The organism is Streptomyces sp. NRRL B-1140 (genome assembly GCF_001280065.1).
GTDB lineage: Bacteria > Actinomycetota > Actinomycetes > Streptomycetales > Streptomycetaceae > Streptomyces.
Genome location: NZ_LGEA01000089.1, coordinates 1 through 56,831 on the forward strand (window position 1 = coordinate 1; position 56,831 = coordinate 56,831).

Annotated in this window: 52 protein-coding genes, 1 tRNA gene and 3 pseudogenes (1 of these 56 running past the window's edge); 31 read left to right on the top strand and 25 right to left on the bottom strand. The window is 71.3% G+C overall.

What is annotated here, in order from left to right:
• Positions 1-899 (top strand): annotated as a pseudogene (locus tag ADK65_RS10190) (serine/threonine protein kinase); the annotation flags it as partial.
• A 145-nt stretch (positions 900-1,044) separates the two neighbouring features.
• On the opposite strand, the gene ADK65_RS10195 reads toward ADK65_RS10190, so the two are convergent.
• The gene (locus ADK65_RS10195) at positions 1,045-1,803 is read right to left on the bottom strand and encodes an SLATT domain-containing protein (RefSeq protein WP_053669639.1); all 759 of its coding nucleotides are present in this window, start codon (positions 1,801-1,803) and stop codon (positions 1,045-1,047) included.
• A gap of 276 nt (positions 1,804-2,079) precedes the next feature.
• Between ADK65_RS10195 and ADK65_RS10200 the strand changes: the two genes are divergently transcribed.
• The 3 genes from ADK65_RS10200 to ADK65_RS10210 all read left to right on the top strand — a co-directional run bounded on the left by ADK65_RS10200 (position 2,080) and on the right by ADK65_RS10210 (position 3,785).
• Entirely contained in the window at positions 2,080-2,439 is a 360-nt protein-coding gene (locus ADK65_RS10200; protein WP_078955888.1) for a YbaB/EbfC family nucleoid-associated protein, read from the top strand.
• A gap of 94 nt (positions 2,440-2,533) precedes the next feature.
• Positions 2,534-3,133, top strand: coding sequence for a recombination mediator RecR (recR, locus tag ADK65_RS10205; protein WP_003991835.1), 600 nt, complete (start codon positions 2,534-2,536; stop codon positions 3,131-3,133).
• The gene (locus ADK65_RS10210; protein WP_053669641.1) at positions 3,126-3,785 is read left to right on the top strand and encodes a DUF5063 domain-containing protein; all 660 of its coding nucleotides are present in this window, start codon (positions 3,126-3,128) and stop codon (positions 3,783-3,785) included. Before recR ends, ADK65_RS10210 begins: the two co-directional genes overlap by 8 nt.
• Positions 3,786-3,801: 16 nt before the next feature.
• On the opposite strand, the gene ADK65_RS10215 is transcribed toward ADK65_RS10210, so the two are convergent.
• Positions 3,802-4,209: a hypothetical protein gene (locus ADK65_RS10215; protein ID WP_053669642.1), complete on the bottom strand. Its 408-nt coding sequence runs from the start codon at positions 4,207-4,209 to the stop codon at positions 3,802-3,804.
• A gap of 69 nt (positions 4,210-4,278) precedes the next feature.
• On the opposite strand from ADK65_RS10215, the gene ADK65_RS10220 reads away from it, so the two are divergent.
• Both ADK65_RS10220 and ADK65_RS10225 read left to right on the top strand, forming a co-directional pair.
• The gene (locus ADK65_RS10220) at positions 4,279-5,103 is read left to right on the top strand and encodes a helix-turn-helix domain-containing protein (protein ID WP_420709001.1); all 825 of its coding nucleotides are present in this window, start codon (positions 4,279-4,281) and stop codon (positions 5,101-5,103) included.
• Positions 5,100-5,297: a DUF397 domain-containing protein gene (locus tag ADK65_RS10225; protein WP_053669644.1), complete on the top strand. Its 198-nt coding sequence runs from the start codon at positions 5,100-5,102 to the stop codon at positions 5,295-5,297. Before ADK65_RS10220 ends, ADK65_RS10225 begins: the two co-directional genes overlap by 4 nt.
• Before the next feature lie 3 nt (positions 5,298-5,300).
• On the opposite strand, the gene ADK65_RS10230 is transcribed toward ADK65_RS10225, so the two are convergent.
• Positions 5,301-6,137 (bottom strand): PhzF family phenazine biosynthesis protein, encoded by an 837-nt coding sequence (locus tag ADK65_RS10230; protein WP_053669645.1) that lies wholly within the window; start codon positions 6,135-6,137, stop codon positions 5,301-5,303.
• Positions 6,138-6,309: 172 nt separating this feature from the next.
• Here ADK65_RS10230 and ADK65_RS10235 point away from each other — a divergent pair, with 172 nt between their 5' ends.
• A complete protein-coding gene (locus tag ADK65_RS10235) occupies positions 6,310-6,837 on the top strand; it encodes an SgcJ/EcaC family oxidoreductase (protein WP_053669646.1) in 528 nt (175 codons plus the stop codon).
• A 6-nt stretch (positions 6,838-6,843) separates the two neighbouring features.
• Here ADK65_RS10235 and ADK65_RS10240 read toward each other — a convergent pair whose 3' ends face one another.
• Positions 6,844-8,202, bottom strand: coding sequence for a sensor histidine kinase (locus ADK65_RS10240; protein WP_053669647.1), 1,359 nt, complete (start codon positions 8,200-8,202; stop codon positions 6,844-6,846).
• Positions 8,199-8,915, bottom strand: coding sequence for a response regulator transcription factor (locus ADK65_RS10245; RefSeq protein WP_053669648.1), 717 nt, complete (start codon positions 8,913-8,915; stop codon positions 8,199-8,201). The genes ADK65_RS10240 and ADK65_RS10245 overlap by 4 nt, the downstream gene beginning before the upstream one ends.
• A gap of 235 nt (positions 8,916-9,150) precedes the next feature.
• Here ADK65_RS10245 and ADK65_RS10250 point away from each other — a divergent pair, with 235 nt between their 5' ends.
• The 4 genes from ADK65_RS10250 (at position 9,151) to ADK65_RS10265 (ending at position 13,703) form a co-directional block, all read left to right on the top strand.
• The gene (locus ADK65_RS10250; RefSeq protein ID WP_053669649.1) at positions 9,151-10,428 is read left to right on the top strand and encodes an aspartate kinase; all 1,278 of its coding nucleotides are present in this window, start codon (positions 9,151-9,153) and stop codon (positions 10,426-10,428) included.
• Complete coding sequence (locus ADK65_RS10255) at positions 10,428-11,522, top strand: aspartate-semialdehyde dehydrogenase (protein WP_053669650.1); 1,095 nt, start codon at positions 10,428-10,430, stop codon at positions 11,520-11,522. The genes ADK65_RS10250 and ADK65_RS10255 overlap by 1 nt, the downstream gene beginning before the upstream one ends.
• 445 nt (positions 11,523-11,967) lie before the next feature.
• Entirely contained in the window at positions 11,968-12,543 is a 576-nt protein-coding gene (locus tag ADK65_RS10260; protein ID WP_053669651.1) for a SigE family RNA polymerase sigma factor, read from the top strand.
• Between the two features lie 116 nt (positions 12,544-12,659).
• The gene (locus tag ADK65_RS10265; protein ID WP_053669652.1) at positions 12,660-13,703 is read left to right on the top strand and encodes a hypothetical protein; all 1,044 of its coding nucleotides are present in this window, start codon (positions 12,660-12,662) and stop codon (positions 13,701-13,703) included.
• A gap of 106 nt (positions 13,704-13,809) precedes the next feature.
• On the opposite strand, the gene ADK65_RS10270 is transcribed toward ADK65_RS10265, so the two are convergent.
• Both ADK65_RS10270 and ADK65_RS10275 read right to left on the bottom strand, forming a co-directional pair.
• Complete coding sequence (locus tag ADK65_RS10270) at positions 13,810-14,604, bottom strand: SURF1 family protein (protein ID WP_053669653.1); 795 nt, start codon at positions 14,602-14,604, stop codon at positions 13,810-13,812.
• A gap of 101 nt (positions 14,605-14,705) precedes the next feature.
• The gene (locus tag ADK65_RS10275; protein WP_053669654.1) at positions 14,706-15,530 is read right to left on the bottom strand and encodes a class I SAM-dependent methyltransferase; all 825 of its coding nucleotides are present in this window, start codon (positions 15,528-15,530) and stop codon (positions 14,706-14,708) included.
• Between the two features lie 102 nt (positions 15,531-15,632).
• On the opposite strand from ADK65_RS10275, the gene ADK65_RS10280 reads away from it, so the two are divergent.
• Positions 15,633-17,501, top strand: coding sequence for a S9 family peptidase (locus ADK65_RS10280; protein ID WP_053669655.1), 1,869 nt, complete (start codon positions 15,633-15,635; stop codon positions 17,499-17,501).
• An 84-nt stretch (positions 17,502-17,585) separates the two neighbouring features.
• On the opposite strand, the gene ADK65_RS10285 is transcribed toward ADK65_RS10280, so the two are convergent.
• Entirely contained in the window at positions 17,586-19,478 is a 1,893-nt protein-coding gene (locus ADK65_RS10285; protein ID WP_053669656.1) for a potassium channel family protein, read from the bottom strand.
• Positions 19,479-19,660: 182 nt separating this feature from the next.
• Between ADK65_RS10285 and ADK65_RS10290 the strand changes: the two genes are divergently transcribed.
• From ADK65_RS10290 to ADK65_RS10315, 6 genes are all read left to right on the top strand, one after another.
• Complete coding sequence (locus tag ADK65_RS10290) at positions 19,661-20,749, top strand: permease (protein WP_078955903.1); 1,089 nt, start codon at positions 19,661-19,663, stop codon at positions 20,747-20,749.
• Entirely contained in the window at positions 20,746-21,453 is a 708-nt protein-coding gene (locus tag ADK65_RS10295) for a TIGR03943 family putative permease subunit (protein WP_053669658.1), read from the top strand. The genes ADK65_RS10290 and ADK65_RS10295 overlap by 4 nt, the downstream gene beginning before the upstream one ends.
• A 64-nt stretch (positions 21,454-21,517) precedes the next feature.
• Positions 21,518-21,928: a hypothetical protein gene (locus tag ADK65_RS10300; protein ID WP_053669659.1), complete on the top strand. Its 411-nt coding sequence runs from the start codon at positions 21,518-21,520 to the stop codon at positions 21,926-21,928.
• A 61-nt stretch (positions 21,929-21,989) separates the two neighbouring features.
• Positions 21,990-23,105 carry an ArsR/SmtB family transcription factor gene (locus ADK65_RS10305; RefSeq protein WP_053669660.1) on the top strand — a complete coding sequence of 372 codons (1,116 nt, stop codon included), beginning with the start codon at positions 21,990-21,992 and terminating at the stop codon, positions 23,103-23,105.
• A gap of 52 nt (positions 23,106-23,157) precedes the next feature.
• The gene (locus ADK65_RS10310) at positions 23,158-24,426 is read left to right on the top strand and encodes an MFS transporter (protein WP_053669661.1); all 1,269 of its coding nucleotides are present in this window, start codon (positions 23,158-23,160) and stop codon (positions 24,424-24,426) included.
• A gap of 104 nt (positions 24,427-24,530) precedes the next feature.
• The gene (locus ADK65_RS10315; RefSeq protein ID WP_159038757.1) at positions 24,531-25,748 is read left to right on the top strand and encodes an MFS transporter; all 1,218 of its coding nucleotides are present in this window, start codon (positions 24,531-24,533) and stop codon (positions 25,746-25,748) included.
• 1,335 nt (positions 25,749-27,083) lie between these two features.
• On the opposite strand, the gene ADK65_RS10320 is transcribed toward ADK65_RS10315, so the two are convergent.
• The gene (locus ADK65_RS10320; protein WP_053669768.1) at positions 27,084-27,293 is read right to left on the bottom strand and encodes a hypothetical protein; all 210 of its coding nucleotides are present in this window, start codon (positions 27,291-27,293) and stop codon (positions 27,084-27,086) included.
• A 14-nt stretch (positions 27,294-27,307) separates the two neighbouring features.
• A complete protein-coding gene (locus ADK65_RS10325) occupies positions 27,308-27,793 on the bottom strand; it encodes an NUDIX domain-containing protein (RefSeq protein WP_053669663.1) in 486 nt (161 codons plus the stop codon).
• Between the two features lie 43 nt (positions 27,794-27,836).
• Between ADK65_RS10325 and ADK65_RS36980 the strand changes: the two are divergent.
• Positions 27,837-28,170, top strand: a pseudogene (locus tag ADK65_RS36980) (site-specific integrase); the annotation flags it as partial.
• 77 nt (positions 28,171-28,247) lie between these two features.
• On the opposite strand, the gene ADK65_RS10330 reads toward ADK65_RS36980, so the two are convergent.
• From ADK65_RS10330 to ADK65_RS10340, 3 genes are all read right to left on the bottom strand, one after another.
• Positions 28,248-28,321 (bottom strand) — tRNA-Pro (locus ADK65_RS10330).
• Positions 28,322-28,368: 47 nt separating this feature from the next.
• Positions 28,369-29,139 (bottom strand): Pr6Pr family membrane protein, encoded by a 771-nt coding sequence (locus ADK65_RS10335; RefSeq protein ID WP_053669664.1) that lies wholly within the window; start codon positions 29,137-29,139, stop codon positions 28,369-28,371.
• A gap of 117 nt (positions 29,140-29,256) precedes the next feature.
• Positions 29,257-30,195 (bottom strand): metallophosphoesterase, encoded by a 939-nt coding sequence (locus ADK65_RS10340; protein ID WP_053669665.1) that lies wholly within the window; start codon positions 30,193-30,195, stop codon positions 29,257-29,259.
• Positions 30,196-30,328: 133 nt separating this feature from the next.
• Between ADK65_RS10340 and ADK65_RS10345 the strand changes: the two genes are divergently transcribed.
• On the top strand, positions 30,329-30,793 hold the full coding sequence (locus tag ADK65_RS10345) for a GatB/YqeY domain-containing protein (RefSeq protein ID WP_053669666.1): 465 nt from the start codon (positions 30,329-30,331) through the stop codon (positions 30,791-30,793).
• Positions 30,794-31,001: 208 nt separating this feature from the next.
• Here the strand turns inward: ADK65_RS10345 and ADK65_RS10350 are convergent, their stop codons facing one another.
• Positions 31,002-33,299, bottom strand: a complete 2,298-nt coding sequence (locus ADK65_RS10350; RefSeq protein WP_053669667.1) for a transglycosylase domain-containing protein — start codon at positions 33,297-33,299, stop codon at positions 31,002-31,004.
• 408 nt (positions 33,300-33,707) lie between these two features.
• Here ADK65_RS10350 and wblA point away from each other — a divergent pair, with 408 nt between their 5' ends.
• Positions 33,708-34,046 (top strand): transcriptional regulator WblA, encoded by a 339-nt coding sequence (wblA, locus tag ADK65_RS10355; RefSeq protein ID WP_053669668.1) that lies wholly within the window; start codon positions 33,708-33,710, stop codon positions 34,044-34,046.
• Between the two features lie 115 nt (positions 34,047-34,161).
• Here the strand turns inward: wblA and ADK65_RS10360 are convergent, their stop codons facing one another.
• A complete protein-coding gene (locus tag ADK65_RS10360) occupies positions 34,162-35,565 on the bottom strand; it encodes an ArsA family ATPase (RefSeq protein WP_053669669.1) in 1,404 nt (467 codons plus the stop codon).
• Positions 35,566-35,707: 142 nt separating this feature from the next.
• Positions 35,708-36,685, bottom strand: coding sequence for an ArsA family ATPase (locus tag ADK65_RS10365; RefSeq protein ID WP_053669670.1), 978 nt, complete (start codon positions 36,683-36,685; stop codon positions 35,708-35,710).
• 106 nt (positions 36,686-36,791) lie between these two features.
• Between ADK65_RS10365 and ADK65_RS37990 the strand changes: the two genes are divergently transcribed.
• From ADK65_RS37990 to ADK65_RS10380, 4 genes are all read left to right on the top strand, one after another.
• Entirely contained in the window at positions 36,792-36,950 is a 159-nt protein-coding gene (locus ADK65_RS37990; protein WP_097218487.1) for a DUF4177 domain-containing protein, read from the top strand.
• Entirely contained in the window at positions 36,950-37,411 is a 462-nt protein-coding gene (locus ADK65_RS10370) for a RidA family protein (RefSeq protein ID WP_053669671.1), read from the top strand. Before ADK65_RS37990 ends, ADK65_RS10370 begins: the two co-directional genes overlap by 1 nt.
• A gap of 91 nt (positions 37,412-37,502) precedes the next feature.
• On the top strand, positions 37,503-38,372 hold the full coding sequence (locus tag ADK65_RS10375; protein WP_053669672.1) for an NUDIX hydrolase: 870 nt from the start codon (positions 37,503-37,505) through the stop codon (positions 38,370-38,372).
• Positions 38,369-39,199 (top strand): MBL fold metallo-hydrolase, encoded by an 831-nt coding sequence (locus tag ADK65_RS10380; protein ID WP_053669673.1) that lies wholly within the window; start codon positions 38,369-38,371, stop codon positions 39,197-39,199. The genes ADK65_RS10375 and ADK65_RS10380 overlap by 4 nt, the downstream gene beginning before the upstream one ends.
• 12 nt (positions 39,200-39,211) lie before the next feature.
• Here ADK65_RS10380 and ADK65_RS39190 read toward each other — a convergent pair.
• Together ADK65_RS39190 and ADK65_RS10385 are read right to left on the bottom strand one after the other, a co-directional pair.
• Positions 39,212-39,337 (bottom strand): annotated as a pseudogene (locus ADK65_RS39190) (nucleotidyltransferase); the annotation flags it as partial.
• Between the two features lie 137 nt (positions 39,338-39,474).
• Positions 39,475-40,149 carry a Crp/Fnr family transcriptional regulator gene (locus tag ADK65_RS10385; protein ID WP_010031945.1) on the bottom strand — a complete coding sequence of 225 codons (675 nt, stop codon included), beginning with the start codon at positions 40,147-40,149 and terminating at the stop codon, positions 39,475-39,477.
• 485 nt (positions 40,150-40,634) lie between these two features.
• Between ADK65_RS10385 and nth the strand changes: the two genes are divergently transcribed.
• From nth to ADK65_RS10405, 3 genes are all read left to right on the top strand, one after another.
• Positions 40,635-41,513 carry an endonuclease III gene (gene nth, locus ADK65_RS10395; protein WP_053669675.1) on the top strand — a complete coding sequence of 293 codons (879 nt, stop codon included), beginning with the start codon at positions 40,635-40,637 and terminating at the stop codon, positions 41,511-41,513.
• Positions 41,514-41,691: 178 nt separating this feature from the next.
• Positions 41,692-42,387 (top strand): NUDIX hydrolase, encoded by a 696-nt coding sequence (locus ADK65_RS10400; RefSeq protein ID WP_053669769.1) that lies wholly within the window; start codon positions 41,692-41,694, stop codon positions 42,385-42,387.
• A gap of 13 nt (positions 42,388-42,400) precedes the next feature.
• Positions 42,401-43,600: a MarP family serine protease gene (locus ADK65_RS10405; protein WP_053669770.1), complete on the top strand. Its 1,200-nt coding sequence runs from the start codon at positions 42,401-42,403 to the stop codon at positions 43,598-43,600.
• Positions 43,601-43,663: 63 nt separating this feature from the next.
• On the opposite strand, the gene ADK65_RS39195 is transcribed toward ADK65_RS10405, so the two are convergent.
• The 6 genes from ADK65_RS39195 to ADK65_RS10430 form a co-directional block, all read right to left on the bottom strand.
• On the bottom strand, positions 43,664-43,846 hold the full coding sequence (locus ADK65_RS39195) for a hypothetical protein (protein ID WP_078955891.1): 183 nt from the start codon (positions 43,844-43,846) through the stop codon (positions 43,664-43,666).
• 128 nt (positions 43,847-43,974) lie between these two features.
• Positions 43,975-44,913, bottom strand: coding sequence for an alpha/beta fold hydrolase (locus tag ADK65_RS10410; RefSeq protein ID WP_053669676.1), 939 nt, complete (start codon positions 44,911-44,913; stop codon positions 43,975-43,977).
• Complete coding sequence (locus ADK65_RS10415) at positions 44,910-45,398, bottom strand: phage holin family protein (protein ID WP_053669677.1); 489 nt, start codon at positions 45,396-45,398, stop codon at positions 44,910-44,912. Before ADK65_RS10415 ends, ADK65_RS10410 begins: the two co-directional genes overlap by 4 nt.
• A 121-nt stretch (positions 45,399-45,519) precedes the next feature.
• Positions 45,520-46,956 (bottom strand): Na+/H+ antiporter NhaA, encoded by a 1,437-nt coding sequence (nhaA, locus tag ADK65_RS10420; RefSeq protein WP_053669678.1) that lies wholly within the window; start codon positions 46,954-46,956, stop codon positions 45,520-45,522.
• Positions 46,957-47,152: 196 nt separating this feature from the next.
• On the bottom strand, positions 47,153-49,108 hold the full coding sequence (gene acs / locus ADK65_RS10425; RefSeq protein WP_053669679.1) for an acetate--CoA ligase: 1,956 nt from the start codon (positions 49,106-49,108) through the stop codon (positions 47,153-47,155).
• A gap of 373 nt (positions 49,109-49,481) precedes the next feature.
• Positions 49,482-51,857 carry a bifunctional SulP family inorganic anion transporter/carbonic anhydrase gene (locus tag ADK65_RS10430; protein WP_053669680.1) on the bottom strand — a complete coding sequence of 792 codons (2,376 nt, stop codon included), beginning with the start codon at positions 51,855-51,857 and terminating at the stop codon, positions 49,482-49,484.
• Positions 51,858-52,147: 290 nt separating this feature from the next.
• Between ADK65_RS10430 and ADK65_RS10435 the strand changes: the two genes are divergently transcribed.
• Entirely contained in the window at positions 52,148-53,413 is a 1,266-nt protein-coding gene (locus ADK65_RS10435; protein ID WP_053669681.1) for a hypothetical protein, read from the top strand.
• A gap of 130 nt (positions 53,414-53,543) precedes the next feature.
• Entirely contained in the window at positions 53,544-54,368 is an 825-nt protein-coding gene (locus ADK65_RS10440; RefSeq protein ID WP_053669682.1) for a Fic family protein, read from the top strand.
• 335 nt (positions 54,369-54,703) lie between these two features.
• Here the strand turns inward: ADK65_RS10440 and ADK65_RS10445 are convergent, their stop codons facing one another.
• Positions 54,704-55,537, bottom strand: coding sequence for an HAD family hydrolase (locus tag ADK65_RS10445; RefSeq protein WP_053669683.1), 834 nt, complete (start codon positions 55,535-55,537; stop codon positions 54,704-54,706).
• A gap of 583 nt (positions 55,538-56,120) precedes the next feature.
• On the opposite strand from ADK65_RS10445, the gene ssd reads away from it, so the two are divergent.
• Positions 56,121-56,831 carry the 5' portion of a septum site-determining protein Ssd gene (gene ssd / locus ADK65_RS10450; RefSeq protein ID WP_053669684.1) on the top strand. Its footprint extends 393 nt past the window's final position, so only the first 711 of its 1,104 coding nucleotides appear in the window; its start codon is at positions 56,121-56,123; the stop codon falls past the right edge of the window.

Below are 56,831 nucleotides of genomic sequence, written 5' to 3' on the forward strand. Positions count from 1 at the left end.
CAGCACCCGCGGCGCCCCCCGGCCCGCCCTCGCCCGGCCTCGCCGGCCCGCAGGGCGGCGGGCCGCCGGTGAACCATCTGCCCACCATGGCCGCCGGGCAGGGCCCGCCCCCGGCACCTCACCACCTGCCGGGCCCGGGCGCACCTCCCCACCCGCAGCCGCAGACGCCCCCGTACCCGGCGTACGGCTACCCCCAGCAGCACCCCCAGCCCGGTGCCCCGGGCGTCCCCCCGGCGCACCCCGCCTACGGGGGACTCGGCTCCACCCCGCCGTACGGCCCGCCGCCCTACGGCACGACCCCGCCGTACGGCCCCCCGCAGCCCCGGCCGACGCGGGGGGACGGCCGTTCCACCGCGCTGCTCGTCGTGATCGCCCTGGTCGTCGCGCTCGCCGCGGGCGGGTCGGTGTACGCCCTGATGCGGGGCGGCGACGACCGGGCCGACGACGGCCGCGGCGGCACGCAGAGCACGGGCCCGTCCCCGACCACCCCGGACCCGTCCCCGACAACCTCGCAGGCGGGCACCTCGCCCTCCCCGGCGGACGGCACGATCCCGGCCGGCTACCTCGGCACCTGGAGCACGACCATCGACAACGCCGACGGCGAGCACAGCCGTTCGCTCACCCTCCAGCAGGGCGAACCGGGCGACACCGTCCTGTCCCTCGTGGCCGACGGCCCGACCAGGGGCGGCGGCACCTACCACTGCGTCTTCGAGGGGCGGTTGACCGCGGAACCCGGCACCGGTGGCGCGCTGCAGATCGGCCCCACCACCGTCAAGGCCGGGCAGCCGCGCACCGCCTGCACCCCGGGTGCGGCCACCGAGGTGACGCTCCTGACCAACGGCACGCTGGAGCGCGTGAACACGAGCAGCGGGGAACGGCTGGCGTACACGAAGCAGTGACCGACGCCGAGCCGGGGACGAGCTCGCCGGCCTTCCCGGTCACGTCGCCGGTGGCCCGACGGCCGGTGAACTCCCGCCGGTCGCGGCCGCGTCGGACTTCAGACGTCTTCGGGCCGACGGCCACCGGAGCGGGCGCCGATGCCTCTCACCGCGGCTCGGGCGGGCGCTGGCGGGGCATGTTCGGCCGGGTGCCGCCGTGCGGCGGCACCGTGAACCGTCCGTTCACCCCCACCTCGGCCCCGCGCCCCGGCGCCGGGAACACCACCGCCTGCAACCCCGCCGGTGCGGCGACCCCCGCCCGGAACTCCCCCATCCAGTCCGCCGTCTCCACCCGGACCAGCTCCGTCAGGTCCTCGGAGAACCTCCGCAGCACCCCGAGGCACCGCTCGGCGGCCTCCCCGGCCGTCCCCTCGGCAGGGCCCAGCACCTCCCGCACGCTCTCGGCCGCCCAGTCGAACTGGAGGGCCTGCAGCCGCCGCTGCACGGCCTGCGCGGTGGCCACGTCCCGCATCCAGCCGGACGTCACCCCGAAGTACCGGTCGACGGCCACGCACGCCGCCGCCGACAGCAGCGCCAGGCACCCCCAGGGGGCGATCCCGCCCGCGACCCCGGTCAGATCCAGCAGCGGCAGCGCGACCCCGGTGACCGCCCCGGACGCGGCCCCGCAGCGCAGCACCCGCGCGCACCGCCGCTTCCAGACCCGGTCGGCGAGATACCAGGCCGCCGTCCGCAGCGCCCCGCGCTCCACCCACCGGTACAGCTCGTCCAGCCGGGCCGCCGGCTCGCCCCAGTCCCCGAGCGGGAAGACCCGCCCGGTCAGATCGCCCGGCCGCAGCCCGGCCGCCGCCTGCTCGCCCCGCCCGTCCTGAGGCGGCCCCTCGGGCTGCATCTCCGGCTGACCCACCCGGCACTCCTCACTGATCACGAATGACCACGTACGGTTCACTCACCGATCACGCTGCGCGATGGACGAAAGCCCGCATCCGGAACGCGCCCGACCCTTCCTACCCCCCAATGGGTGGCGAAGACGTAGCTTTCGCCTCTTTTCCGCCCGGAAGTATTCCTTGATCAGGTATAGGGCGCGAGGGGGACTCACTCGAAAGAGTGCCGGGGCGACGGCAGCCCCGACCACGTAGGCTCGTGCCGAACGGGAAAACCCGTACCGAGCAAGGAGCTGATCGTGATCCCCGGTGGTGGCCAGCCCAATATGCAGCAGTTGCTCCAGCAGGCCCAGAAGATGCAACAGGACCTGGCACAGGCGCAGGAGGAACTGGCGCAGACGGAGGTCGACGGGCAGGCGGGCGGCGGTCTGGTGACGGCCACCGTCACCGGCGCCGGCGAGCTGCGCGCCCTGAAGATCGACCCGAAGGCGGTGGACCCGCAGGCCGCGTCCGCCGAAGAGACGGCCGAGACCCTCGCCGACCTGGTCGTGGCCGCCGTCCATGCGGCCAACGAGAACGCGCAGACGCTCCAGCAGCAGAAGCTGGGCCCGCTCGCACAGGGTCTGGGCGGCGGCGGCATCCCCGGCCTGCCGTTCTGACCCGGCGCACCGCCTTCCTCCGGCAGGCGGCAGACAACTACGGTACGTACGGGACGGTACGCACCGACCCCGAAGACCCAGGAAGGGCAGTCCGTTGTACGAAGGCGTGGTCCAGGACCTGATCGACGAGCTGGGGCGGCTGCCCGGCGTCGGTCCGAAGAGCGCCCAGCGGATCGCCTTCCACATCCTCCAGGCCGAGCCGACGGACGTACGGCGTCTCGCACAGGCCCTGATGGAGGTCAAGGCGAAGGTCCGCTTCTGCGCGACCTGCGGCAACGTCGCACAGGAGGAGCTGTGCAACATCTGCCGCGACACCCGCCGCGACCCGGCCGTCATCTGTGTGGTCGAGGAGCCTAAGGACGTCGTGGCGATCGAGCGCACGCGCGAGTTCCGGGGCCGCTACCACGTCCTGGGCGGCGCGATCAGCCCGATCGACGGGGTGGGCCCCGACGACCTGCGCATCAGGGAACTCCTGGCCCGCCTCGCGGACGGGACGGTCACCGAGCTCATCCTCGCCACGGACCCGAACCTGGAGGGCGAGGCGACGGCGACGTACCTCGCCCGCATGATCAAGCCCATGGGCCTGAAGGTCACCCGCCTGGCCAGCGGCCTCCCGGTGGGTGGGGACCTGGAATACGCGGACGAGGTCACCCTCGGACGCGCCTTCGAGGGGAGACGACTCCTAGATGTCTGACGCCACGCTGCACGCGACCGACCAGAACCCGGACGATTTCGCGGTCCAGATCGCGGACCAGATCGAGAGCTTCCTGGTCGCCGTCACGGAGGTCGCCAAGGGCGACGAGCCGGAATCGGCCGTGCCCTTCCTCCTCCTGGAGGTCTCCCAGCTCCTCCTGGCCGGCGGCCGCCTCGGCGCGCACGAGGACATCGTGCCCGACGAACGCTACGAACCCGACTCGGGCCCGGAGGCGGACGTCGACGAGCTCCGCGAGAACCTGGCCCGCCTGCTGGACCCGATCGACGTGTACTCCGAGGTCTTCGACCCCTACGAGCCGCGCAAGGCGCCGGTGCCGGCCCGTATCTCCGACGACCTGACGGACGTCATCACGGACCTGCGCCACGGCATGTCCCACTACCGGGCGGGCCGCACCACCGAGGCCCTGTGGTGGTGGCAGTTCTCCTACTTCTCCAACTGGGGCTCCACCGCCTCGGCGAGTCTGCGGGCCCTGCAGTCGGTCCTCGCCCACGTCCGCCTCAACCAGCCCCTCGCCGAACTCGACGGCCTGGACACGGACCAGGGCATGGGCGACGACACACTGGAGATCGAGGCGGGCCGCGTGATGGCGGAGGAGATCGCCGGTCCGCTGGGCATCCGCCCGGCCACGTAGTCGCCTCCGGTTCCGCTCACCTGCCCAGGGCGGCGGCCAGCGCCTCCCCGTCGACGTAGGGAGCGGTCGGCGTCGGCTCGCTGTACCACCTGAGCGGCCAGGTGTTTCCCTCCAGGGCCGGGATCCCGATGTACGTGACCGTGACCGTACGCGGGTCCCGGCCACCCAACCGCTGCACGCCGAGCGGCCAGTCGCGCCCGCGTGCCGCGCCGGGGGCGAGCAGGAAGTACACCCACCGCGGCCCGCTCGCCTCGCACACGATCGGCCCCGCGTCCCCGTCCGACACCTCGACCAGCCACTCGGTGGCCAGCTCCCCCCGCACGCCCTCGACCCGTACCGCGTCGAAGTGCACGCCCGCCACGTGGAGTTGATGACCTGCCGCCGGAACCCACTCGGGGCGGTGAATCGCGTTCGTCATGGCCACACTCTGCTGCCCGTTCGGCTACGTTCGGTAGCCACTGTGGTGGTACACACGCTGCTGTAACCGTCGGAGGTGGGCGCTGTGCCGGGCCAGTACAACTCCAGTTCCCAGCCGCCGGTCGCCTGGCGCTACAGCGGCAACCAGCTCAAGCGCTGGCGCACCAAGGCGAACGTCAGCCGCGAGGAACTGGCCACCGCCGCCAACTACTCCCCGGACACGATCAAGTCCATGGAACAGGGCGTCCGCATGCCGACGCCCCGGGTCCTCGACGCGGCTGACGAGCTGTGCCGGGCGGAGGGGTTGCTGAGCGCGGCCAAGGAGTACCTGCAGAGGGAGAGGTTCCCGGCGCGGGCGCAGGACTTCATGGAGAGGGAGCGGGAGGCGATCAGTCACTGGTCCTACGAAGTCACCTATGTGCCGGGTCTTTTGCAGACGCGGCACTACGCAGGTGCCCTCATCGAGAACCATGTCCCGCCCCTGGACGACGACACGGTGGAGGAACGGGTTGCCGCGCGCATGGCACGGCAGGTGCTCCTGACCGAGGGGAAACCGCCAGTCGCCTTCTGCTTCGTCGTCTACGAGGCCGCACTGCGCAATCCGCTGGTTGACGTGGGACAGCTGCGCCACCTGCTGGAGGTGTCCAGGCTGCGCAACGTCGTGCTCCAGGTGCTGCCGTTCGCAGGGACCGTTCCCACCGCCCTGATGGGACCCATGGTGCTCTTGGAGACTCGCGACCATGAGCGGTTCGCCTTCGCGGAAGGGCCGTTGGTGAGTGAGTTCTCGGCTGATCCGGGGGTTGTCCGCCTCGCGGCGGAGCGGCTTAGCATGATCCGCACGCAGGCTCTCGATCCCACTGAGTCGGCCCATTTCATCGAGCGGATGGTGGATCAGTCATGAGTGACCAGCTGCGCTGGATCAAGTCGAGCTACAGCGACTCCGAGGGCGGCAACTGCGTCGAAGTCGCCGTGTCCACCCCCATCCACATCCGCGACTCCAAGAACCCCGCAGGCCCCGAACTCCACGTCACCGCCCCCGCCTGGGCGGCCTTCGTCTCAGCGGTCCGGCCGTTGCGCCGTAGCCCGAGCCGCTGAGGATCAGATCCGTACGGCCGTCCCCGTCACGCCGATGCCCGTGTCCGGTTCCGCCGGGACCGTCACGGTGATCGTGCTGGGGCGTCCCAGGTCCGCGCCCTGGTGGACCGTCAGGGTCGCCGGGGTCGGTACCAGGCCGAACTCGCGCAGGTAGCCGCCGAACGCGGCCGCCGCCGCCCCCGTCGCCGGGTCCTCGACCACGCCGCCGGGCGGGAAGGGGTTGCGGGCGTGGAAGACGGTGGGGGACTCCCGCCAGACCAGGTCGATCGTGGTCCAGTCCCGGCGGGCCATGAGGGCGGTGAGCGCGGCCATGTCGTAGTCCAGGTCCGCCAGCCGCTCGCGGCTCGCGGCGGCGACGACCGGGTGCCAGGCCCCGGCGTAGGCGACCCGGGGCGGCAGCGCCGGGTCCAGGTCGTCGGCGGACCATCCCAGGATGGCCAGCAGTTCGGCGAGGTCGCCCTCCTCGAGCGGGACGCTGCGCGGCGCGACGCTGACCAGGGTCGCCACGAGGTTGCCGTCCGCCGCCCGGTCGGTGGTGACGGTGACCGGGCCCGCGGGGGTGCGCAGCAGCAGCCGTCCGGTGCCGTGCCGCTCCGCGTGCGCCACCGCCGTGGCGATCGTCGCGTGGCCGCAGAACGGCACCTCGGCGAGCGGGCTGAAGTACCGGACGTCCAGGGGTCCGTCGCCGGAGTCCACGACGAACGCCGTCTCCGAATAGCCGACTTCGGCCGCCGTCGCCAGCATCGCCGCGTCGTCGGCGCCGCTCGCGTCGAGCACCACCCCCGCGGGGTTGCCACCCTCGGGATCCGTGCTGAACGCCACGTAGCGCAAGGTCTCCATGCGCCGACCGTAGCGCCAGATCCCCGCTCACGCCGCGTGATTTGGAGGCCTCTTGTACGTCCCCTGTACGCGGGCTGCACGGGCCCTGGCCGGTGGAACGCGAGGCTGGAGTCACTTCCACCGCGGAGAACGCGGAGGGAAGCAGACTCCCCTCGATCCCCCTGGAGATGTCATGGACCGCCGCCCCGCCCGCCGGCACATAGCCGCGATCGCCACCGCCACCGCAGTCCTGGCCGCCGGCACCTTCGCCCTGGGAACCGGGGTCGCCGGAGCGGACGCGCGGAGCACGGGCGACCGGCACGCCAAGCCGGTGACCAAGGCGCAGGTGCTCGGGCTGTTCGACGACTGGAACGCCGCCCTGCAGACCGGTAATCCGAAGAAGGTCGCGGACCTGTACGCGAAGGACGCGGTCCTGCTGCCGACCGTCTCCAACCAGGTCCGCACCGACAGAGCCGGGATCGTCGACTACTTCGAGCACTTCCTGCGGAACAAGCCCCACGGGACGAAGGTCGAGTCCGTCGTCAACGTCCTCGACCGCGACACCGTCATCGACACCGGCGTCTACGAGTTCGCGCTCGCCGACCACGAAACGGGCGTCAGGAGCACCGTCAAGGCCCGCTACACCTACGCCTACGAGAAGCAGCCGAACGGCAAGTGGCTGATCGTGAACCACCACTCCTCGAAGATGCCGCAGGGCTGAGCCCGGTCAGCCGCCGCCCCGTGGGGACGCCCGGAGCGTGATCGTCACGCACAGGCCCCCGCCCGGGGCGTCCGTCAGCGCCGCCGTCCCGCCGTCGTCCGTCACGAGCTGTCTGACGACGGCGAGACCGAGGCCGGAGCCCGACTTCCCGGTCAGGCCCTGGCCGCGCCAGAACCGGTCGAAGGCGCGGGACTTCTCGGCGTCCGACATGCCGGGGCCCTCGTCCAGGACCCGTACCTCCACGACATCGCCCAGGGATTCCACCCGCACGGTGATCGTCCCGCCGTCGGGCGAGACCTCCAGGGCGTTGGAGAGCACGTTGTCCAGCATCTGGTCCAGATGACCGGGACTGGACAGCACAGACGGCCGGCCGTCGGTACTCCCCCTGAGCGCGATGGCGACACCGCGTTCGTCGGCGGCCGGCCTCCACACGGCGAGCCGCTCCCGCACGATGTCCAGCAGCGGGAGCGGCTCGGCCGCCGTCACCTTCGCCTCGGCCCGGGCCAGTACCAGCAGCCCGCTGACGAGCCGGCTCATCCGGACGACCTCCGCCGTCGCCTGCTCCACGTCCTCCCGTACGAACTCGTCGTCCACGCCGTCGGCGATGTTGTCCAGGGACAGCCGCAGCGCCGTGAGCGGGGTGCGCAGTTGATGGGAGGCGTCCGCGACGAAGATGCGCTGGGCCGCGATGAGGGTGTCCAGGCGTTCGGCGCCCTGGTTGAGGGTGCGCGCCAGGGTCTGGGTCTCGGGCGGGCCGGTCACGGGGGAGCGGGCGGTCAGGTCGCCGTCGCTGAACTTGCTGGCCATGTCGTTGAGCTGGCGCAGCGGCCGGGTGAGGCGCCGGGCCACGGCCACGCCGAGCAGGGCGGCCACACCCAGCACGAGCACGGCGAGGACCGCGCGGAAGCCCCAGATGCGCCACAGCCGGCTGGTCATCTCGCCGGTCGAGTACACGATGCGCACGGCGCCGACGACCCGGTCCGTGCCGGCCGCCCGGGCGGGCACGGTGATCACCAGCTCGGGGCCCCAGATGAAGGAGGAGCCCCAGTCCGTGGTGGGTCTGCCGTCCTTCAGGGCCCTGGTGAGGGCCGCGTCCGGGGTGGGTCGCGGCAGGTCCGCCGGGCAGTCCGCCGTGCGGGTCACCTGGATCTCGTCGTCGTAGGCCCTGGCCATCTCCTCCAGGGCCCGGCAGGAGGCGGCGCGGCCGTCGCCGAGCAGCAGGGCCATGGCGTCGGCCTCACGTGTGACGGCCGACCTGGTGTCGTCGCGCAGCTGATCCGTGAGCGTGAACGCCACCGGCACGGTGAACAGCGCGATGGCGACCGCGACGAGCAGGACGTAGCTGCGGACGAGCTGACGGATCATGAGGCGGCGTCGCTCCCGCCCGCGCCGGTGCCGGCGTCCCCGTCGATCTCCAGCCGGAAGCCGACCCCCCGCACCGCCTCGATGGTGATCGCTCCCGCGAGTTTGCGCCGCAGCGCCGCCACGTGCACGTCCAGTGTCTTCGTCGGGCCGAACCAGTTGGCGTCCCAGACCGCTTCCATGATCTGCTCGCGCGACATCAGCGCCCCGGGCTCCTCGGTGAGGAAGGCCAGCAGGTCGTACTCCTTGGGCGCGAGGGCGACCTCCTCGCCGTCCAGGCGCACCCGGGCGGCCTTGCGGTCGATCGTCAGGCGGGTGCCGTAGCGGTCGGGGCCGGGGTCGGGCGTGCCCGCGGGGGTGCGGGGCCGGGTGCGGCGCATGACCGCCCGGATCCGCGCGATGACCTCCCGGACGCCGAACGGCTTGGAGACGTAGTCGTCCGCACCGAGCTCCAGGCCGACCACCCGGTCCGTCTCGTCGCTGCGGGCGCTGATCACGATGATCGGGACGTCGCCCCGCTCGCGCAGCGCCTTGCAGACGTCCAGCCCGTCGGTGTCGGGCAGGCCGAGGTCCAGCAGGACGACGTCGTAGGGACCCTCGTGCCGCAGGGCCGCCCCGCCCGTGGTGACCCACTCCACCTCGAAGCCGTAGCGCTTGAGGCCACGGCGCAGGGACTCGGCGACCGGTTCATCGTCTTCCACCAGGAGTACGCGCACAGCCGCACCCTAGTGCTTGAAAGTTGTGTGATCGCCGGTCGAGTCGCGTGCGATTGTGACGCCGGGCACTTTCCCGAGTGGCGTGTGCCCAGATGGGCATGAGCGAATCTGGACGGGCTGCCCGAGATCTCACCATGCGATATCGCGGAGGGGTTTTTCGGACGCTCGTTAGACTGAGCCGACCGCGGTACGAATGCGTATGAGCGGATAGAGACGGATTGAGCGAGGAGCGCACGTGGGCCTTGTCGTGCAGAAGTACGGAGGCTCCTCCGTAGCCGATGCCGAGGGCATCAAGCGCGTCGCCAAGCGGATCGTGGAAGCGAAGCAGAACGGCCACCAGGTGGTTGCCGTGGTTTCCGCGATGGGCGACACGACGGACGAGCTGATCGATCTCGCCGAGCAGGTTTCCCCGATGCCTGCCGGGCGCGAGCTCGACATGCTGCTGACCGCCGGAGAGCGGATCTCCATGGCCCTGCTGGCCATGGCGATCAAGAAGCTGGGCCACGAGGCCCAGTCGTTCACCGGCAGCCAGGCGGGTGTCATCACCGACTCGGTCCACAACAAGGCCCGGATCATCGACGTCACGCCGGGCCGGATCAAGACCTCGGTCGACGAGGGCAACATCGCGATCGTCGCCGGTTTCCAGGGCGTCAGCCAGGACACCAAGGACATCACCACCCTCGGCCGCGGAGGCTCCGACACCACCGCGGTGGCCCTCGCGGCCGCCCTCGACGCCGACGTGTGCGAGATCTACACCGACGTCGACGGCGTGTTCACCGCCGACCCGCGCGTGGTGAAGAAGGCCCGGAAGATCGACTGGATCTCCTTCGAGGACATGCTCGAACTGGCCGCCTCCGGGTCCAAGGTGCTGCTCCACCGCTGTGTGGAGTACGCCCGCCGGTACAACATCCCGATCCACGTCCGGTCCAGCTTCAGCGGGCTGCAGGGCACATGGGTCAGCAGCGAGCCGATTACGCAAGGGGAAAAGCAGGTGGAGCAGGCTCTCATCTCCGGTGTCGCGCACGACACCTCCGAGGCCAAGGTCACGGTCGTCGGCGTGCCGGACAAGCCGGGCGAGGCGGCCTCGATCTTCCGTACGATCGCCAACGCCGAGATCAACATCGACATGGTCGTGCAGAACGTGTCCGCCGCCTCCACGGGCCTGACGGACATCTCCTTCACGCTGCCGAAGACCGAGGGCCGCAAGGCCATCGACGCGTTGGAGAAGAACAAGGCCGGCATCGGCTTCGACTCCCTGCGCTACGACGACCAGATCGGCAAGATCTCCCTCGTCGGCGCCGGCATGAAGACCAACCCGGGCGTCACGGCCGACTTCTTCACGGCCCTGTCCGACGCGGGCGTCAACATCGAGCTGATCTCGACCTCCGAGATCCGCATCTCGGTCGTCACCCGCGCCGACGACGTACCCGAGGCCGTCCGCGCCGTGCACTCCGCGTTCGGGCTCGACTCCGACAGCGACGAGGCCGTCGTCTACGGAGGCACCGGCCGCTGATGGCCGACCTCCGACAGGACGCCCGGACCGTACGGTCCGGGCGTCCGACGCTTGCCGTGGTGGGGGCGACCGGAGCCGTCGGCACGGTCATGCTCCGGATCCTGTCCCAGCGGGCCGACGTCTGGGGCGAGATCCGGCTGATCGCCTCCCCGCGCTCGGCCGGCCGCAAACTGACCGTGCGCGGCGAGGAGACCGAGGTCCTCGCGCTCACCGAGGAGGCCTTCGACGGCGTCGACGTCGCCATGTTCGACGTCCCCGACGAGATCGCCGAGCGGTGGGCGCCCGTCGCCGCCGCCAAGGGCGCGGTGGTCGTCGACAACTCCGGCGTGTTCCGGATGGACCCCGATGTGCCGCTCGTGGTGCCCGAGGTCAACCCGCACGCCGTGCGGATGCGCCCGCGCGGGATCATCGCCAACCCCAGCTGCACGACGCTCTCCATGATCGTGGCCCTGGGCGCGCTGCACGCCGAGTTCGGGCTGCGCGAGCTGGTCGCCTCCTCGTACCAGGCCGTCAGCGGCGCCGGTCGCACCGGTGTGGAGACCCTGCGCCGGCAGTTGTCCCTGGTCGCGGGCACGGAGCTGGGCGTGCACCCCGGCGACGTACGCCGGGCCGTCGGCGACGACACCGGTCCGTTCCCCGAGCCGGTCGCGCTGAACGTCGTGCCCTGGACCGGCACGGCGTGCGAGGACGGCTGGTCGTCGGAGGAGCTGAAGGTGCGGAACGAGGCCCGCAAGATCCTCGGTCTGCCCGGCCTGCCCGTGGCCGTCACCTGTGTCCGGGTGCCGGTGATCACCACGCACTCGGTGACCGTGCACGCCCGCTTCGAGGGCGAGGTCACCGTCGACAAGGCCCGCGAGATCCTCGCCACGGCGCCCGGGGTCGTGCTGTTCGACAACCCGGCGGCCGGGGAGTTCCCGACCCCCGCCGACGTGGTCGGCACCGACCCCACCTGGGTCGGCCGGGTCCGGCGAGCGCTGGACGACCCCACGGCGCTCGAGATGTTCGTGTGCGGGGACAACCTGCGCAAGGGCTCCGCGCTCAACACCGCCCAGATCGCCGAGCTGGTCGCGGCCGATGTCAGAGGTGGTTTGTAGGATCTGTGGACGACATGTGAGCCGATCGATGATCCGGACCACTTGTCGGTGGCGCTTCGGCATCAGAGGATTTATCTCCCCGCTCTCCGCAACCGTGCGAAGGGCGGGGAGCGTCTTTGCGGTCGCCCTTCGGCCGTGGGAGCGCTTACAGGCGTGGGGACGCCTGGAACCGGGCGTGGGGACGTCCGTTCACATTTGGATATAAGGGAAGAGCGGGACGCATGAGGGCCATGAACGCACCATCGACTGTGCTGCCTGACGCGGGTAGACCGGCAACGGCGACGGTCGGCGTGAAAGTGATGCCCGGCACGTACAACCCTCACGGGGGTCAGCGTGTCCAACAGGCGTGGCAGAGGTACTCGACTTCAGTGCGGCGCGCGGCACGGTCCTTCGACCGCCCCGCCCGGCGGCTCTCCGACCCCGCATGGCCGGTACGCCCGGTGGCATGCCGGTGATCGCGCCCGTGCCCGCAGCGCGGCCGACCCGCATACCCAACCAGCGTGACGGCGCAGAGGACGGCGTGGCGGCCGGAACCACCGTCGACCACCTCACCGAGACCTACCGGGCGCACTACCGCTCGCTGCTGGGTCTCGCCGCCCTCCTCCTCGACGACACCGCCTCCTGCGAGGACGTCGTCCAGGAGGCGTTCATCCGTGTCCACTCCGCCCGCAAGCGCGTCCGGGACCCCGAGAAGACCCTGGCGTACCTGCGCCAGACCGTCGTCAACCTCTCGCGCTCCGCGCTGCGCCGCCGCATACTCGGCCTGAAGCTGCTGTCGAAGCCCATGCCCGACATGGCCAGCGCCGAGGAAGGTGCCTACGACCAGCTGGAGCGCGACTCCCTCATCAAGGCGATGAAGGGGCTGCAGCGCCGCCAGCGCGAGGTGCTGGTGCTGCGCTACTTCGCGGACATGACCGAGGCGCAGGTCGCCGAGACGCTCGGCATATCCCTCGGCTCCGTCAAGGCCTACGGATCGCGCGGTATCGCGGCGCTCCGGCTGGCCATGGAGGCGTCGGCATGAGTGAAGGAGACGGGGCGCGCCGTGACGGGCGCGACCGGCACGAGCCCTTCGAGTGGCACGAGCCGACAAGGCTGCACGGGCAAGATCCGAAGCAATCGCACGCTGGGAACGGAACTGTGAACCACGGCCCCGACGACCAGAGCCCCGACGGGCTCGACTCGGACGAGCTGGACCTGCGCTCGATGCTGCACCAGGTGGTGCAGGAGGTGGAACCGCGCGACGGCACCCTGGACTACCTGCGCAAGGCGGTACCGCAGCGGCGGGCCCGCAAGCGGCAGGCCGTCGTCGGCATGGCGGCCGCCGCGCTCTTCATCGGCACGGCCGTCCCCGCCCTCGTGCACGTCTCCAACGCCACCGGCTCCGAGGCCAACCCGGCCGTCGCCGGACATACCTCGGAGACCCAGGGCGGTTCGAGCCAGGGCAAGGGCCCGGACGGCGGCGAGAGCACCGCGGGCGGCTCCTCCGGCAAGACCGAGGGCAAGGAGAAGGGCGAGAAGAAGGAGAAGGGCAAGGGCAAGGCGTCCGGCGGCGCGTCCACCGGCGCGTCCCAGGGCGGTACCGGCCCTTCCTCCACCGCCGCCGCCGGCATTCCGGCGTGCACCGCGGCCCAGCTCGGCCCCGCCTCCGGAAGCGCGGGCGCCCCCGACTCCACCGGCGCGGTCTCCGGCTCCTTCCGTGTCACCAACGTCTCCGGCGCGGCCTGTACGGTCACCGGCCCCGGCTCGGTGAGCGCGCTGCCGCAGGGCGCGGCCGACGCGAGCAAGGTCGGTCAGGCCCGGCACACCGCGGGCGACGCGGCGGCCGGTCTGCTGCCCGACCCGTCCCTGGAGGCCGCCCAGCTGGTGCTTCAGCCGGGCATCGGCTACGACGTGAAGTTCGCCTGGGTCCCCTCCGAGACCTGCCCCGCTCCCGGCGGTAGCGTCGGCGGCCCCGACCCGAGCCCGGACCCGACCCCGTCGGAGGACCCGACGACCACGGCCGGCACCTCCACCGGCGGCGACACGGGCACGGCCCCGCAGCTGGTCCGGGAGGACGGCACGGTCGACGGCAGTGTGGCGGTGACGTACACCCCGGCCACCGGCTCGGGCGCGAGCTCGGTGACGGTGTCCAACGCGTGCGCGGGCACGGTGTACTGGACGGGCGTGCTGGCGGGGTCGTAACCGCCGTAGCTGCGGGCATGCGTGCCGCCAGGGGCGGCACGGGTGGGCGCGGCGGCACCCCGCTACGCCGGGCTGCGAACCCACCCGACCCAGGCTGGGACGCCGCTCAGTTCACCGCGGCGTCCACGGTGACGGGCTCCTCGTCCGCGACCAGACCCAGCTCCGCGTCCCGCGCGAACTCCGTCTCGCGCCGCAGCAACCGGAACCACATGAAGATGACGAACCCGACGAAGGCGAACCACTCGGCGGTGTAGCCGAGGTTCTGGAACGCCTTCAGGTCCAGGCCCGAGTCCGGCGGCGCGGCAGCCGGCACCGCCTTCATCCCGGCGTCGCCCTTCGACAGGGTGACCCACGCGTCGTACACGTCGTAGGGCACCAGGTTGACCAGGGACGCCGCACTGATCGCCGCGGTCTGCCCGGCCGGCAGGCCGCCCTGCGCGCTGACGCCGTTGTCCCCGGGCGTCTCCGACGCCTGCAGCGCCCCGGTGATCGTGACCTCACCGGACGGCGGGGCGGGGACCTTCGCCGTGGCGGCGGACCCGGGCAGCCAACCCCGCACGACCGGCAGCGCCTCACCCGAGTCGGTCCGCAGCAGCGTCAGCACGTAGAAGCCCTGCTTGCCGTCGAGCTCCCGCCCGGGCACGAGCAGCTGTTTGCCGTACCGCCCGCTCGCGGTGACCAGCTTCCCGGAGGTCGCCTTGTCCACCGGCAGCATGTCCTTCAGGGGCCGGGGCGCCTCGTGCCGGGCCTCGGAGACCTGCTCGGTCGCGGTGCGATGGTCCTGCACACGGTCCTCGAACCGGCTCAGCTGCCAGGACCCCATGAAGATGCAGAAGGGGATGGACAACAGCACGAAGACGTTGATCCCCCACCATCGGGGCGTCAGCAGAAACCGGTACACACCCCCACGGTACGGGGGTGCCGGGCGGCCCCGGCCCGCGGGGTCGGCCAGGGAGCGGGCCCGCCGGCCGGTTCCGGACGGCCCTCCGGCTCGCCCCGCGGTCAGTCCTTGCGCGCCCGGATCGAGTACATCAGCGGAATCCGCGGCCGGCCCTCGGGGAAGCGGAAGTAGCCGTCCCGCCGTTCGAAGGTCCCGAACCGCCGGAACAGCGACACGTCGTGCTCGTGCAGGAACTCGATCCGCAGACCCGCCGCCGCGAGCGCCGAGACGACCTCGCCGACCGGGTGCTGCCACTCCACCCGTCGGCCGTGGGTGAAGCGGGCACCTTCGGCCGCGTAGGACCCCGCGCTCTCCTCGATCCAGGCGTCGCGGGCGAAGTAGTCGTGCACGATTCGCGAGCCGGTCTCGTCGTCGAGGACGTCGGTGAGCGGGTGGAACTCGGCGAGGTAGAGGAATCCGCCGGGCGTCACCAGTGACGCCACGGTCCGCGCCCAGCGCCCGATGTCGGGCAGCCAGCACAGCGCACCGCCGCCGGTGTACACGATGTCGTACGACGGGTCGGGGACCGCTGCCGTCGCGTCGTACACGTCGGCCGCGACGAACGCCGCCCGGTCCGGGCCCAGGCCGAGGTCGTGCGCGAGCCCGCGGGCGAGGCCGACAGCCGGTTCGGAGAAGTCGAGACCCACTACGCGGGCGGCGCCGTGCCGGGCCCAGGACAGCGTGTCGAGACCGATGTGGCACTGCAGGTGCAGCAGAGAGCGGTTGCCCACCTCGCCCACTTCGGCGAGCTCGAAGTCGCGCAGCGGGTCCTGGCCGGCCCGGAAGGCGTCCAGGTCGTAGAAATCACCGGCGACGTGCAGCGGGACCCGCTCGTCCCAGTGGGCGCGGTTGGCCTCGTTCCAGTCGGCGGGGGTGGGGGAGTACACGGGGTGGGACTCCTGCCTGTTCGGAGGGGGGACCGATGGAGGTTATCCACAGGCTGGGGACCTCGCGAGCGGATTGTCGGCCGGGGCGGGCACTATGGGGCCATGACTGAGAGCAACGGGTCCGACGCACGCGACCGGCGGGACCAGCACGAGCAAGCGGTACGGGCGGAGCGGCAGGAGCGGATGCCGGACTGGGAGAAGCGCTTTCGGGCGCCGCGGGTCTCCCTGCCCGACTGGGCGGAGGACGCGCCGGACCGCTCCCTGTTCGTCTCCAACGCGACGGGGACGTACGAGGTGTACGCCTGGGACCGGTCGACGGGAGAGCAGCGACAGGTGACGGACCGGCCGAACGGCACGACGGACGGTGTGCTGTCCCCGGACGGCGCGTGGATCTGGTGGTTCGACGACAAGGACGGCGACGAGTTCGGCGTGTGGCGCCGCCAGCCCTTCGAGGGCGGCGCGGACGAACCGGCCGCCGCGGGCCTGGAGCCCTCCTACCCCGCGGGCCTCGCCCTCGGCAGGGACGGGCGTACGGCGGTCGTGGGCCGTTCCACCGACGAGGACGGCACGACCATCCACCTGGTGCGCACCGGCGAGGACCCGGTGGAGATCTACCGCCACCGCGAGTCGGCCGGCGTCGGCGACCTCTCCCACGACGGCTCGCTCATCGCCGTCGAGCACACCGAGCACGGCGACGCGATGCACTCGGCGCTGCGCGTCCTGCGACCCGACGGCACGGCGGTCGCCGACCTCGACGACACCGAGGGCGGCACCCGTGAGCTGGGCCTGGAGGTCCTCGGCTTCGCCCCCGTCGACGGCGACACGCGCCTGCTCATCGGCCACCAGCGCCGCGGCCGCTGGGAGCCCCTGGTGTGGGACGTGGCCACCGGCGAGCAGACGGACCTGGCGCTGGAGCTGCCGGGCGACGTCAGCGCCGAGTGGTACCCGGACGGCAGCGGCCTGCTCATCGCCCACAGTTTCGAGGCCCGCAGCGAGCTGTTCCGCTACGACCTGTCCGCCCGCGCCCTCACCGAGATCCCGACCCCGCCGGGCACGGTCTCGGGCGCGACGGCCCGGCCCGACGGCAGCGTGGAGTACCTGTGGTCCTCGGCGGCCGAGCCGTCGGCGGTCCGCTCCACGACGGGCGGTGTGGTGCTCGATCCGCCCGGCATGAAGTCGCCCGGCTCGGTGCCGGTGGAGGACGTGTGGGTGGAGGGGCCGGGAGGCCGCGTCCACGCCCTCGTCCAGCGGCCCGCGGGCACCACCGGCCCGCTCCCCACCGTCTTCGACATCCACGGCGGCCCCACCTGGCACGACAGCGACTCCTTCGCGGCGGGCCCCGCTGCCTGGGTGGACCACGGCTACGCGGTGATCCGTGTCAACTACCGCGGCTCCACCGGCTACGGCCGTGCCTGGACGGACGCCCTGAAGCACCGCGTCGGCCTCATCGAACTGGAGGACATCGCCGCGGTCCGCGAATGGGCCATCGCCTCCGGTGTCGCCGACCCCGAGCGCCTGATCCTCACCGGCGGCTCCTGGGGCGGCTACCTCACCCTGCTCGGCCTCGGCGTCCAGCCCGACGCGTGGACCCTGGGCATCGCGGCGGTGCCCGTCGCCGACTACGTCACGGCGTACCACGACGAGATGGAAGCGCTGAAGGCGATGGACCGCACGCTTCTGGGCGGCACGCCGGAGGAGGTCCCCGACCGCTTCGAGGCGTCGTCCCCCCTCACCTACGTCGACCGGGTCAAGGCGCCGGTCTACATCTCGGCCGGTGTGAACGACCCCCGCTGCCCGATCCGGCAGATCGAGAACTACGTCAAGCGGCTGGAGGCGCGGGGCGCGGTGCACGAGGTGTACCGCTACGACGCCGGGCACGGGTCGCTGGTGGTGGACGAGCGGATCAAGCAGGTGCGGCTGGAGCTGGAGTTCGCGGAGCGGTATGTGAAGGGAGTGTCGAGCGCCCGGTAGCCCGGGGGGCGTTCTGCGGCGGCCGCGGGTGGGTCGTGGCCGAGCGTGCGGTTCCCCGCGCCCCTCGGGGCGCGGGGCGCCCCGTCACGCCCCCGACCGCTCCCGCCGTCTGCGTCCCAGCAGTTCCGCGAGCCCCCGCCGCGTCGCCGCCAGTACCACCCGGTCCCCGGGCCCCAGCACATACGCGGGAGGCAGGTCCCACACCAGACCCGACGCCCGCATCCGCTCCTCGCCCGACGGGTCGGCCTCTCCCCGACGGCCGCCGGGGGGTGACGTGTTGAGTGCCAGCACCCGCCAGGCCCCGGCCCGGAACGCCTCGCCGACGGTCCGCCCCTCCAGCTGCGGATGCCCGGCCACCTCCACCTCCGCGAACAGCAGCACCCGCCGCTCCACCGGGATCGCCCCCAGGATCTGCCGCCCCATCATCGCCCCGGCGAACGCGGGCGCGGCCAGATGCGACACACTCCGGCTCCGCGTCAGGGCGAACGGGTGCGCGGCCCGCAGCGTCCGGTACACGGCCGTCGCGAAGTCGTCGTCGTACAGCCGCAGCACGACCCGCAGGTCGGGCCGTACGGACCGCGCGTACAGCGACGCCTCCAGGTTCGTCGTGTCCGCGCTGGTCAGGGCCAGCAGGGCATGGGCGCGGTGGATCTTCGCGGCCTCCAGCACGCCCTCCTGCGTGACGTCGCCGAGCACCACCGGTACCCGCAGCCGCCGTGCCGTGGCCAGCCCCCGCGCGTCCGGATCGGACTCCACGCACACCACGGGGATGTTCAGTTCGCGCAGCCGCGTCAGCACACGCGTCCCGATCTTGCCGAGCCCGAGCAGCACCACGTGCCCGCCGAGGCCCCGGGGCGGCTTGCGCAGCGCGGACGCGCTGCGGAACGTGCCGAGCGCTTCCAGCACCGCGGCCAGCAGCACCGGCAGCAACAGCAACCCCACCAGACCGGACAGAAGTTGCAGCACCTGCCGTGCGGTCGACTCGTGGAACGCGGGATCGTTGATGCCGAACAGATCGAGCAGCGTCACGTACGTGGCGTAGAGCGGATGCTCGTCGGTCACGATCATCAACGCGACGGCGAGCGCCAGCACACAGCCCACCAGCCCGGCCAGCGACCACCGCAGCCGCCGCGAGAACAGCGAGGCGAACGGCGGCACACCGCCCCGGCCCGCCGGCAGAGAGGGCCCCGAGTACGACACCTGCTCCAGGACGACGGTCCCGCGCCCGGTCGCCGACGCCACCGCCGCCTCGTCCGGCAGCAGGTGCGGCCCGTGCTCCCCGCTGCCCTCGGAACCGTCCGCGCCGGCCGGGTCGTTGCTCGTCGCGGACAGCAGCGCCAGGGTGCACAGCCCCGGGTCTGCCACCTCGCCCGGCCGCGGCGGCTGCCGTTCCACCGCCCGCAGCACCAGTCCCTCCGTCTGGACGACCTTGCTGGTGCCGACGAGAGCGGTGGCGGCCAGCGCGGGCGCGGCCGTGTCGGCGTCGGACAGCACGGTCGTCGACGCGTCGAGGCCCGCCCCCTGGCCGTCCCCCGCGGCGACGGCGGCGGTCTGGTCCAGCAGTTCCTCGATGTGCTGCCCCAACCGCCGGTTGTAGAGCCGCAGTACGAGGCGGATGCGCGGGTTGAGCCGGCGGGCCGTGAGCGCGGCGCGGATGTTGGTCTCGTCGTCGTCGAAGACCAGCGCCAGCGCCGCCGCCCGGTCGGCGCCCACCTCGGTGAGCACCGCCTCGGTGATCTCCGGTGCCTCCACGACCTGTTCGGTAGCCGCCGGTTCGCCGCTCGCGCCGGTCCGGTTGGCGGCCGCGTTCACGACCCGGTCCAGCAGCGCGGCCGAGACGGCCCGGGCCCGTCCGACCACGGGCTGCCGCACCCGTCGGCCCGAGGGCGGCACGACCAGCGTGACCTGCTCGGCGTAGACGCCGCGGAGTTCGGCGGCCAGCCGGTGCGCGAGACCGTCGTCACCGCACACGATCATGTGTGTGGCCGGATCACTCGGCTGACCTTGGTTCGGAACACTCCCCACGGGGAGAAGACTGCCTCACCGTGACGGCCGGTTCCAGAAGGGGCCGGTGCGACGTGAACGCCCGGCCGTCGCCGCCCGTACGCAGGGGGAGGGAATGGGGAATGCCCTCGCGCACCACCGGAGGTACCGGGCCCGTGGCCATCACGAACAGAGCCCCGCAGGACAGCGATGAGCGCGGCGACGCCGGAGAGGACCGGGGCACGGGGACGGGCCCGGGCAAGGAGGCAGACCCGGGCGCGGAGACAGCCCGGACGGACCCGGGCCCGCAGGAGGACCGGCAGCTCAACTCCCCCCTCCTGCTGACGCTTCTGCTGCTCACGGCGGTGATGTTCCAGGACCCGATCCGCGGCGCCCTGGCCGCTCCCGTGATGCAGAGCTGGATGACCGTGTTCGTCGCGGTCATGGTCCAGGCACTGCCGTTCCTGGTGCTCGGGGTGCTGCTGTCGGCGGCCATCGCGGTGTTCGTGCCGCCGTCGTTCTTCGCCCGGGCCCTGCCGAAGCACCCGGCCCTCGCGGTGCCGGTCGCGGGGGCGGCGGGCGCGGTGCTGCCGGGCTGCGAGTGCGCGTCCGTGCCGGTGGCCGGCGCCCTGGTCCGCCGCGGGGTCACCCCGGCGGCGGCCCTGGCCTTCCTCCTGTCGGCGCCCGCCATCAACCCGATCGTGCTGACGGCGACGGCCGTGGCGTTCCCCGGCAACCCGGAGATGGTCCTGGCCCGCTTCGTCGCGAGCCTGCTGGTGGCCTGCTCGATGGGCTGGCTCTGGCACCGTCTCGGCCGCACGGACTGGATCCGCCCCCCGGCCCGCGCCTCGCACGAGGGGCAGGGCAGGGGAGCGGCCTTCTGGGGCTCGGTCCGCCACGACGTGACGCACGCGGGCGGCTTCCTGGTGATCGGCGCGATGGCCGCGGCCACCCTGAAGGCGGTGGTCCCCGCGCAGTGGCTGAGCCTCGCGGCCGGCCACCCCGTGCTGTCGGTCCTGGTCCTCGCGGCCCTGGCCGTCCTGCTCTCCATCTGCTCGGAGGCGGACGCGTTCGTGGCGGCGTCCCTGACCCAGTTCTCCCTGACGGCCCGTCTGACGTTCCTGGTCGTCGGCCCGATGATCGACCTGAAGCTCTTCGCGATGCAGGCGGGCACCTTCGGCCGCGCCTTCGCCCTGCGCTTCGCGCCCGCGACCTTCGCCCTGGCCGTCGTCGTGTCGGCCCTGACCGGAACGGTCCTGCTGTGAACCGCCTGGCCCAGACGGCCCTCCTCTTCCTGCTCGGCGCGACCCTCCTGCACGCCGGCACCACCGACCTCTACCTGCGCTACGTCAAGGAGGGCCTGCGTCCCCTGGTCCTCCTGTCGGGCGCGGTCCTGATCATCACGGCGGCGGCCACCCTCTGGTACGACCGCCGGGCCACCCCCACCCACGGCCACCACCGCGAACCCCGCGTCTCCTGGCTCCTCACGCTCCCGGTCCTCGCGCTGATCCTGGTCGCCCCGCCGGCCCTGGGCTCCTACAGCGCGGCACACACCGGTACGGCCCTGACGAAACCCTTCGGCTTCCCGGCCCTCCCCACCGGCGACGCACCACTGCGTCTGGCCGTGGCGGACTACGCCGGCCGCGCGGTCTACGACGACGGCCGCGCCCTCCACGGCCGCGAGCTGAAGATCACCGGCTTCGTCAGCCTGGACCGCGAGGGCGCCCCCTACCTGGTCCGCATGGGCCTCAACTGCTGCGCCGCCGACGCCCAGCCGGTCAAGATCGCCCTGACGGGCAACACCCCGCCGGTCCTCAGGCCGGACACCTGGCTGGAGATCACCGGCACCTACACCCCCCGCCGCACCAAGGACCCGGTCAACAACGGCCCCATCCCCTACCTCCGGGTGACGACCGCGAGGCCGGTCCCCACCCCGCACGACCCGTACGACGAGACCTGGAACTCCTGAACTACGGTGTGGAGCAGTCCTTTTGGGGTACTCGGAGGAGACCGCTGATCAGCGAGGGGTAGGCATGACCACACTCCGATACGGGCGCACGGCGGACCTCGGCCGACCGCTTCCGCCCGAGGCGGCCCGCGAGGAACTCGCGAAGGCCGACCACCGGGCAGGCCTGACCCTGGCCACCCTGGGCGCCGCCCTGGCCGCCCTCCTCACCGCGATCACCGCCGGCGTCATCACGCCCGCCCAGTACGCGGCGATCCCCCAGCTCCTGCTCTGGACCGGGTGCGCGGCCTGCGCCCCGTCCCTGGTCCTGCTGAGCCTGGCGAGGACGCCCCACCCCGCCCCGGCCGCCGACACCCCGCCGCAGCTCCTGACCCGGACCACCCGCGTCAAGCACCGCCGGATACGGCACGCGATGACGTGGGGGGCGGCGTTCCTCGCCCTGACCCTCGCGGGGACGCTGGCCGGGGCACTCTCCTAGGAGCTGTCCGCGGCGCGGCGCGGCTGCCGTGGTGGACGCCGTACGGCAAGGATGACGGGTCATGACGATCGTGTTCCGGGTCCCTGCCGGCGGTGCGGAGCGGGTGGGATTCGCCTACTCGCCGACGATGGAAGCCGTACTGAGTCTCCATGTGCTGGTGGAGCCCAAGCACCACCCCGTCCAGCACGGCTGGGTGCGTGCGATGCGCAAGCTGTCCCCGCCGCTGAAGCGGGAGATCGAGGCGTTCTCCTACGCGGTGCGCTCGTACTTCCCCGAGTTCCTCTTTCCGCAGCCCACCGGCCGACTGACGGACTTCGAGGACGAACTGGCCGGCTTGCGCGGAGCGGATCCGGAACTGGCCCGCCTGGAGTTCGCCGTCCCCCTCCTCACGCCCTGGCCGGGCAGCGGCGAGGGCAGGGATCCGCAGGTGCTGGACGAACCGGAGGTGCGCCGCCTGTTGCGGGAGCGCCTCGCGCGGGAAAGCGACGAGGCGATGGCCGCGATGCTCCTCGACGACCCCCGCGCGCTGCTCGAACGGTTCCTGAGCATGCTGGAGCGCTACTGGCGGGAGGCGTTCGAGGAGGAATGGGCACGGCTCGAACCCGAACTCGCCGCCGGCGTCAGCGAGGCCGGACACCAGATCGAGCAGCGCGGTCTGTACGGGATGCTCCGTGGCCTGTGGCCGGAGGTGCGCAGCGACCGGCAGGCCGAACGCTTCTGGCTGGAGCGACCGCACGACCACGAGGTCGCCATCGGCCCGGACGACACACTCGTGCTCGCCCCCAGCGCCTATGTGTGGCCGCACGTACGGGTCAACTGCGACGGTCCGTGGCCCCTCGGGCTCGTCTTCCCCGTCTCCTCGATCGTCCGGGAAGCCCGCCCGAGGATTCCACCGACCAGGCTCGTCGGCACACTCCGCGCGCTCGCCGACGACACCCGGCTGCGCGCCCTGCGACTGCTCGCCGAACGCCCGCGCAGCACCCAGGAGCTGGCCCCACTCGTCGGCGTCAGCGAAGCCGCCCTGTCCAAGCACCTGCGGGTGCTGGCGGACGCGGGCCTGCTGGAGCGCCGCCGCGAGGGCTACTACGTCCTGTACCGGCTCGCGCCCGGACAGGTGGCGGACCTGACCCCCAGCCTGGAAAGCTTCCTGCACGACGACGGCGAGGCGACTGATTAGCCATCTGCCTAATAAGTGGATCAGGCCCACGACGGAACCCGACAGTGGCCGCATGTCACTGCTGAAGGACCGCAACTTCCTGCTTCTCTTCGCCGGCCAGGGCATCTCCCGCTTCGGCGACGGCCTGTACACCGCCGCGACCGCCTGGCTGGCCTGGTCACTGACGAAGGACCCCGCGGCCGTCGCCCTGGTCAGCGTCTCCGCGTTCGCGCCCGCGTTCGTGGCCACCTTCGTCGCCGCTTCGTACGCCGACCGCCGCGACCGCCGGAAGCTGATGATCGCCACCGACCTGGCCCGGGTCGCCGTGGTGGCCGTGGCTTCGGTCCTGTTCTCCCTCGACCTGCTGAACCTGCCCCTGCTCGTCGTGACCACGGCGCTGCTGGCGCTGATCGGCGCCCCGTTCGCCCCGGCCCGCAACGCGATGGTCCCGCAGATCGTGCCGGACGGCCGCCTCCAGCAGGCCAACGGACTGCTGCAAGTCGCCTTCCGGGCCGCCTTCTTCGTCGGCCCGCTGATGCTCGCGCCGTTGCTGGCCTTCGGCTCGCTGCAGTCGGTGCTGGTGGTGAACGGACTCACCTTCCTGGGGTCGGCGGCCGCCGTGGCCGCGATCCGCGTGACCCGCCCCGCCCCGGCCGGCGGTCGGACGGGGCTGTGGTCCGATCTCGGCGCCGGGCTCAGGGCCGTGCGGGCCGCTCCCGATGTGCTGGTGGTCATCGTGACCTTCGTGCTCGCCCTCGCCCTGACCAACGGTTTCCTGACCGTCGGGCTGGTCGCGGTCGTGGGGCAGGGCGGCCAGTACGGTCTGCTGCTGGGCGTCGCCGGGGTCGCCGAAGTGGTGGGCGCCCTGCTCCTGGCCGGCCTGCGCATCCGCAGACTCGCACTGGCCGCCGTGCTGGCGTGGGCCCTGCTCGGGATCTTCCGGGCTCCACTGGGAACGGTCACCTCCCATGCTGTGGCGGCCGTTCTCCTGACCGCCACGGGGCTGGCCTCGGCCCTCACGGACATTCCCTTGATCGCGCTGGTGCAGCGGCGCATACCGAGCCATCATCTGGCGAAGGCGCTCGGCCTGTGGGAGGCCGGGGTGGCAGGAGCCCTGGCGGTCTCCCCCTTTGTGGCCTCGACCGCCATCACCCTCGCCGGAGTCGAGAACGCCTTCCTGCTCTCGGGGGCCGCCGTTGTCGTCCTGGCCGTGACCGCCACGCTCGCCCTCGCATGCGTCGGCGCCCGGCAGGCCGGTCAGGAGCCCTTCGTCACGGCCGACGGCACGGCAAGCGTCGCGGCGCCGGAAGAGACAGCGGTGATCACGGTCGAACCGGAATGACTGCGCGGATCAGTCCTGAGCAATGATGGGGACCGGGTCTCGGACTGAGGCGATGATCAGCGGTTCCTCACGCAACTTCCCTTCGTGACGCAAGAGGTGTGTACGTGTTCTCTGCCTACAGGCGGCTGTTCTCCGAACCCGGAATTCGCCCCCTCATGGCCGTGGGGCTGCTGGCGAAAATGCCGGGCCTCGGGATCTCCTCGGTCCTCATCCTGCACGTGGTGGGAAACATGGACCGCGGCTTCGGTGCGGGCGCTCTGGTGGCCGCGTTCTGGACGGCCGGCGCGGGATTGGGAGCCCCTCTGCAGGGCCGTGGTCTCGACCGCTACGGTCTGCGCAAGGTCTTCGCTCTGCTGGTGATCGCCCAGTCGCTGTTCTGGGGGCTGGCCCACTTCCTGCCGTTCCACGCCCTGGTGGCCACGGCGTTCATCGGAGGCCTGACCACACTGCCGGCCTTCACGGTCATCCGCCTGGCCCTGGCCGACATGGTCACCGAGGAGAACCGGCACACCGCCTACGCGGTCGAGGCGATCACCACCGACGTCGCCTACATGGCGGGCCCGTCCTTCGGCATCCTGCTCACCTCCCTGGCGTCGCCCACGGTGGCGTTCCTGACCATGGGCACGCTGCTGTTCGCCGCAGGCGGGGCGTACCTGCTGCTCGACCCGCCCCTCAAGGCGGCCCGTCCTGCCGAGGACGGCCGCAAGCCCCGGCAGCGCGGCTGGCTGACCGCGCGGATGGTGTGCGCGCTGAGCATCACCGTCGCGACCTCGATCGCGGTGATCGGCTTCGAAGTCGCCGCCATCGGCACCCTGCAGAAGTCCGGTCAGCTGCAGTGGAGCTGGCTGCTGCTGGTGGCCGCAGGCCTCGCTTCGGTGGCAGGCGGCTTCCTCTACGGAGGCCTGCGCCGCCCGCCGTCGGCGTTCGCGATCGGCGCGCTCCTCGGCGTGTGCTGCATCCCGATCGGGCTCGCGACCGAGTGGTACTGGCTGTGCGTGCTCGCCGTCCCCGCCAACCTCCTCGTGGCGCCCGCCCTGTCGGCCAGCGCCGGCGCCGTGAGCCGGCTCGCGCCCGACGACAGCAAGGGCGTGGCCATGGGCACGTACGCCAGCGCGATCCTGGTCGGCAACGTGATCGGCTCGCCGCTGGCCGGCACGGTCCTCGACCACGGCGGCCCCGCCGCTTCCTTCGCCGCGTTCGGCACCACGGCCGCACTCACAGCGGCGCTGGCCTACCTCTGCGACCTGCGGCTGCGGAACAGGGAGGCCGACACCCCCGAGTCCCGCAACGAACACCCGGAGCCCTCGGGGGCCTTGCGCTGAACCTCGCGACCGCAGACGGCCGCTCGACGAACAGCATCCGCGTGAGGGAGCTGCGCGAACACGCAACTCGGTTTCCCGGCATCCGTGTCGAGCAAGCATGCCGGAGCCCTGATCGAGGCCGGCTACGTGGAGCAGCGCAAAGCCGTACGCGACACCCGGCAACGCATCCGGCTGCGCCTGGCCCCACCGCTCGGTGACAGGGCAGTGCTGCCAGGCTTCGGCGAGCTGGCCGTCCGGGGAGTCCTCGGTGAGCCGGCCGAGGGCGGTGTCGTAGTAGTCGGCGGCTGCCTGACGCCCCTGCCACCAGGCGTGACCCTCATAGACCCCGGGACGGGGCAGGGTCATCTCCCCAGCGGGCCCGTACTCGTCGGCCAAGGCCACCGACCAGCTTGTGCGCTTGTGAATAATGTTGCCTCACCTAAGTGATGCAACATTAGCTACAGTGGGTCTGTCCAAGAATCTGGACAGGCCCGCATCCGCCGTGAACGGATGAACGCGACGGGCCCGACCCGGTGGCCGCCGGATCAGGCCCTCGCGATGCAGTACATGAGCCCGGTCGTCTACCACTCGGCCGGGCTCACATGCATGAGCGGCCGCAACTCCCGGACCCACCTCTCATGGACAGCTACTGCATAAACTGCCCCACGCAGGCGATGATCGCCACAAGCAACCCCGCCAAGCCGATGCAGAGCTGCGCCTTATCGACGCTGGTCCACTTCCTGCGGGGCTTGCCCATGTCAGGGTTCACCGCCACCCCTCCCTTCCTCGCCCCGGCACCTCTCGACGGGTGCCGATGTCCCTCAACTCCCGCCCGCACGCGGCCAGTTCGTTGGAGGATCAGGTGGAGCGTGGCCAATGATAGACGCCCCCTTCTAGATTCCAAAGTTGCCAGGTCAGAGGCCCCTTCGGCGCGGATCCATCGCCTTAATCGGTAGCCAATTGGGCGCGAAATAGTCACCAACTTGGTTGCAGACTTAGATGGCAACTAAGTCTCCAACTAGCTTCACGGGTAGATGAACTCGATTAATGCTCGCGATTTACAACCCGTAACGCCAAGCCAGTAAGCAGGAAGCGGTAACTAGACTCCTTAACGCGCTGCGGTTAGCTGGCGAGTTAGCTTCATGAGATTTGGCGGAAGAGTAGATGGTCCGCTCGTTGCTAAGCGGTCGGCGGAGTGGCTGCCTAAGCCGTGGAGCCGACCGTCCCAGCCACAGAGAACTTCTCCCACTCCATGCCCGCAGCTCGCCAGCGCGCCGCAGAGGCGGCGCGCGCCCGCGCCGTGCGCGGGCCATGTGAAGGAGCGAAACTCTTACTGCGGTGCAGTTGAGCGCGCGGTTACAGGGCGAACGGCTTGTAGGACAGGGCTCGGTCGACGACCTTCTCCGCCGTCAGGTGAGGGCCGTTGTCCCAGAAGACGTAATCGCTGATGTGTGGGCAGCCAAGCCCACGTACGAGCACTGTGAGGATGTCGTCGGCTTCGGCCTCGTCGGCGTATTCGGCGGTCATGAGTCGCTGGACGAGGTGGATCGCTTCCGCTCGACTCATGTTGCGGGGAGTGGTCACGCTGCCTCGGTGCCGGGTGTCTGGCCGTGCTCCAAGTAGACCGGCGAAGCCGTGTCCCGTGCCGCTGTCGCTGCGATGACGCGTCGGGCCAATCGCGGGATGGTGTGCTCCGAGATCTGGTCTGGAGTGAAGAAGGCGAACTTTTTCAGCTCCTCGGGCTGCAAGCTGATCCGGGCCAGATCGTCCTGGCCGAGCTGGCCGCCGTCGAACAGGAACAGCACCTTGTCGCCCTCAGCCTCGTTCGGAGCCCAGTCGACCGCGAGCAGACGTCCAAGGGGTGGGGTGATGCCCAGTTCCTCCTGGATCTCGCGGACGGCCGTATGCAGGGGCGACTCGCCGGCCTCGACGTACCCGCCGGGGATCTCCCAGTGGTCCTTGTACGTGGGTTCCACCAAGAGAACCCGCCCTGCGGCATCGAAGAAGAGCGCACCCGCTGCCATGCGCGGATGCGCCATCTTCGCTTCCTGTGCGTTCAGTGCCATGCCGCCGAGAGTAGACAGCTCTTATGACATGCAGCCCGTACGCCAGGTTCGCCAGGTGCGGCGCAGCCTGGCGCGTCGCGTGGAAGGCCTGTGGCAGCAGTTCGAGGACCAGGGCTCGGAGCGGCTCGCCGCCGGCGACAACTGGGAGCAACACGAGCTGAGGATCAACGCCGACGAGTGGACGCCCCGGGGCGCTCCGGCACAGGTTCGTGCCTCTGCTGTCCGACCGTGGCGTCCCGCTGGAGGAGATCTCCCGGCTCGTCGGGCACTCCGGCACAGCCGTGACCGAGGAGGTGTACCGGAAGCAGATCCGGCCCGTGATCCAGACCGGCGCCGTGGTCATGGACGGCATCTTTGAGCGGGCCTCGGAGCGGTAGTCACGCAGACAGACACGCAAAACGAATCAGACCCACCTAGGAACGTTCCTAGGTGGGTCTGACCTTGTACTTCACTGTCGGGGTGGCGGGATTTGAACCCACGACCTCTTCGTCCCGAACGAAGCGCGCTGCCAAGCTGCGCTACACCCCGATGTCGCTGCTGTCGCGGCGACGACGTTTACTTTAGCCCACCGGTGGCTAGAGACGAAATCCGGTTTTGCCGCGGTGGCGGATGGGGTTCGGGCGGGCGTGGTCGAGGGCCACGAGGAGGACGGCCAGGGCGTAGAAGGAGAGGCCCAGGAGGAGCGCGTTGCCGAGGACCCGCTTGAAGCCGTCCTGGCCGACGTCGAGGAACGGGTAGAGGTAGCGGTCGGGGGTGCCCGGGAGGAGCAGCTCGCCCCGGGTGAGGCAGAAGGCCAGGTAGGCCATCGGGTAGAGGAGCCAGGTGCTGGCCTGGCGGAGGTGCAGGCGGCCGGGGGACGTGAGCAGGAGCCAGTCCAGTACCGCGGCGATCGGGGTCACCGTGTGCAGGGTCGCATGAGAGACGGCCTGCCAGCCCGTCGGTGTGGCGGCCTCGCCCGTGAGGGAGAACGGGCTCGCCTCGTTCGCCAGGAGCAGGTGGTGCACCAACGCCGCGATCACGACGTAGAGCAGCGTCGCGCCCATGACGGCGCCCGGCAGAGGACGGCCGGCCGTCCACGCGCGGCGGGCCGACAGGATCATGACCAGGGCCAACAGCAGATTGCTCTGGATCACGAAGTAGCTCAGGACCCGGGCCGGCTCGCCGAGGAGCAGTTCCAGTGCCACGCCCCCTGCCGCCGCGAGGGCGATCGACAGGCGGAAGGCCGCGGCAGCGGGGCGGCGGACCGGGGTGACGACGGCCGTGGCGGGCACGGGAGCGGGTTTCAGCGCCGGCGGGGACGGTATCGCTGGGAGGTCCGGGATGTCCCGGGGTATCGGGGCGGTCATGCCCCCACGCTGACAGAAGCGGACATAGGGGGCGATGTGGGCGGGGCTGTGCGGGTTACGCCCACCCGGGACGGGGCCGCCCCCGTCCCGTCACCTCCCCCTGCCGGCCTCAGCTCCTCACGGCCTCACGGCCTCGCGCCCCACCAGCGTCAGCAGCGTCGCCTCCGGCGGGCAGGCGAACCGTACCGGGGTGTAGCGGTTCGTACCGCAGCCAGCCGATACGTGCAGGTAAGACGTGTGGCCCTCCGCCGTGTGCGTGGACAGGCCCTTCACCCGCTCCGTGTCCAGGTCGCAGTTGGTGACCAGGGCGCCGTAGAAGGGGATGCACAGCTGGCCGCCATGGGTGTGGCCGGCCAGGATCAGGGGGTAGGCGTCGGCTGTGAAAGCGTCCAGGCTGCGCAGGTAGGGGGCGTGGACCACGCCCATCGAGAAGTCGGCCGACTCGGACGGGCCGCCCGCCACCTGCGCGTAGCGGTCCCGCTTGATGTGCGGGTCGTCCAGGCCCGTGAGCTCCACCGAACCGCCCTGGAGCTTGAGCTCGCCGCGCGTGTTGGTCAGGTTGAGCCAGCCCGCCGCGTCGAAACCGTCCCGCAGGTCCTCCCACGGGTTGTGCACCACGCCCTCGGCCGGCGCGTTGCCGTTGAGCCCGTGGCGGCCCTGGGCCTTCTCGAGCAGGTAGCGGGCGGGGTTGCGCAGCTTGGGGCCGTAGTAGTCGTTGGACCCGAAGACGTACGCGCCGGGGAACTCCATCAGGGGGCCGAGGGCGTCCAGGACCTCCGGAACGCCCTCCGGGTCGGAGAGGTTGTCGCCGGTGTTGATCACGAAGTCGGGGCGCAGGCCCGCCAGGGACCGCAACCAGCGCTGCTTCTTGCGCTGGCCGCCGACCATGTGGATGTCGGAGACCTGGAGCACGCGCAGGGGGCGCATTCCCGGGGGCAGGACCGGGACGGTGACCCGGCGGAGGCGGAAGGAGCGGGCCTCGAAGCCCGCCGCGTACACCAGACCGGCGGCGCCAGCCGCCGCGATTCCCAGGGGGACTCCGTATCGCGCGCGCATACGGCCATCGTGTCAGACCCCGGCCGCGGTCCGTGCCGGGTGGTGCCCGAAATCCCCTGATCGCACCGGCCCTTCGGCCGCGGGCGCCTAAATCGAGGGCGCCGTCCCTCCCGGACCTGCGACAATCGACCGCATGACCACGCTCAAGTCGAAGCTGCAGGATGACCTCAACGTTGCGATCAAGGAGCGCGACGAGCTGCGCTCCTCGACGCTCCGGCTGACGCTCGCCGCGATCACCAAGGAGGAGGTCGCGGGCAAGGAGAAGCGCGAGCTCTCCGACGACGAGGTCCAGAAGGTGATCACCCGGGAGGCGAAGAAGCGCCGTGAAGCGGCCGACGCCTTCGCCCAGGGTGGCCGTGCCGAGCAGGCCGAGCGGGAGAAGGCGGAGGGCGAGGTCCTCGCCACGTACCTGCCGCAGCAGCTGTCGGACGAGCAGCTCCAGCAGATCGTCGCCCAGGCGGTCGAGGAGGCGAAGGCGGCCGGTGCCGAGGGGCCGCGGGCCATGGGCGCCGTCATGAAGATCGTGAACCCGAAGGTGGCCGGGCAGGCCGAGGGCGGCCGTGTCGCCGCAGCCGTGAAGAAGCTGCTGGCCGGCTGACCGACGGGATCGGTCCGGGGCCCGGGAGACTTCTCGGCCCTGGCCCGGCCTCCGAGTCGACGCCGATCCCGGCAGCCCCGTGCCGCGCCGTGCCGCCGCGGCGCTGCTGCCGGTCGGCCGGCCCTTCGGCCGGACGGCGACGGCCCCTCCCCACCCACGCGGGTAGGAAGGGGCCGTCTGCGTTTCCTCGGGCCCTCGGGCCCTCGGTTCAGCCGAACCTGCCGCCGTTGCCGTTGCCGTTGCCGCCGCCGTTGTCCTGGCCCCGGAAGAAGCCCTCCGGGATGGAGAACGAGGGCGTCGGGAAGGGCTCGCCGCCGCCTCCGCCGTTGTTGTTGCCGCCGACCAGACCGCCGATGAAGCCGTCGTTGTCGTCGTTGCCGCCGTCACCGCGGCCGTTGCCGTCGCCGTCCCCGTCACCGCGGTCCCGCGGCTTGCTGTCGGGGATGTGGACGGTGTTGAAGTCCTCGACCGGCTTGCCCTCCAGCGCGCCGGACATCATGTCGCCCCAGATCGGGCCGGGGACCTCACCGCCGAAGACCTTGGGGTACGACCGGCCGCCGATGGTGATGCCGACCATCTTGCGCTTGTGCGCGGGGTCGCCGACCCAGACCGCGCCGGCCATGTTCGGCGTGTATCCCACGAACCAGGCGGCGTAGCGCTCGTCCGTCGTACCGGTCTTGCCGGCACTGGGGCGGCTGCCGAGGCCGGCCTTCTTACCCGTACCGTCCTCGACCACGCCCTTCAGCAGCGTGTTGATCGTGTCGGCGGTGTTCTCCGACATCGCGCGCGAGCAGGTCGACTTCGGGACCTCGAGCGACGTGGTCTTGTCACCGACGCGCCGGCTGGCCGACTCGATGGCGACCGGCGTGCAGTGCATGCCCCGCGCGGCGAAGGTGGCGTACGCGTTCGCCATGGTCAGCGGGGACATCTCCTGCGTGCCGAGGGCGATGGAGGGTACCTGCGGCATCTTGTTGCCGTCGGCCCGTACGACGCCCATCTTCTTCGCCATCGTCGTCACCGGGCAGATGCCGATGTCGCTGATCATCTGCACGTAGTAGGTGTTGACCGACTTGGCGGTCGCCTCCCGCATGTCGTACGGGCCCACCTCGGAGGAGTTCTCGTTCTGCAGCTTGGCCGGGTTGGCGGGGTCGTTCATCCACCGCTTGCCGTCGCAGGCCGAGACCGGGCTCGGGTACGCCATCCGGTACGGCGAGGAGTACACCTTGTTCGCCGGCATGCCGTCCTCGAGGGCCGCCGCGGCCACGATCGGCTTGAAGGTCGAACCGGGCTGGTAGCCGATGCCGCCGCCCATCGACTGGTCGGCGGAGAGGTTGATCTGCGTCTCGTTCTTCTTGAAGCCGTACGGACGCGACTGGCCCATGGCGAGAATCTTGCCGGTGCCGGGCTGGACGATCGTGGCGGCGGTGGCCACCTCGTCGCTCTTGTAGACGTGGTCCTTGATGGACCGCTGCGCCGCTTTCTGGGCCTGCGGGTCCAGCGTCGTGCGGATGGTCAGGCCGCCCTGGTTCCAGATCTTCGCTCGCTGCTCCTTGGTCTTGCCGAAGACCGGGTCGGTCAGGAAGACCTCGCGCACGTAGTCGCAGAAGAAGCCGGCGCCCTTGACCGACGTGATGCAGCCGTTCTTGGGCTTGCTGACCTTCAGGCCGAGCGGCGCCTTCATCGCGTCGGCGGCCTGCGCCGTGGAGATGTCGCCGACGTCCGCCATGCGCTGCAGCACGGTGTTGCGGCGCTTCATGGCCTCCGTCTCGTCGTTGACCGGGTCGTACCGGCTGGGCGACTGGACGATGCCGGCGAGCAGGGCCGACTGCTCGAGGGTGAGGTCCTTGGCGGACTTGGAGAAGTAGCGCTGGGCGGCGGCCTCGACGCCGTAGGCCTGCTGGCCGAAGAACGTGATGTTCAGGTAGTTCTCGAGGATCTTCTTCTTACCCAGCTCCTCCTCGACCTGGATCGCGTACTTGAGCTCGCGGATCTTGCGGCCGATGGTCTGCTGGGTGGCCTGCGCGACCTTCGTCGGGTCGTCGCCCGCCTCCTCGACGAAGACGTTCTTCACGTACTGCTGTGTCAGCGTCGAGGCGCCCTGGGAGACCTCACCGCTGCGCGCGTTCTTGTCGAGGGCGCGCAGGACGCCCTTGAGGTCGACGGCGCCGTGCTGGTAGAAGCGCGAGTCCTCGATCGCGACGATCGCCTTCTGCATGTACGGCGAGATGTCCTTGAGGGGAACCACCGTGCGGTCGCGCGAGTAGACCGTGGCGATCTGGCCGCCGTCGGCGTCGAGGATCGTGGTGCGCTGACTCAGCGGCGGGGTCTTCATGTTGACCGGGAGCTCGTCGAAGCTCTCGACCGATCCCTTGGCCGCCAGGCCCAGCGCTCCCACGGCCGGCAGGGCGATTCCGGCCAGCACGGCTCCCGCGAGGACACTGACACCGAGGAACTTGGCGGCCTGCTGCGTAGGGGACAGACCACCGCCCGAGCGCTTGTTTGGCATGAGGGCAGCCTACGTTCTCATTCGCCGGACAGGCGTATAGGCCTTGGCCTAAGCTGCTCTCAACTGTCACAGCAGTGAGGCCACGTATCAATACGTCCGGCGACCCCGAATCGTTCTGGGTGTTCCCCGACTTTTTTGTTGGGGTCGTGTCCGAATCCGCCTTGTGTGTCATACGGCGTCCCTTGTGACGCAACTGAACTGTCCTGGTTTGCCGGGAAAGTTACGTATGTCGCCAGCTCACTCCCCCGGGTGATCTGCCGCTTACCCATAGTCCGTTCGGGCCATTCAAGATTGGGCCCGCTGGGGGTGTTGCGCTGTGCCCACCTTCCGTAACGTCCTCAACTGGCGGCGGTGAATATGCCGCTGCCGCCGTGGGGGAGCCTCGATTCGGGAGAGGACGGCGCCGGTATGGGCTGGGTAGTCGACTGGAGTGCGCAGGCGGCCTGCCGCACTACCGATCCGGATGAACTGTTCGTTCAGGGAGCAGCGCAGAACAGGGCCAAGGCGGTGTGCACCGGATGCCCGGTGCGTACGGAGTGCCTGGCCGACGCGCTCGACAACCGCGTCGAGTTCGGTGTGTGGGGAGGCATGACGGAGCGGGAGCGCCGCGCACTGCTGCGCAGGCGTCCCACGGTGACCTCCTGGCGCCGGCTGCTGGAGACGGCGCGCTCGGAGTACGAGCGGGGGTGCGGTGTGCTGCCCCTCGACGACGATGAGATCTACGAGAACTACGCGGCGGTGAGCTGAGGAGCCCCTCTCGGGGGCGCCCCAGGTCCAGGTCCGAGGGCCCTTTCCGGGCCCTTCGTGATCATCTGCGAGTCCTGGCGCCTCTCAGGCGCCCCGCGCCCTCACCCGGTTGCGCTCAGGCACTCGCCTCGGGCGTTTCCGGCAGGCCGGCGGGGTCGGGAAGCTCACGCGCGTCGGCCGCGAGCCGGTCGCCGATGTCGCGCAGTCCCGCGAGGTCGTGCACGTCTCCGGGCAGTGCGGCCACTTCCGTCACGGCCACCTCCGGGTGGAGCGCGGTGAAGCGGTCACGTGTGCGCTGCTCACGGGAGAGCAGCTGCATACGATCGGCGTGCAGCCTCAGCAGGCCTGCCGTGAGCTGGTCGACGGACCGCTCGGGGTCCTCCATGTGCTCCGTGTCCCCGGTGTGCTCGGTGTGCTCGGCGTTGTCGGCGGGGGAGCCACCTTCGGGAGCCGATGCCCGAGCTGGTGTTCCGGGCGTGGGAGAGTCTGAACTGTCCTGTGCGTCGGGGGAGTTACGAAGTACTGCTTTCCCGTCCTCCTGATCCACAATGCCGGGCTCTTCAAGATTTTCCGCGGCGGCGAGCGCCCGCTCGGCCGACAGCCCGTCGGCGGCGCTGCCGTGCACCCGGTTGAGCACGAGCCCCGCCAGCGGCATGTCCTCCGCGGCCAGCCGCTCCACGAAGTAGGCCGCCTCACGCAGCGCGTCCCGCTCCGGGGCCGCGACCACGAGGAACGCCGTGCCGGGCGCCTGGAGCAGCTTGTACGTCGCGTCCGCGCGGGTACGGAAGCCGCCGAAGGTGGTGTCCATCGCGGACACGAACGTCTGGACGTCCTTGAGGAGCTGACCGCCCAGCAGCTTGCCGAGGGTGCCGGTCATCATCGACATCCCGACGTTCAGGAACTTCATCCCGGCCCGGCCGCCCAGCTTCGCCGGAGCCGTCAGCAGCCGGATCAGCCGGCCGTCCAGGAACGAGCCAAGCCGCTTGGGCGCGTCCAGGAAGTCCAGCGCCGAACGGGACGGCGGCGTGTCGACGACGATCAGGTCCCATTCGTCCCGGGCGCGCAGCTGCCCGAGCTTCTCCATCGCCATGTACTCCTGCGTGCCCGCGAAGCCCGCCGAGAGCGACTGGTAGAAGGGGTTGCCCAGGATGGCGGCCGCCCGCTCGCGGTCCGCGTGCGCCTCGACGATCTCGTCGAAGGTGCGTTTCATGTCGAGCATCATCGCGTGCAGCTCGCCGCCCGCCGCGTCGTCGATGCCCTTGACCCGGCGCGGGGTGTTGTCCAGGGAGTCGATGCCCATGGACTGGGCCAGCCTGCGGGCCGGGTCGATGGTCAGGACGACCACCTTGCGGCCCCGCTCGGCCGCGCGCAGCCCCAGCGCCGCAGCGGTCGTCGTCTTGCCGACCCCGCCCGAGCCGCAGCACACCACGATCCGGGTCTCCGGGTCCTCCAGCAGCGGATCGACGTCGAGCAGGCGCGCCGGCGTCAGACGGTGGTGGGCCGGGTCCGGACGGCTCATGACATCCCCTGCTTCCGACTCATGACGGGTGTTGCCTGTCGGTCCCGGCTCATGACACGCCCTGCTCGCGTGCTCGTCCGTGCCCGGTCTCGTCCGTGCCCGCTCATGACACGTCCTGTCCGCGTGCCCTGTCCGTCCCGGCTCATGACACGCCCTGCTCGCGCAGCTCGCGGGCCAGTTCGTACAGCCCCGCCAGGTCCATGCCCTCGGCGAACAGCGGCAGTTCGTGCAGCGGCAGGCCCACCTCGGCCAGGACCGCACGCTGCTCGTGCTCCAGCGTGTACCGCTCGGCGTACTCCTCGGCCTGCGTGAGCAGCGGGTCCACCAGCCGCTCGGCGTGCCCCCCGCGCCGCGCCCCGCCGAGCCCGGCGGACGACAGGGACCGCGCGACAGTGGAACGCGGGACCGTCCGCAGGAGTTCCAGGTCGGTCTCGTCCAGTACCTCCGGCCGGACCATGTTCACGATGATCCGGCCCACCGGCAGCCGGGCCGAACGCAGCTCGGCGATGCCGTCCACGGTCTCCTGAACGGGCATCTCCTCCAGCAGCGTCACCAGGTGCACGGCCGTCTCCGGCGACTTCAGCACCCGCATCACGGCCTGCGCCTGATTGTGTATCGGACCGATCTTGGCGAGACCGGCGACCTCGTCGTTCACATTCAGAAAGCGCGTGATCCGCCCGGTCGGCGGGGCGTCCATGACGACGTAGTCGTAGGCGAACCGCCCGCTGCGCTCCTTGCGGCGCACCGCCTCGCACGCCTTGCCGGTCAGCAGGACGTCCCTGAGGCCGGGCGCGATGGTGGTGGCGAAGTCGATCGCGCCGAGCTTCTTCAGGGCCCGTCCCGCGCTGCCCAGCTTGTAGAACATCTGGAGGTAGTCCAGAAGGGCCAGTTCGGGGTCGATGGCGAGGGCGTACACCTCCCCGCCCCCGGGTGCTACCGCGATCTTCCGTTCCTCGTAAGGCAGCGCTTCCGTTTCGAAGAGCTGCGCGATGCCCTGACGGCCCTCGACCTCGACGAGAAGCGTCCGCTTCCCCTCCGTGGCCAGGGCCAGCGCTAGGGCCGCGGCCACCGTGGTCTTGCCGGTACCGCCCTTGCCGCTGACGACCTGGAGCCTGCTCACGTATTCGAGCCTAACCAGTCCGCGCCCGGGCTACGCGGGAGGCTGTGGACAAGCGGTGCGGTGGTGGGCCGCGAGCCCCTGCCCGCCAGGGGCTAGAGTCGGCCGCATGACCAAGTGGGAATACTCGACTGTGCCGCTGCTCGTCCACGCCACGAAGCAGATTCTGGACACCTGGGGCGAGGACGGCTGGGAGCTCGTCCAGGTCGTGCCCGGGCCGAACAACCCCGAGCAGCTCGTGGCCTACCTGAAGCGGGAGAAGCAGTAGTGGGCGCCGTCGAGGCGAAGCTCGCCGAGCTGGGCCTGAGTCTGCCCGACGTGGTGCCGCCGCTCGCCGCCTACCAGCCGGCCGTGCAGTCCGGCCCGTACGTGTACACCGCCGGGCAGCTGCCGATGGTGGAGGGCAAGCTTCCGGTCACCGGCAAGGTCGGTGCGGAGGTCACCGCTGAGGAGGCCAAGGAGCTGGCGCGTACGTGCGCGCTGAACGCCCTGGCCGCCGTGAAGTCCGTCGCCGGTGACCTGGACCGCATCGCGCGCGTGGTGAAGGTGGTCGGTTTCGTGGCCTCGGCCTCGGACTTCACCGGCCAGCCCGCGGTGCTGAACGGCGCGAGCGAGCTGCTCGGCGAGGTCCTCGGCGACAAGGGCGTGCACGCGCGCAGTGCCGTGGGCGTCGCGGTGCTGCCGCTGGACGCGCCCGTCGAGGTCGAGATCCAGGTGGAACTCGCGTAACACCCCCGGGGCCCGCCAGGTGGCCCCAGCTGCGCAATCCGGTCCCGGGGGCCACTCGAACATCCGCCCGTCACGGGATAGCCTCGCGCCCATGGCGAACGGTCAGTGGTACCCCCCGGAGTGGCCGGACCGCATCCGCGCCCTCGCGGCCGGCACCCTCACGCCGGTGGCCCCCAAGCGCGCGGCCACCGTCATGCTCCTGAAGGACACCGGCAGCGGCACGGCCGTCCACATGCTGCGCAGACGCGCCTCCATGGCCTTCGCCGGAGGCGCGTACGCGTATCCGGGCGGCGGTGTCGACCCGCGGGACGACGACCACCAGGTCCGCTGGGCGGGCCCCACGCGCGCGTGGTGGGCCGAGCGGCTCGGCGTCGACGAGACGGCGGCCCAGGCGATCGTCTGCGCGGCCGTGCGCGAGACGTACGAGGAGGCGGGCGTGCTGCTCGCCGGACCGGCGGCCGATTCGGTCGTCGGTGACACCACGGGCGCCGACTGGGAGGCCGACCGGGCGGCCCTGGTCGCCCGGGACCTGTCCTTCGCCCAGTTCCTGGACCGCCGCGGCCTGGTCCTGCGCTCCGACCTGCTGGGCGCCTGGACCCGCTGGATCACCCCGGAGTTCGAGGCCCGCCGCTACGACACCTGGTTCTTCGTGGCCGCGCTCCCCGAGGGGCAGCGCACCCGCAACGCCTCCACGGAGGCCGACCGCACGGTGTGGATCGCCCCGCGCGAGGCGGCGGCCCGCTACGACGAGGGCGAGCTGCTGATGATGCCGCCGACGATCGCGACCTTGCGCCAGCTGACGGCGTACGAGACGGCCGCCGGGGCACTCGACGCGGCCCGGGGGCGTGACCTCACGCCCGTCCTGGCCACCGCCCGCCTGGTGGACGGGGAGATCGTGCTCTCCTGGCCGGGCCACGACGAGTTCACCAAGCACATCCCGACCGGTGGAGCCACCGCATGACGGACGCAAGCGCCCTTCCCGGCCGGCCCCGCGGCGGGGTCCTCTCGGGGCCCGCCACCGCGCGGGCCGTCAACGTCCTGGCCCCCAACGCGTCGGCCATGACCCTGGACGGCACCAACACCTGGATCGTCTCCGAGCCGGATGCGGACCTGGCCGTGGTGATCGACCCGGGGCCGCTGGACGACGGGCACCTGCGCCGGGTCGTCGCCACGGCCGAGCAGGCCGGCAAGCGCGTCGCCCTGACCCTGCTGACCCACGGCCACCCCGACCACGCGGAGAGCGCCGCCCGGTTCGCCGAACTGACCGGCACGCGCGTGCGTGCCCTCGACCCGGCCCTGCGCCTGGGCGACGAGGGTCTGGCCGCCGGGGACGTGATCACCACCGGCGGGCTGGAACTGCGCGTCGTACCGACCCCCGGCCACACCGCGGACTCCCTGTCCTTCCACCTCCCCGCCGACCGGGCGGTCCTCACCGGCGACACGGTCCTCGGCCGTGGCACGACCGTCGTGGCCCACCCCGACGGCCGTCTCGGCGACTACCTGGACTCCCTGCGCCGCCTGCGCTCCCTCTCGGTCGACGACGGCGTCCACACGGTCCTGCCGGGCCACGGCCCGGTCCTGGAGGACGCCCAGGGCGTCGTCGAGTACTACCTCGCCCACCGCGCCAACCGCCTCGCCCAGGTCGAGACGGCCGTGGAGGACGGCTACCGCACCCCCGCGCAGGTCGTCGCCCACGTCTACGCGGACGTGGACCGCTCCCTGTGGCCGGCGGCGGAACTGTCGGTACGGGCGCAGATGGACTACCTGGAAGAACACGGGCTCATCTAGGGCCCGGGGTCCTCAGGGCCGCGGCGCTTTGACGCCGTGCACGCGCGCGTACTCCCCGGCGAGCCAGGGGCCCAGATCGCCGACGTACGCCGCGAGCACGGCGTCGTCCCCGGCCGGCTCGTGCCCCAGGACGGCCGCGGCCGGGGCGGTAGCGCGGCAGGTACGGGCCAGGTCCTCGCCCGGCAGCGGTGTGCACAGGCAGGCGACGTTCCTTGACGACGTCGGGCCCCGTCTCGCGCGGAGACGGGGCCCGATGACGTACGGCGGGGTGCGCGTCAGCGTGAGCGCTTGGCGAGGCGCTCCACGTCCAGGAGGATCACCGCGCGGGCCTCCAGGCGGAGCCAGCCGCGCTGGGCGAAGTCCGCGAGGGCCTTGTTGACCGTCTCGCGGGACGCGCCGACCAGCTGGGCCAGCTCCTCCTGCGTGAGGTCGTGCACGACGTGGATGCCCTCCTCGGACTGCACGCCGAACCGGCGCGACAGGTCCAGCAGGGCGCGGGCGACGCGGCCCGGGACGTCCGAGAAGACGAGGTCGGACATCGCGTCGTTGGTCTTGCGCAGCCGGCGCGCGACGGCGCGCAGCAGCGCCGTGGCCACCTCCGGGCGGGCGTTCAGCCAGGGCTGGAGGTCGCCGTGGCCGAGGCCGAGCAGCTTGACCTCGGTCAGTGCGGTGGCCGTCGCGGTGCGCGGGCCCGGGTCGAACAGCGAGAGCTCACCGATGAGCTCACCGGGGCCGACCACGGCCAGCATGTTCTCGCGGCCGTCGGGCGACGTGCGGTGGAGCTTCACCTTGCCCTCCGTGACCACGTACAGGCGGTCACCGGGGTCGCCCTCATGGAACAGCGAGTCACCGCGGGCGAGGGTCACCTCACTCATGGAGGCGCGGAGCTCCGCGGCCTGCTCGTCATCGAGCGCCGCGAAGAGCGGATTGCGCCGCAGAACGTCGTCCACGAGTTCTCTCCTTGTCGACCTGCTCAGGGGATCTTGCTCCCCCATGTACCGAGGGACCGTGGTGCCCATTTTGTCGGGCGGTCCAAACAGTGTGATCTGTCACAAGGATGCCGCACACGTGTCCCGGGGTACGCGGCAGGGGTCCAATTGGGCGCCGATCTTCAGGGGCCGGGGCGGATGTCGGTGCCGGGCCTTAGGCTGGCCGGGTGTCCAAATCGCCGGTGAGAGCACAGGCCGAGGGGGCTGCGCGGGTGGTTGTACGTCGCGATTCCGCTGTGGGCGAACAGAGCCCCGATGGCGGTAGGAAAACGGCGAAAGAGAACAAGACGGACCCGGCGAGCAAGGCGGCGTCCGCGAAGAGGGCTGCTTCCAAGGGAACTGCTGCGAAGACGGCCGCTGCGAAGACGACCAAGTCGAAGACGGCTACGTCGAAGACCGCCACTTCCAAGAAGGCCGCTTCCGGGAAAGCCACCAAGAGTGCCGCCGTGAAGAAGGCGCCCGCCGCCAAGAAGGTCACCGTCGCGCCGAAGAAGGCCACGGCCCGTCTCAAGGGCACCGCCCCCGCCAAGACCGTCGTCCACCCGCCGGGCGACGAGTCGCGTACCGCCCTGGTCCGCCGGGCCCGCCGTATCAACCGCGAGCTCGCCGAGGTCTTTCCGTACGCCCACCCCGAGCTGGACTTCGCCAACCCCTTCCAACTGGTCGTCGCCACGGTCCTGTCCGCCCAGACGACCGACCTGCGCGTCAACCAGACGACACCCGCCCTCTTCGCGAAGTGCCCCACCCCTGAGGACCTGGCCGCCGCCAACCCCGAGGAGGTGGAGGAGATCCTCCGCCCGTGCGGCTTCTTCCGGGCCAAGACGAAGTCCGTCATAGGGCTGTCGAAGGCCCTGGTGGAGGAGTTCGGGGGCGAGGTCCCCGGCCGGCTCGAAGACCTGGTCAAGCTGCCCGGCGTCGGCCGCAAGACCGCGTTCGTCGTGCTCGGCAACGCCTTCGGCCGCCCCGGAATCACCGTGGACACGCACTTCCAGCGCCTGGTGCGCCGCTGGCAGTGGACCGGCGAGACCGACCCCGACAAGATCGAGGCCGCCGTCGGCGCGCTCTTCCCGAAGAGCGACTGGACGGATCTGTCGCACCACGTGATCTGGCACGGCCGCCGCATCTGTCACGCCCGCAAGCCCGCGTGCGGGGCCTGCCCGATCGCTCCGCTCTGCCCGGCGTACGGCGAGGGCGAGACCGACCCGGAGAAGGCGAGGAAGCTCCTCAAGTACGAGAAGGGCGGCTTCCCCGGCCAGCGGCTGAACCCGCCGCAGGCCTACCTGGACGCGGGCGGCAAACCGGCGCCGCCGCTGGGGGCCGGATGAGCGACCCGCGTCACCGAAGGGGCTCGCTGCGCGGCCGGGCGGGCTCCCGGCACCACCCGGTGGATCCGATGCGCCGCCGCGCGAGCCCGGCGCGCCGCCCGTTCAGGGGATCCCGGGCGTTGGCGGAACGATCTCAGGACGCCCGCGCGTTGGATGCGGCAGGACGACGGGGGTGGCGATGACGCGTGCGAGCGACACACAGGGTGGCCCGGTGACGCTGAGCAAGGACGGGTTGCCCGGCTGGCTCGACCCCGTGGTGCACGCCGTCGAGACGGTCCGGCCGAGGCAGCTGAGCCGGTTCCTGCCTCCGGAGGACGGAGCGGGGCGGCAGTCCGCCGTCCTGGTCCTCTTCGGTGAGGGGGCGCACGGCCCGGAGCTGCTGCTCATGGAGCGCGCGAGCTCCCTGCGCTCGCACGCCGGGCAGCCCTCCTTCCCGGGCGGCGCCCTCGACCCCGAGGACGGCGACCCCGGCGGTGACGGCCCGCTGCGGGCCGCCCTGCGCGAGGCCGAGGAGGAGACCGGTCTCGACCCCTCCGGCGTCCAGCTCTTCGGCGTCCTGCCCCGGCTCTACATCCCGGTCAGCGGCTTCGTCGTCACACCCGTGCTGGGCTGGTGGCGCGAGCCGAGCCCGGTCGGAGTCGTCGATCCGAACGAGACCGCCAGGGTCTTCACCGTCCCCGTGGCGGATCTCACGGATCCGGCCAACCGCGCGACCACCGTCCACCCCAGCGGCCACCGAGGTCCGGCATTTCTGGTCGAATCAGCCCTTGTCTGGGGTTTCACGGCCGGGATCATCGACCGGCTGCTGCACTTCGCGGGCTGGGAGCGGCCCTGGGACCGCGAGAAGCAGGTCCCCCTCGACTGGCGCGCATGACAGGGTGGCCTCCGTGAACGTGCTGGACATCTTGTTGCTGGTCGCCGCCGTGTGGTTCGCGGTCGTGGGGTACCGCCAGGGGTTCGTCGTCGGCATCCTGTCGGTGATCGGCTTCCTGGGCGGCGGCCTCGTCGCGGTCTACGTACTGCCCGTCGTATGGGACGCGCTGACCGACAACGCCGAGGTGAGCACGACCGCCGCGGTCGTCGCGGTCGTCGTCGTCATCGTCTGCGCATCCGTCGGCCAGGCCCTGACCACCCACCTCGGCAGCAAGCTGCGCCGGCACATCACCTGGTCCCCGGCCCGGGCCCTCGACGCCACCGGTGGCGCCCTGGTCAACGTCGTGGCGATGCTCCTGGTCGCCTGGCTGATCGGCTCCGCCCTCGCGGGCACCACCCTGCCGACCGTCGGCAAGGAGGTCCGCAACTCCAAGGTCCTGCTGGGCGTCTCGCAGGCCCTGCCGGACCAGGCGGCCACCTGGTTCGCCGACTTCTCCTCCGTCCTCGCGCAGAACGGCTTCCCGCAGGTCTTCAGCCCGTTCTCGAACGAGCCGATCACCGACGTCCAGCCGCCCGACCCGGCGCTCGCGAACAGCCCCGTGGCCGACCGCGCCCAGCGCTCCATCGTCAAGGTCATGGGGACGGCCCCGAGCTGCGGCAAGGTCCTGGAGGGCACCGGTTTCGTCTTCTCCGGCCGCCGCGTGATGACCAACGCGCACGTGGTCGGCGGAGTCGACGAGCCGACCGTGCAGATAGGCGGCGAGGGCAAGAAGTACGACGCCAGGGTCGTGCTCTACGACTGGCGGCGTGACATCGCCGTCCTCGACGTACCGGACCTGAAGGCGCCCGTGCTGCGTTTCACGGAGAAGGACGCGACCAGCGGCGACAGCGCCATCGTCGCGGGCTTCCCGGAGAACGGGTCGTACGACGTGCGCCCCGCCCGCGTGCGCGGCCGCATCACGGCCAACGGCCCGGACATCTACCACCGCGGCACCGTCCGCCGCGACGTCTACTCCCTCTACGCGACCGTCCGCCAGGGCAACTCCGGCGGACCGCTGCTCACGCCCGACGGCAAGGTCTACGGCGTCGTCTTCGCCAAGTCGCTGGACGACACCAAGACGGGCTACGCGCTGACCGTGGACGAGATCCGGGAGGACATCACCAAGGGGCGCACCGCCAACCGGCAGGTGGGCAGCGACAGCTGTGCCCTCTAGGAACGGCGGCCCCGAAGCGGCAGCTGCCGCAGGTGCCGGGGTGTCGCTCGCGCGGGTGATGCCTCAGTCGCGTGTGGGCCGAAGACGTACGGAGACCCAGCGCGCGCGGCGGCGGAGGATACGCGGAATACCGCCCCGGGGGTCCCTGGTGGCCATCTGCGGTGCGCCGCTTCGATGGTGGGGGTTCGCACCGCCCGCCGAGCGGCGATTGCGGGTTGCGTCACTGTAGTCGTGCGTCCAGCCCATACCCCGACGTGTGCCCCCGGCCCATGGTCGATAACCGCGCCCGGGGCGTCCAATTGGCCTATGCGCCAGGCAAGTGGCCGTTCGTAGGACAAGCGTTCACCAGCCGGGTACCGGGCGCGGTCGACCGGTCACCGGTCGGGTTCGGGATCCCGCAGCCAGTTGATGAGTTCCGACGAGAACGCGACCGGGTCCTCCTCGTGCGGGAAGTGCCCGAGGCCGTCGAACAGACGCCAGCGGTAGGGGGCTTCGACGTACTCGCCGGAGCCCGCCGCGCTGCGGGTGCGCATCACGGGATCGAGCGAGCCGTGCAGATGCAGCGTCGGCACCCGCACGGGCCGCTTCATCCGGCGGTTGAACTGGATGCCGTCGGGGCGGGCCAGGGAGCGCACCATCCAGCGGTACGGCTCGACCGCGCAGTGCGCCGCGGAGGGGATGCACATGGCGCGCCGGTACGTCTGAAGCGCCTCGTCCTCGGGCGGGCGCGGCCCGGACCACTCCTGGATCAGCTCCGCCACGAGCGCCCCCTCGTCGGCGGTGAGCTGCCGCTCCGGGATCCAGGGCCGCTGGAACCCCCAGATGTGTGACCCGGCGCGGGTCTGCTTGACGTCCCGCAGCATGGCCGAGCGCCAGCGCCGCGGGTGCGGCATGGACGCGACCGCCAGGCGCCGCACCAGCTTGGGACGCATCGCGGCCGCCGTCCACGCGAGGTATCCGCCCAGGTCGTGGCCGACCAGCGCGGCGTCGGGCTCGCCGAGGGAGCGGATGACGCCGGTGACGTCGAGCGCGAGGTTGGCGGGGTCGTAGCCCCGCGGTGTGCGGTCACTGCCGCCGACGCCCCTGAGGTCCATGGCGACGGCCCGGAAGCCCGCGTCGGCGAGTGCCACCAGCTGGTGCCGCCAGGTCCACCAGAACTGCGGGAACCCGTGCAGCAGCAGCACCAGCGGCCCGTCGCCCAGCTCGGCGATGTGGAAGCGGGCGCCGTTGGCGGCGACGTCGCGATGGCTCCAGGGGCCGTCCAGGAGTACGGCCGAGGCCGGTTGTGCCGGTACAGGGGCGGGGTCCGTCATGACGACGAGCGTGCCACAGCCTCGATGGCCTCGGGGACCCGGTCCTGCTGCAGCTCCGGCCGCGGGTGCGGCTTGGCCTTCTGGAGCACGACCGCGGTCTCCTTCATCGACGCGGCGACCTTCTGCGGGCCCTTGCTCTTCTTGGCCTTCTTCGCGAAGGTCACGCCGATCAGCGCGAGTACACCGGCGACCAGCACGTTCGCCGCGAACGACAGCAGGAAGCAGACCGCGAGGTTCCAGTCGCTCCAGGTGCGGATGCCGTACGCCAGCGCGAAGTTCAGCATCGGCAGGGAGAAGATCAGCACCGCGCCGGCCGCCGAGAAGGCGCCGCCGCTGGTCGCGCCGCGCTTGACGTCCTGCTTGAGCTGAGCCTTCGCCAGCGCGATCTCGTCGTGCACCAGCGCCGACATTTCCGCCGTCGCCGAGGCGAACAGCTGGCCGATGCTGCGTTCGGCGCCGACCGGGCTGCCGTCGGGTGCGCTCATCGCGGGTCTCCCTCTTCTGCGTACGGTCCGTTTTCCGCGTCTTGTTCCTGACCCGCCGCAGTCGTCCGACTGGGTACGGCCTGACTGCGTACGGTCCCGTCTTTTGTACCGTCTCGTCAGATCATGCCGGACGGTGGTGGTCATCGCCTGCCCCGCCCGGTACTTCGGCAAGCCCGTGGCGCGCCGCTGCCTTCTCCTGGGCGATCCGGCGGTGTTCGGCGGCCTTGCGCTCGTAGAGGGCGGCGAGCCGCAGGTGGTACGCCGGGTCGTCCTCCTCGTACACGTCCGGGATGCCGTCGGCGTCCTCGTCGCGCTCCTCGTCCTCCCACAGCCGGCGGTACCTGGCGTTGCGGATCTTCAGCAGGACGGTCGCGAGTGTCGCGGCGATGAGCGAGCCCAGCAGGACGGCGGCCTTCACCTCGTTCGTCATCGCCTGGTCGCCGTCGAAGGCGAGTTCGCCGATGAGCAGCGACACGGTGAAGCCGATGCCGGCGAGGGTCGCCACCGCGAACACGTCCGCCCAGGCCAGGTCGTCGCTGAGCGAGGCGCGGGTGAAGCGCGCCGTCAGCCACGTACCGCCGAAGATGCCGAGCGACTTGCCGACGACGAGACCGAGGACCACACCGAGGGTCTCCGGTTCGGTGAACACGTCGGCGATCGCCCCGCCGGACACCGCGACGCCCGCACTGAACAGCGCGAACAGCGGCACAGCGAGCCCCGCCGACAGCGGCCGCACGAGGTGTTCGATGCGCTCGCCGGGGGAGCGGTCCTCGCCCTCGTGGCGGTGGCAGCGCAGCATGAGGCCCATGGCGACACCGGCGACGGTGGCGTGGATGCCGCTGTTGTACATCAGCGCCCAGACGACGAGGCCCAGCGGCACGTACACGTACCAGCCGCGCACGCCCGTGCGCAGCAGCAGCCAGAAGAGCACCAGGCCCGCGACGGCACCGCCGAGCGCGGCGAAGTTCAGGTCGGCGGTGAAGAACACCGCGATGATCAGGATCGCGAAGAGGTCGTCGACGACGGCGAGCGTCAGCAGGAAGGCCCGCAGGGCGCTCGGCAGGGAGGTGCCGATCACGGCGAGTACGGCGAGCGCGAACGCGATGTCGGTCGCGGTCGGCACGGCCCACCCGGCCAGGGAACCACCGCCGGTGACGTTGGTGACCGTGTAGACGAGGGCCGGTACGGCCATGCCGCACAGCGCGGCGATGACCGGCAGCGCGGCGGCCTTCGGGTCGCGCAGGTCACCCGCCACGAGTTCCCGCTTGAGCTCGATCCCGGCGACGAAGAAGAAGATCGCCAGCAGTCCGTCGGCGGCCCAGTGCGCGACGGACAGGTCGAGGCCGAGGGCGGCAGGACCCAGGTGGTAGTGGGAGACGCTCTCGTAGCTGGCGTGCAGCGCGGGGATGTTCGCCCAGAGCAGCGCGAGGACGGCGGCGGCGAGCAGCAGCACCCCGCCCACGGTCTCGGTGCGCAGCGCGTCCGCCACGTACGTCCGCTCGGGCAGCGACAGCCGGCCGAGGAGCTTGCGGGGGGTGGTGGGGCGGGGCGCGGTCACGAGGGGACCTCCGGTCGGTGGGCAGGACGGAACACATGCCGACCAGACTTCCCGGCGCACCATGGAGCACTTGTTTTGCTGAGTTTAGGTAAACCTACGGCAGTGCGCATCCGGCGGTCCGCGCCGCCGGTGCGCCCCGGCGGAGGGCACCGCGGCATGGGTGCCCTCCGCCGGCTTGGTCATGCGGGTGCCGTGCTCAGTCCTCGCTGGGCGCGGCGGGCAGCTTGGACTGGATGAGGTCCATGACCGTGGAGTCGGTCAGCGTGGTGACGTCACCCAGCTGGCGGTTCTCGGCGACGTCCCGCAGCAGCCGGCGCATGATCTTGCCGGAGCGCGTCTTGGGCAGCTCCGCAACCGGCAGCACCCGCTTGGGCTTGGCGATCGGGCCGAGGGTGTTGCCGACGTGCGTACGCAGCTCGGCGACCAGGTCCTCGGTCTCGGCGGCCGTACCGCGCAGGATCACGAAGGCGACGATCGCCTGCCCGGTCGTCTCGTCCGCCGCGCCCACCACGGCCGCCTCGGCGACCGAGGGGTGGGAGACCAGTGCCGACTCGACCTCCGTGGTCGAGATGTTGTGCCCCGACACGAGCATGACGTCGTCGACCCGGCCGAGCAGCCAGATGTCGCCGTCGTCGTCCTTCTTGGCGCCGTCCCCGGCGAAGTACTTGCCCTCGAAGCGCGACCAGTAGGTGTCAATGAACCGCTGGTCGTCGCCCCAGATGGTGCGCAGCATCGACGGCCACGGCTCGGTCAGCACCAGGTAGCCGCCACCGCCGTTCGGCACCTCGTTGGCCTCGTCGTCGACGACGGTGGCGGAGATGCCGGGCAGCGGCGTCTGCGCCGAGCCGGGCTTCGTCGCGGTCACGCCCGGCAGCGGGGTGATCATCATCGAACCGGTCTCGGTCTGCCACCAGGTGTCGACGACCGGGGTGCGGTCGCCGCCGATGTTCTTGCGGTACCAGACCCACGCCTCGGGGTTGATCGGCTCGCCCACCGAGCCCAGCACCCGCAGGCTGGACAGGTCGAACTTGGCGGGGATGTCGTCCCCCCACTTCATGAACGTGCGGATCGCGGTCGGCGCGGTGTAGAGGATCGTCACGCCGTACTTCTGCACGATCTCCCAGAAGCGGCCCTGGTGCGGGGTGTCGGGCGTGCCCTCGTACATGACCTGCGTCGCGCCGTTCGCCAGCGGGCCGTAGACGATGTAGGAGTGGCCGGTCACCCAGCCGACGTCGGCGGTGCACCAGTAGACGTCCGTCTCCGGCTTGAGGTCGAAGACGGCGTGGTGGGTGTAGGCGGTCTGCGTGAGGTAGCCGCCGGAGGTGTGCAGGATGCCCTTGGGCTTACCCGTGGTGCCCGAGGTGTAGAGGATGAACAGCGGGTGTTCGGCGCCGAAGGCCTGGGGGGTGTGCTCGGCGCTCTGCCGCTCCACCAGGTCGTGCCACCACACGTCGCGGCCCTCGGTGAAGGCGACCTCCTGGCCCGTGCGGCGCACGACCAGGACGTGCTCGACGATGCCCGCCTTCTCGACGGCCTCGTCCACGGCCGGCTTGAGCGCGGCCGGCTTGCCGCGCCGGTAGCCGCCGTCGGAGGTGATGATCACGCGGGCGTCGGCGTCCTGGATGCGGGTGGCGAGGGCGTCGGAGGAGAAGCCGCCGAAGACGACCGAGTGGGCGGCGCCGATCCGGGCGCAGGCCAGCATCGCGATCGCCGTCTCGGGGATCATCGGCATGTAGACGGCGACCCGGTCGCCCGCCTGGACTCCCAGTTCCAGCAGGGCGTTGGCCGCCTTGGAGACCTCGTCCTTGAGCTCGGCGTAGGTGATCGCGCGGCTGTCGCCGGGCTCGCCCTCGAAGTGGATGGCGACCCGGTCGCCGTGCCCGGCCTCCACATGGCGGTCGACGCAGTTGTAGGCGACGTTGAGCTCGCCGTCCTTGAACCACTTGGCGAACGGCGGGTTCGACCAGTCGAGGGTCTCGGTGGGCTCCTTGGCCCAGGTCAGCCGACGGGCCTGCTCGGCCCAGAAGCCGAGCCTGTCAGCCTTGGCCTGTTCATACGCCTCCGCGGTGACGTTGGCGTTCGCGGCCAGGTCGGCGGGGGGTGCGAACCTGCGCTCTTCCTTGAGCAGGTTGGCCAGGCTCTCGTTGCTCACGGCATCTGCCTTTCCCAGGGTGTCCGTTGTGTCCCAGGCCACAGCTCATCAGACCCGGGGGTGCGATGACAAGGGCCGACGGCCGATTGGTTTAGACCTGTCGGGCGGTGCTGTCGGGGACCGGGGTCATCCGTACCCACGGACGCCGACCAGGGAAAGTTCAGTGCGTGTGCTGCCCGTCGCATGCATGTGTCGTGACGGGGGCCGAGGCCGGAGCGGGACCCGCGGGGCCGGGCGGCAGTGGCGGGCCCGCCGGCGGCCCCGGTGGGCGCGGTCCAGCCCAGGGCCCCCGGGCTGGTCCCCTTCCGCAGACGGCCGGGCAGCCCCTTCATACGGTGCCGGGCCGGGAACACATTCCGGCCCGGCACCTGGTTCACGCCGTCAGGTCCGACTCCCGGACCCGGTCGAAGACGCCGCCGGCGTCCGTCTCGGTGAGCAGGTACGCCTCCGCCTCGCCGACGTGGAAGTACATCCCGTGCAGCTCCAGGCTGCCCTGCTCGATGGCCCTGGCCACCGAGTCGTGGGCGCGCAGGTGCTCCAACTGCTGGACCACATTGGTCAGGCAGAGCTGTTCGACCGCGTCCGCGGGGGAACGCCCGGCCAGTCTGCCCCCGGGCAGACTGTCGTCGGCCATGCGCTCCAGGCTGGGCAGCCCGTGCCGCAGCCACCGCTTCAGCGGGCTTCGGGCGCCGCCGGGCTCGGAGTTGAGCAGGGCCTGCATGGCGCCGCACCCCGAGTGCCCGCACACCGTGATGGACCGCACCTGCAGCACGTCCACGGCGTACTCGATCGCCGCCGCCACCGAGTCGTCACCGCTCTCCTCACCCGGGCGGGGCACGAGGTTGCCCACGTTACGCACGACGAACAGGTCGCCCGGACCACTGGAGGTGATCATCGATGTGACCAGCCGGGAGTCGGCGCAGGTCAGGAACAGCTGCGAGGGCCGCTGGCCCTCTCGCGCCAGCCGCGCCAGCTCGCTGCGCACCAGGGGCGCGGTGTTGCGCTGGAACGTGCTGATGCCTCGCGCCAGTTCGTGCCCGCTGGAGCCGCTGGAGCCGCCAGTGGCCGTGGGGTCGGGCTCGGAGCGGTCCGGTCCTCGGGTGTTCTGCTCGGCGGGGGGCACGGAACGGGGGCCCTCGCACTGGTGGTTGCGCCAGGGCGTCCAGGGCCGGCAGCGGCAGTCACCGGATGTCTGGGGCTCGGAGATACGGGTGCCGGGATGCCGGCCGGTGATCTCGACGGTGCCGCCCTGTGCGGTGTGCGTCTTCTGCCAGTCCTGCAGCGTCTCGAACGCCGCGTGGTCCATGAACGACCCGTCCAGCTCGACGACGGTGTCGGCACCGTGCGGCACGAGATGCAGGGCCCGGCTGAGCCGTGGCACCGCGAGGAACGTCAACTGCCCTCTGACGTGTACGTGATGGACTCCTTCCCTCTCTTCGTGCGTGATGCGGGTACGGGTGAGGCGGTGCAGGGCGACGCCGACGGCCGTGGCGATGCCGAGCGCCACGCCCTCCAGGACGCCGAGGGAGACCACGCCGAGGGTGGTGACGGCGTAGACCCACACTTCGCGGTGGCGGGTCACCGTGCGGATGTGGTTCAGGGACACCATCTGGATGCCGACGGCCATCACCAGGGCGGCGAGCGAGGCGAGCGGGATGAGCTCCAGGATCGGGACCATCAGCAGCGTGGCGATCACTACGAGAACGCCGTGCAGCATCGTGGAGTTCCGGCTGACGGCACCCGCGTGCACATTCGCCGAACTCCGCACGGCCACACCCGCGATGGGCAGTCCGCCGAGCGAGCCGGAGACGATGTTGGCGGCGCCCTGCCCGAGGAGTTCACGATCGAGGTTGGAGCGCCCGACGCGGGGCAGACCGGGGCGGCCGGCCACCAGCTTGTCCACGGCGACCGCGCCGAGCAGCGACTGCACGCTGCACACCAGCGTGGTGGTGAGCACGGCCGCGACCAGACCCGGCACGGGGCCCTCGGGCAGGCCGGCCAGGGCGTGGTTGCTCCAGGACGGCAGGTCGACCTTGGGCAGGCGGAGCCCGGCGAGGGCGGCGGCCGCGGTGGCTCCGGCGACGGCGACGAGCGCCGCCGGCACCTTGCGCAGCAGGCTTCCTGCCCGGCCGGGCAGGCGCGGCCAGAGCAGCAGCAGCGCCAGGGTCAGCACGCTCACCGACACCGCCGCGGGGCGCATGTGCGCCAACTGGGCGGGCAGGGCACGGAGGTTGTCCGGGACGGAGCTCTGCGGTGTGCCGCCGAGCACGATGTGCAGCTGGGCGACGGCGATCGTGACGCCGATCCCGGCGAGCATGCCGTGCACGATCGCGGGGCTGACGGCGAGGGCGCCACGGGCCACGCGCAGGCAGCCGAGGCCCAGTTGGGCGAGGCCTGCGAGGACGGTGATGGCGCAGGTCGTCCGCCAGCCGTAACGCTGGATGAGGTCGGCGGTGACGACGGTGAGTCCGGCGGCCGGTCCGCTCACCTGGAGCGGGGAGCCGCCGAGCCGCCCGGCCACCAGCCCGCCCACGGCGGCGGCGACGAGGCCGGCCTGGAGGGGGGCGCCGGTGGCCAGGGCGATGCCCAGGGAGAGGGGCAGCGCGATCAGGAAGACCGCGATCGAGGCCGACACGTCGGCACCCGCGATCCGGAATCGGCGGGGCCCGGCGGGCGGCGGACTGTGGGGCGGATGGGTGCGCTCGGTCCGCTTCTGGTCGGCGGCGCGTGTGGGGACGCAGGCTGACATGGTTTTCCCGTCTCCTCCGGGGCTGCGCGGTCGCGTAACTGGGGGTCCGCTCGGGGCGGGGTGTCGGTCGCGGCGGTCACGGCGTAAATCGGCGGGATGAATCAACGCTCGGTAAACGGATCGTAATGCAGAGTAAAGGACGAGCATGGACTTTACGGGCAAATGGGTGAACAGATCACTCTGAAGGGTGAAGTGGCCATTTGATCGGCTTGTCCTACTAATTCCTTCTCGGTCTCGTGCGAATTTGGCGGCGCTGTCCGCACCCGAGAGAAGGAAGAAGGTGGACGGACATGGCCGCCACCCACAGGATCGCCGCGGGTTCCGTGATCGCAGCGGTCTGCGCCGCATCGCTCGCCGGCTGCGCGACCGACACCCCCCGGCAAGAGGCCCCCGACCCGCCGAAGGCGCCGCCCGCGCAGGCGCCGAAGAGCGCGGTCCGGCTGATCGGCGACGGCTCCACCGCCTATACGGGGGCCCAGCCGCATCTGCCCCGCCCCGAACGCCTGCGGCCCGGCCAGAGGCCCCCGCAGTTCGTCGTCTTCTCCTGGGACGGCGCGGGCGAGGACAGCCAGAAGCTGTTCTCGCGCTTCCGCAAGGTCGCCAGGAAGAACAACGCGACCATGACGTACTTCCTGAGCGGCGTGTACATGCTGCCGGAGGACAAGCGCGACCGGTACCGGCCGCCGCAGCACTCCCCGGGCCGCTCCGACATCGGCTTCAACGACCGCCGCGGCATCGCCGCCACCGCGAAGCAACTGCGCCTGGCGTGGCTGGAGGGCAACGAGGTCGGCACCCACTTCAACGGCCACTTCTGCGGCAGCGGCGGCGGCGTCGGCGAATGGTCGGTGCGGGACTGGAAGGACGAGATCGCCCAGGCCAAGCAGTTCGTGAAGACCTGGAAGACCAACACCGGCCTGAAAAGCGCCTCCCCGCTGCCCTTCGACTACGACAAGGAGCTCATCGGGGCCCGCACGCCGTGCCTGGAGGGGCAGCGCAACTTCATGAGGGCGGCCCGCGACATGGGCTTCCGCTACGACACCAGCGGCGTGAACGACCAGGTCTGGCCGAAGAAGAAGATGGGCCTGTGGGACGTCTCCATGCAGCTCGTGCCGTTCCCCGGCCACTCTTTCGAGCAGCTCACCATGGACTACAACTTCATGGTCAACCAGTCGGGCACCACCACCCAGGGCAACCCCGCCAAGTTCGACTTCTGGGGCGACCAGATGCGGGACGGCCTGCTCAGGGGCTTCACCCGGGCCTACGAGGGCAACCGCGCGCCCCTGATCATCGGCAACCACTTCGAGTCCTGGAACGGCGGCACCTACATGCGGGCCGTCGAGGAGGTCATCGAGACGGTGTGCACCAAGCGGGAGGTGCGCTGCGTCTCGTTCCGGCAGCTCGTGGACTGGCTCGACGCCCAGGACCCGAAGACGCTGGAAAAGCTGCGCACGCTGCCGGTCGGCCAGGCGCCCAAGGGGGGCTGGGCGGCCTTCCTGGCGGACCGGCCCGCCCCGGCACCCAGGGGTGTGCCCGGGGCTCCGGCGGCAGGGAGGTAGTCCTTCGGGCGGATGCCTGCGGTGCACGCGCGTGTGCCGGTGGTGCACGCACGTGTGCCGGGGGCATCGCGTGCGTGAAGAAGGCCACTCCGCCGTGGGGCGGGGCCCCAGGGTGCGTAGGGTCGTACTCATGAGTACTGCAGGCGCGACCGCCGATCCCCTCGCGGCCCTGGGGGCGCTGCCCGGAGTGGCCGATTCCGTGGAGTCCGTGCGCAAGGCCGTGGACCGGGTCTACGGACACCGGGTCATGCGGCGGCGCAGCAACGCGATCACCTCCGAGGCCGCACTGCGCGGCGCCCGCGGCTCGGCCGCGCTGTCCGGAGCGGACTGGGCACTGGAGGAGGTGCGCCGGCGCACGGACTTCAGCGGTGACGACGAGGCCCGCACGGTGGGGGCCGCCCTGCGGCTCACCGCGGAGGCGGGCCAGCTGCTGTCGATCTGGCGGCAGTCACCCTTGCGGGTGCTGGCCCGGCTGCATCTGGTGGCTGCCGCGGACAAGGGCGACCAGGTGGGACGGCCCCGCAAGGAGGGCGAGCGGGTCGACGAGCCGCTCGTCGGGCTGCCGCTGCCGAGCGCCACCGAAACGCACGGCAGGCTGGACGGACTGGCCGGGCTGATCATCTCGGGTGGCTCCGCTCCGGCGCTGGTGACGGCCGCCGTGGTGCACGGCGAGCTCCTCGCGCTGCGTCCCTTCACGTCCCACAACGGCCTGGTCGCGCGCACGGCCGAGCGCATCGTCCTGGTCGGCAGCGGACTGGACCCGAAGTCGGTCTGCGCGGCCGAGGTCGGTCACGCCGAACTGGGACGAGAGGCCTATCTGCAGGCCCTGGCCGGGTACGTCTCCGGTACGCCGGAGGGCGTCGCCGCCTGGATCGCCCACTGCGGCAGGGCGGTCGAACTGGGGGCTCGCGAGTCGATGGCGGTGTGCGAGGCATTGCAGCGCGGAGCGGCCTGACATCGACCGGCCGCACAAATGATGCGGCGGTACGAGTTCTCGTACCGCCGCTGGCATGAGCATCGGGTTACCAAGCGTCCTCGATATATGCCCATCAGGTCGGGAGCTTTGCCCGTTCCCTGGTGCGGCTGGCCCGTATTCGACGGGTCGACGTCGCGTGGGTGCCCGGTGTTCATGCTCGGTCCGTGGGGCCAAATGCGTAAAAAGGTGATCCTCTCGGATGTCCTTGGTCTCGCGGGCCGTTGAGTCCTTTGTACTCCTGCCCCGCAGTAAGCGGAAGTCCAGGTCCTACTTCTTTACTTTCGGATTCACACAAGAAGAGCGATCGTCACAGGTCAAGCGACTGTCGCCCGGCGCCGGTTCGCATACCAGACGAGTCCTGCGGTGGCCGCGGCGGCGCCTATCGCGGCGACCGCGACGAGCGCCGGACGCGGCGGTACGGAGAAGGCGGGGATGCGCTGCTTGAGCCGGACCGGGCGGTGGAAGTCCAGGATCGGCCACCCGCGCGCGAGGGCCTCGCGGCGCAGTGCCCTGTCCGGGTTCACGGCGTGCGGGTTGCCGACGGACTCCAGCATCGGCACATCGGTCGCCGAGTCGCTGTAGGCGTAGCAGCGGCTGAGGTCGTACCCCTCGGACTCGGCGAGCTCCCTCACTGCCTCCGCCTTGGTCGGACCGTACGCGTAGTACTCCACCTCGCCGGTGAAACAGCCGTCGTCGCCCACGACCATGCGGGTGGCGACCACACGGTCCGCGCCCAGCAGCTCGCCGATCGGCTCGACCACCTCGGCGCCCGACGTGGAGACGATCACCACGTCACGGCCGGCGGTGTGGTGCTCCTCGATGAGGGAGGCGGCCTCGTCGTAGATGATCGGGTCGATCAGGTCGTGCAGCGTCTCGGCGACGATCTCCTTGACCTGCTGCACGTTCCAGCCGCGGCACAGGGCGGACAGATAGGCGCGCATGCGCTCCATCTGGTCGTGGTCGGCGCCGCCGGCGAGGAAGACGAACTGGGCATATGCGGTACGCAAGACGGCCCTGCGGTTGATCAGGCCGCCTTGGTAGAACGACTTGCTGAACGTGAGCGTGCTCGACTTCGCAATGACCGTCTTGTCCAGGTCAAAGAAGGCCGCTGTGCGGGGCAACGAGTGGTTTTCCACGCCCCAGAGCATAGGGGCAGCCCATTCGGCGTAAGGTGGGGTACGTGGGTTTGCCTGAGAAGGCTCTCGGGTACACCATGGAAGTCACGGATCGTTCGCGACCGTGCTAACCCGGCCCGACTCCTCCCCCCCCCGAGTCGGCCGTGGGGACGACCCCCGCTCTCCCCCCCGGCGGGGGTCGTCGCATGTCCGGGTGGGTTTTTCCTTCTTCGTGCGGCCTGACGGCTGCTTCGGCGTGGCTCCTCGCGCAGTATTGACATGCTCATGACTAAGTACGCTCTGTAGTCGTCGGGCTGCTCTGCGGGGATCGTGCGCAAGGTCTGAGCCGCTCACCGGTATGGGTGACGGCGATATTCACAACTCCCGGGACGTCCACAGTTATTGACCAAGATCCACACGATTTCCGGGATCGCTGCACCGTGATTCCGACGCGTCCCGCTCGCGGCGAGTTCATGGCCGGTTCCGAGTACCCGGGGGCGTTTGGCCGGATTCCGTCGGCCGTTCACAGGGAGGCCGCTTGTCGGTTCTTCCCACGTATGGGAATCGCGGGGCCGCAGGGGCCGCGCGAGTCGTGCAGCGAAGGGGGTTGGAAACCGTGGCCGGAACCGTCACACACGATCCGCCGCCGGCCGCCGGAGGGCGGCAGGGAGGGCCGCTGATCGTCACCGAGGACACCGAACTCCTCGACGATCTGCTGCGCCTGTGCGCCGCAGCCGGCGCCACACCCGAAGTGCACCACGGGGTGCCGGAGCGCAGGGGCAGCTGGGAGGCCGCACCGCTCGTCCTGGTCGGCGACGACGCCGCGCGGCGGGTACGCGGGGCCGCGCGCAGAAGGGGCGTCGTCCTCGTCGGCCGGGACCAGGACGACTCCGGGGTGTGGCGGCGCGCCGTCGAGATCGGCGCCGAGCACGTCCTGATGCTGCCCGACGGCGAGCAGTGGCTGGTCGACCGCATCGCCGACGTCGCCGAGGGCGTCGGCCGGCCCGCCCTCACCGTCGGCGTCATCGGTGGCCGGGGCGGGGCCGGGGCGTCCACGCTCGCGTGCGCCCTCGCCGTCACCTCCGCGCGGGAGGGGCTGCGCACCCTCCTCGTGGACGCCGATCCGCTGGGCGGCGGACTCGACGTACTCCTCGGCGGTGAGACGGCCGAAGGGCTGCGCTGGCCCGCGTTCGCGTCCTCACGCGGACGGGTCGGCGGCGGAGCCCTGGAGGAGTCGCTGCCCGAGCTGCACGCACTGCGGGTGCTCAGCTGGGACCGCGGTGACCGGATCGCGGTCCCGCCGCAGGCGGTGCGCGCGGTGCTCGCG

Coding starts and splice junctions, on each gene's coding strand:
- ADK65_RS10210 (WP_053669641.1), top strand. CDS start 3,126: ATGTCTGACGCCACGCTGCACGCGACCGACCAGAACCCGGACGATTTC.
- ADK65_RS10225 (WP_053669644.1), top strand. CDS start 5,100: ATGAGTGACCAGCTGCGCTGGATCAAGTCGAGCTACAGCGACTCCGAG.
- ADK65_RS10230 (WP_053669645.1), bottom strand. CDS start 6,137: ATGGAGACCTTGCGCTACGTGGCGTTCAGCACGGATCCCGAGGGTGGC.
- ADK65_RS10235 (WP_053669646.1), top strand. CDS start 6,310: ATGGACCGCCGCCCCGCCCGCCGGCACATAGCCGCGATCGCCACCGCC.
- ADK65_RS10240 (WP_053669647.1), bottom strand. CDS start 8,202: ATGATCCGTCAGCTCGTCCGCAGCTACGTCCTGCTCGTCGCGGTCGCC.
- ADK65_RS10255 (WP_053669650.1), top strand. CDS start 10,428: ATGGCCGACCTCCGACAGGACGCCCGGACCGTACGGTCCGGGCGTCCG.
- ADK65_RS10260 (WP_053669651.1), top strand. CDS start 11,968: ATGCCGGTGATCGCGCCCGTGCCCGCAGCGCGGCCGACCCGCATACCC.
- ADK65_RS10280 (WP_053669655.1), top strand. CDS start 15,633: ATGACTGAGAGCAACGGGTCCGACGCACGCGACCGGCGGGACCAGCAC.
- ADK65_RS10285 (WP_053669656.1), bottom strand. CDS start 19,478: ATGATCGTGTGCGGTGACGACGGTCTCGCGCACCGGCTGGCCGCCGAA.
- ADK65_RS10300 (WP_053669659.1), top strand. CDS start 21,518: ATGACCACACTCCGATACGGGCGCACGGCGGACCTCGGCCGACCGCTT.
- ADK65_RS10305 (WP_053669660.1), top strand. CDS start 21,990: ATGACGATCGTGTTCCGGGTCCCTGCCGGCGGTGCGGAGCGGGTGGGA.
- ADK65_RS10310 (WP_053669661.1), top strand. CDS start 23,158: ATGTCACTGCTGAAGGACCGCAACTTCCTGCTTCTCTTCGCCGGCCAG.
- ADK65_RS10320 (WP_053669768.1), bottom strand. CDS start 27,293: ATGAGTCGAGCGGAAGCGATCCACCTCGTCCAGCGACTCATGACCGCC.
- ADK65_RS10325 (WP_053669663.1), bottom strand. CDS start 27,793: ATGGCACTGAACGCACAGGAAGCGAAGATGGCGCATCCGCGCATGGCA.
- ADK65_RS10335 (WP_053669664.1), bottom strand. CDS start 29,139: ATGACCGCCCCGATACCCCGGGACATCCCGGACCTCCCAGCGATACCG.
- ADK65_RS10340 (WP_053669665.1), bottom strand. CDS start 30,195: ATGCGCGCGCGATACGGAGTCCCCCTGGGAATCGCGGCGGCTGGCGCC.
- ADK65_RS10345 (WP_053669666.1), top strand. CDS start 30,329: ATGACCACGCTCAAGTCGAAGCTGCAGGATGACCTCAACGTTGCGATC.
- ADK65_RS10350 (WP_053669667.1), bottom strand. CDS start 33,299: ATGCCAAACAAGCGCTCGGGCGGTGGTCTGTCCCCTACGCAGCAGGCC.
- wblA (WP_053669668.1), top strand. CDS start 33,708: ATGGGCTGGGTAGTCGACTGGAGTGCGCAGGCGGCCTGCCGCACTACC.
- ADK65_RS10360 (WP_053669669.1), bottom strand. CDS start 35,565: ATGAGCCGTCCGGACCCGGCCCACCACCGTCTGACGCCGGCGCGCCTG.
- ADK65_RS37990 (WP_097218487.1), top strand. CDS start 36,792: ATGACCAAGTGGGAATACTCGACTGTGCCGCTGCTCGTCCACGCCACG.
- ADK65_RS10375 (WP_053669672.1), top strand. CDS start 37,503: ATGGCGAACGGTCAGTGGTACCCCCCGGAGTGGCCGGACCGCATCCGC.
- ADK65_RS10380 (WP_053669673.1), top strand. CDS start 38,369: ATGACGGACGCAAGCGCCCTTCCCGGCCGGCCCCGCGGCGGGGTCCTC.
- ADK65_RS10400 (WP_053669769.1), top strand. CDS start 41,692: ATGACGCGTGCGAGCGACACACAGGGTGGCCCGGTGACGCTGAGCAAG.
- ADK65_RS39195 (WP_078955891.1), bottom strand. CDS start 43,846: ATGGGCTGGACGCACGACTACAGTGACGCAACCCGCAATCGCCGCTCG.
- ADK65_RS10410 (WP_053669676.1), bottom strand. CDS start 44,913: ATGACGGACCCCGCCCCTGTACCGGCACAACCGGCCTCGGCCGTACTC.
- ADK65_RS10415 (WP_053669677.1), bottom strand. CDS start 45,398: ATGAGCGCACCCGACGGCAGCCCGGTCGGCGCCGAACGCAGCATCGGC.
- ADK65_RS10430 (WP_053669680.1), bottom strand. CDS start 51,857: ATGTCAGCCTGCGTCCCCACACGCGCCGCCGACCAGAAGCGGACCGAG.
- ADK65_RS10435 (WP_053669681.1), top strand. CDS start 52,148: ATGGCCGCCACCCACAGGATCGCCGCGGGTTCCGTGATCGCAGCGGTC.
- ADK65_RS10440 (WP_053669682.1), top strand. CDS start 53,544: ATGAGTACTGCAGGCGCGACCGCCGATCCCCTCGCGGCCCTGGGGGCG.
- ADK65_RS10445 (WP_053669683.1), bottom strand. CDS start 55,537: ATGCTCTGGGGCGTGGAAAACCACTCGTTGCCCCGCACAGCGGCCTTC.